Here is a 57671-nt window from a genome sequence, read left to right as displayed (position 1 = left end):
TAGTTCCACGACGGGCGCTGGGCGTCCTGCCAGTCGCCCTCGAAGACCCAGTAGCCGAACTCGCCGCGCACGGACAGGATGCGGCCGAAGAAGCCGCCGTCGATGAGCCGCTTCAGCTTGAGCAGGCCGGGCAGGAACAGCTTGTCCTGGACGACGCCGTGCTTGACGCCGGCCGCGTTCGCGAGGCGGGCGAGCTCCAGGGCGCCGTCGAGGCCGGTGGCCGTGGGCTTCTCGGTGTAGATGTGCTTGCCCGCGGAGATCGCTTTCCGGATGGCCTCCTCACGGGCGGAGGTGACCTGCGCGTCGAAGTAGATGTCGACCGTCTCGTCGGCGAGGACCGCGCCCAGGTCCGTCGAGACGTGCTCCAGGCCGTGCTGCTCGGCCAGTGCCCTGAGCGCGTGCTCGCGGCGGCCGACCAGGATCGGCTCCGGCCACAGCACGGTGCCGTCGCCGAGGTCGAGGCCGCCCTGTTCACGGAGGGCCAGGATGGAGCGGACCAGGTGCTGGCGGTAGCCCATGCGCCCGGTCACGCCGTTCATGGCGATACGCACCGTCTTGCGTGTCACGTCATTCCCTTCATAGGCGCCACCGGCTCCACCGGGGCCCGTCCGTCACGCGCCGGCTGCCCGCCGATCCGTGCGCAGATCGCTCGGTTTCACTGGTGAGCGTTACAGCAAGCGCTTTCTATGTGTAGAGAAGCTAGCCTCTGAACAGCGGTCTGGACAAGACCGCGTCGGGAGACGAGTTGTTCGAGGGGACGAACAGCGAGGGCCGGGGGCCTTAGGGTCTGCACGGGCGCGGACGCGAGGAGGGCGACCGCGGGCCGGGCAACGGCCGGACGCGCGGACGCGTCTCCTCTGTCGACGGCGTACCTGCGTGCCCGTCGGCCGACTTCGGACGGTCGCAGCGGCCGACGACGAACGCGCGAGGCGGAGGACGAGGACATGACGGTGACCCTGGCGGACGTGGCGGCCCGCGCGCAGGTCTCCCCCGCGACGGTGTCGCGCGTGCTGAACGGGAACTATCCCGTGGCGGCCTCCACCCGCGAGCGGGTGCTGAAGGCGGTCGACGAGCTGGACTACGTGCTGAACGGCCCCGCGAGCGCGCTGGCCGCCGCCACCTCCGACCTGGTCGGCATCCTCGTCAACGACATCGCGGACCCGTTCTTCGGGATCATGGCCGGCGCCATCCAGGGCGAGATCGGCGGCCCCGGCGGCCGGGCGGGCGGCGAGCGGCTCGCGGTCGTGTGCAACACGGGCGGCTCCCCCGAGCGCGAACTGACCTACCTCACCCTGCTCCAGCGGCAGCGCGCGGCGGCGGTCGTGCTGACCGGCGGGGCCCTGGAGAACGCGGCGCACAAGGCGGCCGTCGCGGCGAAGCTGCGCAAGCTGGCGGACGCCGGGACACGGGTCGTGCTGTGCGGCCGGCCGCCCGCGCCGGACACCGCGGCGATCGCGCTGACCTTCGACAACCGCGGCGGCGGGCAGGAACTGACCGAGCACCTCATCCGGCTCGGTCACCGGCGGCTCGGCTACATCGCCGGCCCGGAGGAGCGCACGACCACGCGCCACCGGCTGGAGGGCCACCGCGCCGCGCTCGCCGCGCACGGCATCGAGGACGACCCGCGCTGGACCGTGCACGGCAGCTACGACCGGCGGTCCGGCTACGAGGCGACCCTCGAACTGCTGCGCCGCGACGCGTCGTTGACGGCCGTGGTCGCGGCGAACGACTCCGTCGCGCTCGGCGCGTGCGCGGCCCTGCGGGACTCGGGGCTGCGCATCCCGGACGACGTGTCCGTGGCCGGCTTCGACGACCTGCCGTTCAGCATCGACGCGGTGCCGTCCCTGACGACGGTCCGCCTCCCCCTGGCCGAGGCGGGCGCCCGCGCGGGCCGCATCGCCATGGGCCGCGAGGAGGCGCCGCCCGGGAACATCGCGACGGTGCGGGGAGAGTTGATGGTTCGGGGGTCCACGGGAAGGCCGCGGAGTTAGGCGGCGCCTGTCGGATCACCGGGCGGAAAGTCGGGCGAGCGGTCGTCCGGGCCGCCGCGGCACAGCCGACGGCTCCGCCGATCCGCGGCTCCGCCGATCCGCCGGAACGGGAATCACCGCCCGGGTTCCGCGCTCGCGCCGGTGGTCGCGGATCGCGCGGGAGGCCTACGCCTTGCCGGGCACCCCGCCTCGGCGCCCGGCCGGGGAGCGACGGCCCTGCCCCGCCCCCTCCGTGCCGGTCAACGGCACATCCGGACCCAGGGCCCAAGGACACGACGGATCGGCGCCGTTGGTCAGGTCTCCCGCCCTGCACGCAGTTGTCGCACATCCCGTACGAGTGCGTACAGGGCACTGACGAAGAACACGGCTCCGGCCGCGACCCAGAGAGCCGATGCCCCGGAGCGGTACTCGCGAACGGCGCCGGCGAGCAGCACCGTGCAGGCAAGAACGCCGAAGGCCGAGATGAGAGCGCTGACGCGGTTGGCCACACGGACATCATCACCGACAACCTCGGCCAGCGGGAGCGATCCGAGCTGGGCAGGCACGGAGTCGGCTCCGATGTCGCCGCCGCCGTCCATGCCGCCCGGCCGACCGTGATGGTTCCCGACGGGGCGCTCGTGGCGACGGTCGAGCCCGACGCGTACGAGCGGCCCGGCGTCGGGGTGCTGGACCTGAACCGCTGACCGGCGACCTGTCGGGTCCGTGCGTCTTCGCGATGCCGTGGCCGGGGGTCAGGCCGTCACGCCGTCAGGTCTCCGCCCTTGACGGCGGCGACGAACCGGGACCAGCCCTGCGACGAGAACACCAACGCCGGGCCCCGGGGGGTCTTGGAGTCGCGGACCGGGACCTCGGAAGGGTGGGTGTCTATGACTTCGAGGCAACTGCCGGCTTCGCTGCCGCTGTGGGACGACTTGCGCCAACCCTTCAGTGCGGCAGCGTTCCGGATGGTTCGGTCAGCCATGGTGTCCGTAGTCCTTCGCTGTTGCCTTCAGCAGGGCAAGTGAATCGCGCTGCGACAGCGCGTCGCTCAGCGCCAGATCGTAGCGACTCTGCAACTCGTGAACAGCGGACGGGGAGTCGTGCAGTTTGCCCATCCGTAGGCCCTCGCCGTACGCCAGCGGCGGTTGGTCCTCGAACCACATCAGGGTGAGCATGCTTTCCATCAGTGGATGGAAGCCCATGTCGAACGGCATCACATGTACGCGGACGCGTTCAGCCTCGGCGAGGCGCACGATGTGTGCCAGCTGCTCCGCCATGACGTCAGCGCTGCCCAACGGACGGCGTAGCACTGCCTCATCGAGAAGGGCCCACACTACGGGCGTAACCGGATCGTCGAGGATCCTGGCGCGTTCGAGACGTGTGACAAGGCGCCTGTCACATTCCTCCTTGCTCACCGGAGGGAATGCTTTGCCGAGTACAGCACGCGCGTACCGCTTCGTCTGAAGGATGCCTGGCACGAACGACAGGGCGAACTCCCTGATCATCACCGCTTGTCGTTCAAGCAGCCGTACTGCTTCGAAGTAGTCGGCGGCAGCCACCTCTTCTCGGGGCAGAAAACTGCTCAACACATCCCCCGTGTTCAGCGCCCTGTCCAGCCGCCGCGCGTCTTCCTTCGAGGGGATCCGCCGCCCCGCCTCGATGTGCGCGATGTGCGAGCGCGTCATCACCGCCATGTCCGCCAGCTGCTGCTGTGTCAGTCCCGCCGCCTCGCGCTGCTGCTTGAGCCAGGCACCGTATGTGGTGGCCATGGCCAACTCCCTTGTGACAAATGCCTGGTCACGCTCAACCCTCTGGCGAGCCTAGCCCGCCCCGTCCCACTCTGTGAGGGCCTCGCTACACAACGCGACAAGCCCACGTGGAATGGAAACGGAGCTCTCGACATGCCCCACCACCTCGCCCGCCTCCTGGAGCCGCTCCTCCGGGTCCTGTTGCCAGGGAACGGCCGCCGTCGGCGCAGCGGCGTCGTGCGCGGTGGTGCGCACCGGCGCTGTCCCGGATCGTCGGGACAGCGCCCGCGTCCCGTCCACCGCGCCGGGCATGAGCCTCTGGCCGGCGAGGACAACGTGCTCGTGCGGCCGTATCTCGTCGCGCACGAGCAGCGTGCGGCGGCCCGGCGGAGCCCGGCCCGGCGGCGGGCGCTGGTGGTCGCCGTGCGCGGCATCGACGTCGGACCGCGCGGCGTGCACGGCGTGGAGGTGACCGCGTGATCGCCGGGGAGGGCGCCGCGCGGCTGCTGCCGTGGACCGGGGCCGGCGGCAAGCCCTGTTACCTCGTCGGCGACGGCACCGGCCGCCTCTCGCGCGTCGCCGACAGCATCGAGTCGGTCCAGCTCGGCATGGCAGAGGACCTCCTCGACCACGCCGCCGACATGCTCGCCGACGACGGCGCCACCGTCGTACAGGTCCGCTTTCTCGCGGCCCGCCTGGCCGAGGCGCTGCGGGACGTCCACCGCGTCGCCGAGAGCCGGGGCGCCCGCCTCCCGGTACCCGCGTACGACGATCCCGACGGGTGGCCCTGAGTGCTCGCGGGGAGGGCTTCACCGAACATCCCACCGGGCGTCACCGCCCCGCCCTACCGTGCTGCCCATGCGTCTGAACACCCTCCTCGCCACCACCACGGCCGCCCTCGCCGCCGCCACCTGTCTCACCGCCACCGGCCCCGCCGGTGCCGCGACCGGCGGCGCCGCGTCGGCCAACGTCCGTACCGGGCACGCCTGTTCGCCCTCCGTGGCCATCGACCGCTACTCCGACGCCCTCGACAAGACGACGTACGAGGGCACCTTCGTCGGGAACTTCTCCGCGCTCGCCGTCGACCGGGACGGCGCCCTCGCCGCCGTGTCCGACCGGTCGGCCCTGTTCTCCCTGGACGCCCGGACCCTCCGGCCGCGCGGCGTGCGGGCGCTCGCGGACGAGGCGGGCGCCCCCCTCGACTCCGAGGGGCTCGTCGTCGACCGCGACGGCACCCGGCTGATCGGCTCCGAGACCGAGCCGACCGTGCGCCGGTACTCCCGCGACGGCCGGATTCTCGACCGGCTGCCCGTGCCGGACGCCCTGCGGCCCGCCCCGGCCGGCCGAGCCCGCGCCAACGGCACCTTCGAAGGGCTGACCCTGCTGCCCGGCGGGCGCACCCTGCTCGCCTCCATGGAGTACCCCCTCGACGGCGACCGCTCCGACACCGTCCGGCTCCAGACCTGGCGGCGCACACCGGAGGACCGTTTCCGGCTCGGCGCGCAGTACGCGTACCGCGTGGACACGGGGCTCGGCGTGCCCGAGGTCACCGCGACGCCCGACGGCCGCCTCCTCGTCCTGGAGCGCGGCTTCACCGCCGGCGTCGGCAACACCGTGCGGTTGTATCTCGCCGACCCGCGCGGCGCCGCCGACGTCCGGGCCGTCGACCGGCTCACCGGCGCCGAGGCCATGCCGAAGACGCTGCTCGCCGACCTCGTGACCTGCCCGTCACTCGGAGCGACCGCCAAGCAGCCCCAGCCGAACCCGCTGCTCGACAACATCGAGGGCATGGCGGTCACCGGCCGCGCGCCCGGCGGCGCCATGAGGGTGCTCCTGGTCAGCGACGACAACCAGAACGACGTGCAGACCACCCGCTTCTACTTCCTGCGGGTGCGCCTCTGAGCGCCGGGCGGGCCGGCCTCCGATCATGACGGAGGGATGAAATCCGGTCCCGCCCGCGTTGGTGCCTTCCGGAAGATCAGGCCTGGCGTCGGGCCGATGATCAGGGCAGGCACGAGCGACCCTCGGAGGACACCCGCGTGACACCGCAACGGGGCTGGGCACGACGACTGGCGGGCTACGCATGGCGGCATCGCACGGACGTCGTGCTGGCCCTCGGCTCCTCCCTCGCCGGTATGGCCGTGATGGCGATCGTCCCGCTGATCACGAAGGTGATCATCGACGACGTCATCGGTGACCACAGCCGCGCCATGGCCCCCTGGGCCGGCGCGCTCATCGGCGCCGCCCTCGTCGTGTACGTCCTCACCTACGTCCGCCGCTACTACGGCGGCCGGCTCGCCCTCGACGTCCAGCACGACCTGCGCACGGAGATGTACGGGACGATCACCCGGCTCGACGGGCGGCGGCAGGACGAGCTGTCCACCGGGCAGGTCGTCGGGCGGGCCACCAGCGACCTCCAGCTGATCCAGAGCCTGCTGTTCATGCTCCCGATGACCATCGGGAACTTCATGCTCTTCCTGATCTCCCTCGCCGTCATGGCCTGGCTGTCCCTGCCGCTCACCCTGGTCGCCCTCGCCGTCGCGCCCGCCATCTGGATCATCGCCAGGCACAGCCGCACCCGGCTGCATCCCGCCACCTGGTACGCGCAGGCGCAGGCCGCCGCCGTCGCGGGCGTGGTCGACGGCGCCGTCAGCGGTGTCCGCGTCGTCAAGGGCTTCGGGCAGGAGGAGCAGGAGACCGGCAAGCTGCGGGAGGTCGGGCGGCGGCTGTTCGCCGGGCGGCTGCGCACCGTCCGGCTCAACAGCCGGTACACCCCGGCCCTCCAGGCCGTGCCCGCGCTCGGCCAGGTCGCGATGCTCGCCCTCGGCGGCTGGCTCGCGGTGCGCGGCGACATCACACTCGGTACGTTCGTCGCGTTCTCCACCTACCTCGCGCAGCTCGTCGGGCCGGTCCGGATGCTCGCCATGGTCCTCACCGTCGGCCAGCAGGCCCGCGCCGGCACCGAACGCGTCCTGGAGCTGATCGACACCGAGCCGTCCCTGACCGACGGGAGCAAGGAGCTTCCCCCGGACGCTCCCGCCACCGTCGAGTTCGACGACGTGTCCTTCGGATACGACCCCGAGCGGCCCGTCCTCGACGGCCTGTCCTTCACCATCCGCCCCGGCGAGACCCTCGCCGTCGTCGGCTCCTCCGGCTCCGGGAAGTCCACCGTCTCCCTGCTGCTGCCGCGCTTCTACGACGCCACGCGCGGCGCCGTCCTGGTCGGCGGGCACGACGTGCGCGAGCTGACCCTGGACTCGCTGCGGGCCGCGATCGGGCTCGTACCGGAGGACTCGTTCCTGTTCTCCGACACCGTCCGCAACAACATCGCCTACGGCCGCCCCGGCGCCACCGACGAGGAGATCGAGGCCGCCGCGCGCGCCGCCCAGGCCGACCGGTTCGTCGCCGAGCTGCCCGACGGCTACGACACGACGGTCGGCGAACACGGCCTGACCCTGTCCGGCGGCCAGCGCCAGCGCATCGCCCTGGCCCGCGCCATCCTCAGCGACCCGCGGCTGCTCGTCCTGGACGACGCCACGTCCGCCGTCGACGCCCGCGTGGAGCACGAGATCCACGAGGCCCTGGCGCAGGTCATGCGGGGCCGCACCACGCTGCTCATCGCGCACCGCCGCTCCACCCTCAACCTCGCCGACCGCATCGCCGTCCTCGACGGCGGCCGGCTCGCCGACATCGGCACCCACGACGAGCTCCAGGAGCGGTGCGCCCTGTACCGGCGCCTGCTCACCGACCCGGACGAGCTGGGCGGTGTCTCCCCGGGCCACACCCCGCCGTCGGCCGAGCCGCGCGAGGACACCTCGGTGCGCGACGAGCTGGACGCCGAGTTCGACGCCGAGCGCGGCATCACGCCCCGGCTGTGGGCGGGGGAGCGCGAACCCCGGGACCTGGCGACGGAGGGCTCCCCGGCCACCCCGGAACTGCTCGCCCAGGTGGCGGCGCTGCCCCCGGCGACCGACGTCCCGGACGTCGACGAGGCCCGCGCCGTCCAGCCGGAGGAGTCGTACGGACTGCGCCGCCTGCTGCGCGGCTTCGGCCTGCCGCTGCTGGCCAGCCTCGCCCTGGTGGCCGTCGACGCGGGCATGGGCCTGCTGCTGCCGGTCCTGATCCGGCACGGCATCGACGAGGGCGTCTCGCAGCTCGCCCTCGGCGCGGTCTGGTCGGCGTCGCTGCTCGCCCTGCTCGCGGTGACCCTCCAGTGGGTCGCGCAGACCGGCGAGATCCGCATGACCGGACGCACCGGCGAACGCGTCCTGTACGCGCTGCGCCTGAAGATCTTCACCCAGCTCCAGCGCCTCGGGCTCGACTACTACGAGCGCGAGCTGACCGGCCGGATCATGACGCGGATGACGACCGACGTCGACGCACTGTCCACGTTCCTCCAGACCGGGCTCGTCACCGCCTTCGTCTCCGTCGTCACCTTCTTCGGCATCATGGTCGCCCTGCTCTTCATCGACGTGCAGCTCGCGCTGGTCGTGTTCGCCACACTGCCGCCGCTGATCCTCGCCACGTTCTTCTTCCGCCGGGCCAGCGTGAAGGCGTACGAACTGGCCCGCGAGCGGGTCTCGGCCGTGAACGCCGACCTCCAGGAGTCGGTGTCCGGGCTGCGCATCGTGCAGGCCTTCCGGCGCGAGAAGGACGGCGGCGAGCGGTTCGCCGGGCGCAGCGACAGCTACCGGCGCGCCCGCGTCCGCGGCCAGTGGCTGATCTCGGTCTACTTCCCGTTCGTGCAGTTCCTGTCGTCCGCCGCCGCTGCCGCCGTACTGATCGTCGGCGGCATGCGCATCGACGACGGCACGCTCACCACCGGCGCGCTGGTCGCCTACCTGCTCTACATCGACCTGTTCTTCGCGCCCGTGCAGCAGCTCTCCCAGGTCTTCGACGGCTACCAGCAGGCGACCGTCTCCCTCGGCCGCATCCAGGAACTGCTGCGCGAACCGGCCTCCACCGAGGCCCCCGGCAAGCCCCTCGACGTGCGCTCCCTGCGCGGCGACATCGCCTTCGAGGACGTGCACTTCGCCTACGGCGCCGAGGAAGAGGCGCTGACCGGCATCGACCTGCGCATCCCCGCCGGGCAGACCGTCGCCTTCGTCGGCGAGACCGGCGCCGGCAAGTCGACGCTGGTGAAGCTGGTGGCCCGGTTCTACGACCCGACCGGCGGCCGGATCACCGTCGACGGCACCGACCTGCGCGCCCTCGACCTGACCTCCTACCGGCACCGGCTGGGCGTCGTCCCGCAGGAGGCGTACCTCTTCCAGGGCACCGTCCGCGACGCCATCGCCTACGGCCGCCCCGACGCCACCGACGCCGAGGTGGAGGCGGCGGCCCGCGCGGTCGGCGCCCACGAGATGATCGCCACCCTGGAGGGCGGCTACCTCCACGAGGTCGCCGAGCGGGGCCGCAACCTCTCCGCCGGGCAACGGCAGTTGATCGCGCTGGCCCGCGCCGAACTGGTCGACCCGGACGTCCTCCTCCTCGACGAGGCGACGGCCTCGCTCGACCTGGCCACCGAGGCACAGGTCAACCAGGCCACCGACCGGCTCGCGGGACGCCGTACGACGCTCGTCGTCGCGCACCGGCTGACCACGGCCGCCCGCGCCGACCGGGTCGTCGTCATGGACCACGGCCGGGTCGCCGAGGACGGCACGCACGAGGAACTCCTGGCGCGCGGCGGACGCTACGCCGAACTGTGGCGGACGTTCGTCGGACAGGCCGAGCCCGAGGAACCCGTCGGCGCGTCCCGCTGACGGTCGTGCAACCATCCGACATACGCCCCGCGTCCGTACACCCGTACGCCAAGTCGCGGTGGTGACAGTGCGGGAGGGGCCACAGTGGGCAGTGGAGCGGGTGGTGCCGGTGACGTGGGCGGCGCCGGCGGAGCGATACGCAGGCGGTTCGCGCTGGGCGTGGCGGTCCTGACCGCGGCCGGGCTGCTGGCGGTGGCCGCGCCCGGCGACGCGCAGGCCGCCGCCCACTGCTCGGGCCGCAGGGTCCGCACGCTGCCGTTCTCCACGGGCTCGGTGGTCGTCTACAAGCGCGACGGCTACGTCTGCGCCGTGACCCTGCCCGAAAAGCCCGGCACGAAGCGGCACATGATGGTCAGCGTGCAGGCGCGCGGCGGCCGGCCCGTCGTGGACGAGGGCCGATTCGCCTACCGGGCGGGCCCGGTGACCGTGCACGCCGGTCAGCGCTGCGTGTGGGTGAAGGGCAGGGTGGCGCGCGGCCACGTCAGTTCCGGCTGGATCCTCTGCTGAACCACAGGTTTCTCACCGGCAATTCCCCGTCTCCCCTGGTGCCGACCCGAGTCGCTCCGATAGCTTCCGGCGCACATCTGTTCTCACCAGGGAGGGTGCATGCGCAAGGCGCTCAGATCGCTGCTGGCGCTCACCATGCTCGTCGGCACCGTCGGCACCGTGGGCACGGCCGGGGCGGCCACCGCCGCCGAGCCGGAAGCCACCGGAGCCACCGGCACGGCCGGATCGGCGGAATCGGCCGACATCAAGGACCGGCTGCTGTCCATACCGGGCATGAGCCTCATGGAGGAGAAGCCGTACACCGGTTACCGCTTCTTCGTCCTCAACTACACCCAGCCGGTCGACCACCGGAACCCGGCGAAGGGCACCTTCCAGCAGCGCATCACCGTGCTGCACAAGGACGTCTCCCGCCCCACGGTCTTCTACACCGGCGGCTACGGCGTCTCCACGAACCCCGGCCGCCGCGAGCCCACGCAGATCGTGGACGGCAACCAGGTCTCCATGGAGTACCGCTTCTTCACCCCGTCCCGGCCCTCGCCGGCCGACTGGTCGAAGCTGGACATCTGGCAGGCCGCCAGCGACCAGCACCGCATCTTCAAGGCGCTCAAGCCGATCTACGACGAGAACTGGATCTCGACGGGCGGCTCCAAGGGCGGCATGACCGCCACCTACTACGAGCGTTTCTACCCGCGGGACATGGACGGCGTCGTCGCCTACGTCGCCCCCAACGACATCGTGAACAAGGAGGACTCGGCCTACGACCGGTTCTTCGCCCGCGTCGGCACCGAGGAGTGCCGCGACCGGCTGAACGGCGTGCAGCGCGAGGCACTGGTGCGCCGCGAGCCGCTGCAGAAGAAGTACGAGGCGCTCGCCGCCGAGAACGGCTACACCTTCCACACCATCGGCAGCCTGGACCGCGCCTACGAGGCGGTCGTCCTGGACTACGTGTGGGGCTTCTGGCAGTACAGCACCCTGAAGGACTGCGCGGACATCCCGGCCGACGCGAAGAACGCCACCGACGACGAGATCTGGACGTCCGTCGACACGATCTCCGGCTTCTCCTTCTACACCGACCAGGGCCTCGCGCCGTACACGCCGTACTACTACCAGGCCGGCACGCAGCTCGGCGCGCCGACGATCAAGTTCCCGCACATCGAGCCCGAGTACGTCCGCTACGGCTACCAGCCGCCGCGGAACTTCGTGCCGCGTGACATCCCGATGACGTTCCAGCCGTCGGCGATGCGGGACGTGGACAGCTGGGTGCGCCAGAACGCGCGGCACATGCTGTTCGTCTACGGCGAGAACGACCCGTGGGGCGCCGAGCCGTTCCGCCTGGGCAACGGGGCGCGCGACTCCTACGTGTTCACCGCGCCCGGCATGAACCACGGCGCGAACGTCGCCGGACTCGTCGCCGGGGAGAAGGCGTTCGCCACGGCGCGCATCCTTGAGTGGGCGGGCGTCGCGTCCCCGGCCGTGCAGGCCGACCCGGCGGCGGCGAAGCCGCTCGCGAAGTTCGACGCCCGGCTCGACAAGCGGGACCTGCGGCGGGAGGCCACGCTGCGCCCGTGAGACGGCAGGCGGCCCCCCGGCCCGGCTGGGGGGCCGCCTCGCACCGGCGCCTGACGCAAAGGGCCGTGGACACCGGGCAGTTCGCCCGCGTGTCCACGGCCTTCGCCGTCCGGTACGCCAGGAGCTAGTACGTCAGCCCGTGGCCCACGGGGTACAGCACCTGCGCCGGGTCGTCCGCCCGCTGCACCGGCACGGGCAGCTTGCCGCGCGGCGCGACCCGGCCCGCGATCACCCGGGCCGCCGCGCGCACCTCCACGTCGGTCCACGAGTAGGACGCCAGGAAGGCCGGCACGTCCGGCAGATGGGCCACGTCGTACGGGTTGCGGACGGCGACCGCCACGACCGGCTTCCCGGTCGCCCGGAGCTCCCGCACCAGCGACTTCTGGGAGCTGCTCGCCGTCACGTTGTACGTCGCGACCACCACGGCGTCGGCGTCCTGCGCCGCCGCGACCGCCCGGGCGATGGTCGCCGAGGACGGGGCGGTGCCGGTGGACAGCGCGGTGGCGGTGAAGCCCAGCCCGGTGAGCGCGGCGGCCAGCACGCCGGTCGGCGGTCCGGTGGTGCCCGACGGGGAGGCCGGGTCGGCGCCGACGACCAGGAGTTTGCCGTGCTCGCTCGGCGCCAGCGGCAGCAGCCCGCCCTCGTTCACCAGCAGCGTCGTCGTCCGCTCGGCGATCCGGTCGGCCGCGATCAGGTGCTGGCGCACGCCGACCGCGCGGTCCACGCCGCCGTGGCTGACGTACGCGTCCTCGAACAGGCCGAGCTTCGCCTTCATCCGCAGCACACGGAGGATCGATTCGTCGAGCCGTTCCTCGGTGAGCTCGCCGGTGCGCACGGCCGTCAGCACCGCGTTCCACGCGATATCCAGGTTCGGCGGGTTGAGCAGCTGGTCCACGCCCGCCTTCAGCGCCAGCACCGGCACCCGGTCGTCGCCGTACTTGGTGCGCACGCCCTGCATGCCGAGGGAGTCGGTGACCACGACACCGTCGTAGCCGAGCTCCTCGCGCAGGATGCCGGTGAGGATCGGCCGGGACAGGGTGGCCGGGTCGCCGGAGTCGTCGAGCGCCGGGACCATGATGTGGGCGGTCATGATCGAGTCGATGCCGGCCGCGATCGCCGCGCGGAACGGCGGCGCGTCCAGCGCGTCCCACTGGCCGCGGGTGTGCGTGATGACCGGGAAGCCGTAGTGGCTGTCGGTCTCGGTGTCGCCGTGGCCGGGGAAGTGCTTGGCGGTGGCCGAGACCCCGGACGCCTGGAACCCGGTGACCTCGGCGGCGACCAGCTCCGCCACGGCCTCGGGGTCGGAGCCGAAGGACCGTACGCCGATGACGGGGTTGGCCGGGTTGACGTTCACGTCGGCGACGGGGGCGTAGTCCTGCCGGATGCCCATGGCGTGCAGCTCGCGGCCCGCGATGCGGCCGAACGTGCGGGCGTCGGAGCGCGAGCCGCCCGCGCCGATGGCCATGGCGCCCGGGAACAGCGTCGCGGGCTTGCCGACCCGGGCGACGATGCCGTGTTCCTGGTCGGTGGAGATCAGCACGGGCAGCCCGCGCGGCAGCTCCAGCGAGGCCTTCTGGATGCCGTTCGACAGATCGGCGATCTGGTGCGGGTCACGGGTGTTGTGCGCCCACGTGAAGTAGATGATGCCGCCGACCCGGTACTTGGCGATCAGCTCCGCCGGGCTGCGGACGCCGATCTCCTTGAGGTTGGCGTCGACGTCGGCCTGGTCCGGTGCGGTGGCGGAGTGGCCGTAGACCCGCATCACGAAGAGCTGGCCGACCTTCTCCTCCAGCGTCATGCGGGAGATGAGGCCGCGGAGTTTGCTGTCGTCGAGCGGTGCGGCCTGCGCGGTGCCACCGACCGCGAGGGCGGCGGTGACGCCCGCGGTGGCGGCGAGGACGGTACGTCTGGAGGGTCGTGCGGTGTTCCCTGTGCTGTTCGTGCTGCTGTGGTGCACGTGCGCTCCTTCCGGAGGTGATCCGCCGAGGATCCTGAAGGAAACTTCCGAGGAGTCACCAATATCCGGGAAGTTTCTGCCAGTCAAGGGAACGGACAGGAGCACGCGGGAGCCGACGGCACCCGTGCGGAGCAGGAGAGCCGCGCCGACGGCGGCGTACCGCCCCTCAGCGGGACGCGTGGGCCGACTGGCGCGGCCAGTGCTCCCGCAGCGTCCGCACGGTCTCCGCGATCGCCGGACGCCGCGCCGCCCCCGTCCGCCACAGCGCGTACAACCGCCGTACGGGCATGGGGTCCAAAGTCACCTCCACCACGCCGTCGGGCAGCGGGCCGCGCCCCAGCCGGGGGATGACCGCGATGCCGAGGCCGGCGGCGACCAGGGCGACCAGGGTCGGGTTCTCGTCGGCCTGGTGGACGATGTCCGGCTCGTGCCCGGCCGCCCGCAGGGTCCGCGTCAGCCAGTCGTGGCAGACCCGCCCCGGCGGCTGGCAGATCCACCGCTCCCCGCCCAGCTCCGCACGCCGCACACCCTCCCGCCCGGCGAACCGGTGCCCGGCCGGCACCAGCAGATCGCACAGGTCCTCACCGATGACGGCCTGCTCCACGCCCGCCGGCGCGGGCAGCGGCGCGATGTCCCAGTCGTGGGCCACCACCAGATCGACGGCGCCCTTGGCGACCAGGTCCACGGACAGATGGGGGTCGATCTCGGTCAGCCGGGTGTCGAGCGCCGGGTGCCGCCGCGCCAGGTCGGCCAGCACCGGGGGCATGAGCCCGCGCGCCGCCGACGCGAACGCCGCGACGGTCAGCCGCCCCGACGGCACCCCGCGCCGCAGCTCCAGCTCGGTCTCGGCACGCTCCACCAGCGCCAGCAACTCCTGTGCCGTCGCCGCGAGTTGGCGCGCCTCGTCGGTGAGGCGGACGCCGCGCCCCTCCCGCTCCAGCAGCACCGTCCTCGTCTCCCGCTCCAGCTTGGCGATCTGCTGGGACACGGCGGAGGGCGTGTACCCGAGCGCGGCGGCAGCGGCGCCCACGGTGCCGTGCAGGGAGACGGCGTGCAGGGCGCGCAGCCGCTGGAGATCGAGCACGGGAACCTCCGGGGACAACGGCCGATCGATTAGCGATGCTCCATCCAACCATGCAGGAATCATCGCTGGTGCTGAACGGTCCGGGCGCGTGATCCTCGACGCATGCGACCTTCCCACCTCTTCCTCGCCGTGCTCGTGGCCGCCGTCTGGGGCGTGAACTTCACGGTCATCGAGATCGGCCTCGACCACTTCCCGCCGCTGCTGTTCTCGGCGCTGCGCTTCCTGGCGGCGGCCCTGCCCGCCGTGTTCCTCGTGGGCCGCCCGAAGGTCGCGTGGAAGTGGATCGCCGGGGTGGGCCTGATCCTGGGCGTGGCCAAGTTCGGCCTGGTCTTCGTCGGCATGGACCAGGGCATGCCGGCGGGACTGTCCTCACTGGTCCTGCAGATCCAGGCGGTGTTCACGGCGGTGATCGCGGTGGCCGTCCTCGGGGAGCGCCTGAACCGCGTGCAGCTCACCGGGATGACGGTGGCCGTCGGCGGTGTGGTCGTGGCGGCGGTCGACGAGGGCACCGGCGGCCCGCTCGCCGGGTTCGTGCTGGTGGTCGCGGGCGCCCTGGCCTGGGGCATCTCCAACGTCCTGACGCGCCGGGCGTCCCCGCCGGACGCGCTGAACTTCATGGTGTGGGTGAGTACGATCCCCGTCCTCCCGCTGTTCGCCCTGTCCCTCCTGCTGGAGGGCCCGGACCGGGACCTGGCTGCGCTGCGCGGCCTGGACTGGCAGGGCACGGGCGCGATCCTGTTCGTCGCCTGGGTCAGCACGGTGTTCGGCTTCGGCGCCTGGGGCTGGCTGCTGCACCGTCACCCGGCGTCCACCGTGGCCCCGTTCTCGCTGCTGGTGCCGGTGTTCGGCATGACGTCGGCGGCCGTGTTCCTGGGCGAGCCGGTGAGCCCGCTGCGCTGGTGCGCGGCGGTCCTGCTGGTGGGCGGGGTGGCGCTGACGTCCCTGACACGGGGGCGTCCGGCGGCGGACGGTGGCGGTGGGGCACCGGCTCCGGCACCGGCGTCGGCACCGGTGCCGGTGGCTCAGGCGGGCGTGGTGGTCCCGGCGGGCGTGGTGGTCCCGGCGGGCCCGGTGGTCTCGGCAGGCCCGGTGGACCCGGCAGGCCCGGTGGGCCAGTTGGCTCGCGCGGACTCGTTGGCTCAGGCGGCCCCGGCGGCCCCGGCGGTCCCATCGGCTCAGGCGGGCCCGGTGGTCCCGGCGGGCCCGGTAGAACCGGCAGACCCGTTGGCTCAGGCGGCCCCGGCGGCCCCGGTGGTCAACTCGCCCGGTACGTGAGCCGGGGAGGGAGCCAGTGCGTGAGCCCGGCCGGGAGCCAGTGCGCGACCGCGCCTGTCACGCCGACTCGTTGAGCAGCCGGGACAGGTGGTCCCGGCCCGCCGCCAGCAGGTCCGGAAGCGGGGCCGCCGCCTCGTACCACCGCTTCTCGTACTCCCAGCACAGCCAGCCGTCCCAGCCGTGCCGCGAGAGCACCTCCACGCACTCGGCCAGCGGCAGGACGCCCTCGCCCAGCGGCAGCGGCGTCGTGTCGTCGGGCGAGGCGATGTCCTTGACCTGGACGTAGCCGAGGTGCGGGGCGAGCGCCGCGTACGTGTCGGTCGGCTGCTCACCGCCCAGCCACGTGTGCATCACGTCCCACAGGGCGCCGACCTGCCGGTGGCCGACCAGGCCGAGGACGCGCATCGCGTCGGCGCCCGTGCGGTGCGAGTCGTGGGTCTCCAGCAGGATGCGCACGCCCACGTCGGCGGCGTGCTCGGCGGCCGTGCCGAGGCGCCGGGCCGCCGTCGCGTCCGCCTCCTCGGAGCTCTGGCCGGGGGTGCCGCCGGGGAAGACCCTGACGTACGGGGCGCCCAGGTCGCCGGCCAGGTCGAGCAGCGCGCGCAGTTCCGTGAGCACGGGCTCGTCGTCGCCCGGCGCGGCCACCTTCGGGTAGCCCGCGAGGCCCAGGAGTTCCACGCCGGCCGCCTCGAAGTCGGCGGCGACAGCGGCACGTTCGGCCGCGCCGAGGCCCGGGTGGACCGGTTCCTCGGGGTGGGCGCGCAGTTCCACGCCGTGGTAGCCGTGTTCGGTCGCCAGCCGCAGCACGTCGGGGTGGGGCAGGCCGGGGACGCCGAGGGTGGAGAACGCCAGCTTCATGTCCACGGACCCTACCCGGCACCGCCCCGGGCAGTCCTTCTTCACTCTCCGGCTTCACTCCCCGGGCGTCGCGCGCAGGGCACCCGCCCGTCCACGACCCGATCCGCCCCCGGTCTACTCGGCGCTCGCCGCCCGGTACACGCACACCTGCGCGCCGGCCGGTCCCGTCGTCGCGGACACGAGCTCGAAGGCGTGCTTGCCGCCGTCGTCGGGGAAGATCGTCTTGCCGCCGCCGAGCACCACGGGCATCACGATGAGCCGCAGTTCGTCGACCAGGCCCTGGGCGATCAGCAGACGGGCGAGCGACGGGCTGCCCATGACCAGCAGGCTGCCGCCCTCCTGCTCGCGCAGTTTGCCGATGTGGGCGACCGCCTCGGCGCCGGGAATCAGCGCCGTGTTGTCCCAGGTCAGGTCGGACTCGCCGAGCGTCCCGGAGACGACGTACTTGCGGATGGAGTTCATCCGGTCCGCGAACGGGTCCCCGGCACGGTCCGGCCACGCCTGCGCCATCACCGACCAGGTGCGACGCCCGAACAGCAGGGCGTCCGCCTCGTCCAGCGCCACGTCGAACGCACCGCCGACGACCTCCGGGTCGAAGTACGCGTGCGTCCACCCACCGTGCGCGAACCCCCCGTCGGTGTCCTCCTGCGGCCCGCCGGGGGCCTGCACAACACCGTCGAGGCTGATGAACTCGCTGATGACGATACGCATGACGCTTGCTCCTGTTCACTGGTCGAGCGCTTACGGCAGAGAAGACCGGGGGGTCGCACGGAAATCATCGGCGCGGGAGGGGCCAGTTCCGCGGACTGCCGGGCGGTGTGTTCTCGGGGCGCCGACGCCACCGACCGGGGGCAGATCCTCCGGCCGCCACGCGAGCGGGCCGGAGCCCCCGCAGGGGTTCCGGCCCGCCCGTGTCACCGCGGAACCGCCGTGGCCGCTCTCACGGAAGGCCCCGCGTCAGCGGAACCGCGCCCGTACGGTGTCCCGCGCGGTCTCGGTGCCGCGCTCCACCAGCCGTACGACGATCGTGCGGTGGCCCGTGCCGTACGACGACGTCGTCAGCGCGAACGACCAGTCGGCCAGCCCTTCGGCGGGGCGCCAGGCGGCCGGGTCGGCCGGCGCGTTGCGGGCGACGACCTGCCACTCGACGCGGGCGTCCGGGACGACCCGGAAGCTCGTCCGCGCGACCTGCGACGGAGTGCCGTCGCGCACCGCGCGGGCGTACAGCACGTGCTCGCCCACGCCGAGCCGCCCGGCCTCCACCCGCCAGGTGCCGGTGGCCTCGTCGAGCTGCGCGGAGAGCGGGGAGCCGAAGTCCTCGTCGTCCACGGACACCTGCACCCGGTGGGTCTCCGGCCGGCCGCCGACGCCCTCGGGGTCGGTGCCCGCGTCGGGGACCGCGAAGTGGCCGCCGGCCACGACCGTCTCCCCCTCGCGGACCTCGCCGCCGTCCGCCGGTGCCGCGACGCCGGCGCCGAAGTCGAGGCCGGAGGGCGGCAGCGCGGCCGGGTCGAGGGCGAGCCGGGTGGCGTGGTCGCCCTCGTGTCCCACCGCGAGCAGCGCGGTGGTGTCGGAGAGCAACTGCACCGTCAGCTGCTCCCCGGTGAAGGCGGGCCGGGCGGTCTCGAACTCGACGGTGATCTTCGTCCACGCGCCGGTGACGGGCCGGGCCGTGGCCTTGCCGCGGCCTATCTCCCGGTCGGTGGCGAGCAGGACGACGGACGGGCCGACGAGGGCCGCGGGCGCCCGGGTCCGCACGTACAGCTCGGCCCGCGCCTTCGAGCCGGCGGCGAGCGGCGCGTCCAGGGTGTCGGCGGACGGGTAGGCGGCCGTGGGCAGGTACGGCGCCGCGGACGACAGGGTGTCGCCGACCGCGCAGCCGTCCGCGTCGCCCGCCCGGTCGGTGCGGTCCATGGTCCGCTCGCCCGAGCAGTCGGGCCCCTGGTGCAGGTAGTAGGCGAAGGCCCCCTCCGAGTACGCCCCTTGACCGGCGCCCGTGGTCTCCTGCCGGGCGGCGAGGACGCGGCGCAGCACGCTCAGCGTGCCGTCGGGCGTGGCCACGTCGTCCAGGCCGGCCGACACACCGCTGGGCAGCGGCGCGGGGTCCTCGGTGCCGTCGCCGTCCCGGTCGTAGCCGCCCCACAGGTGGTCGCGGACGGCCCGGTCGGCGGCGAAGAAGTCGTCCTCGGCGGGCCGTTCGGGCAGCAGGGCCCGGCCGAGCAGCACGTCCACGGCCCGCCGCGCGGTCTCCGGGGTGGCGGCGCCGTAGCCCTCGAAGAGGACGTTGCCGGCGGTGTGCGGTGCGGCAAGCGGCCAGCTCGCCGACGGCAGGTTGTCCGCGCCGAGCGGGAAGGCGTTCTTCAGGACGGCCTCGCGCAGCTCGCCCCGGGTCAGCCTGCCGTCGCGCAGGTACACGCTCGCGTCGCGCGCGGTGCCCTCGGCGACGACCTGGCCGTCCTTCTGCCCGGCCCGCCGGTCGCCGATCGCGTCGCGCACCCGTTGCAGCGTCGTGCCGAACACACCGGCGGTGTACGGCGTCGCCGCCGAGGTGCCGCTGAACTGGTCCTGGCACAGCACCCCGGTGTGGCAGGCGGACGGCAGGCTGCCGATGCCCCACGACGACAGGTGCACCGGCACGCCGTCGCCGACCACGGCCCGCTGGTCGTTGCGGCGCAGCGCGCCGACGGTGATGTTCCAGTCGGGTCCCGTCTGGTCGGAGTGCCAGGTGCTGACGGGCACGTCGAAGGCGTTGCCGACGCCGTTGCCCGCCGCGAACAGCACGGTCTGGCCGCGCTCGGCGGCCTCCTTGGTGACCTCCTCGCCGCTGAGGACGGGGCCGACGGGGACGCCGCCGACGTATCCGAAGGAGTGCGAGGTGATGTCCACCCACGGGTACGCCGTCGCGACGGTCTCGTCCAGCCCTTCGACCATGACGAGCAGGCAGGTCGGGCAGTAGCCGTAGCGGTTGCCGGCCGACACGGACGCGGAGCCGGTGCCGTGGCCGTGGTCGTCGAGGACCGGGTGGGCGCCGTCGACGCTCGACGAGTACGCCCCGATGATCTTCGTGCCGGGGATCCAGTGGAGCTGCCCGCCCCTGACCCGCTCACCGGTCCACAGGGCCTTGTCCTCCTCGGGCAGGTAGCCCTTGCCGAGGGTGACGGGGATCGCGGGCGCGGAGGCCGGGTAGCCGGGGATGTACTCCGAGGGGTGCCGGGTGAAGTTCCGGGTCAGCTCCAGCACGTCCGGGTCGGGGTAGGTGCGGGCGGAGAACTCCAGGTGGTACGGGTTGATGCCGGTGTCGGCCACGCCGATGACGGTGACCGGCGGGGCCGCGTCCAGCCGGTCGGCGTCGCCGACGAGCACGGAGGTGGTCTCGCGCCGCTCCAGGCCGCGCGCGTCGGTCGCCTTGAGGGTGACCAGGTGCCGTCCCTCGGGCAGGAGCGGCGTGACGGTGGTGCCCGTGCCGTCGTCGAAGCGGCCGTCGCCGTCCAGGTCCCAGGCCGCCGCCACCGGGTCGGTGCCGCCGGTGACCGTGCCGGCGAGCCGCTGCTCGGCGCCCGTCTCGAACGCGTACGGGCCGCCCGCCTTCACCACCGGCCGGGGGTCGGCGCCGCCGGAGCGGGCGACGACCCGCGCGGTCACGTCGGCCGTGACCGTGGCCCACTTGACGGCGACGACCGTCCAGGTGCCCGGCGCCGGGTCGGCCACGGACGTCTTCTCCGGGTGCCCGGAGGACTCCGAGCGGGCCACGACCGTGCCGGACGGGTCGGTGACGCGCAGGTCGTAGTCCTGCTCCTGCGTCGTCCAGGACAGGCTGACGTCCAGGGACCGCACCCCGGCCGGCACCTCGAAGGGAAACTCCACGCTCTGGTCGGCCGGGAACAGGCCGGGCGTGGCGTCCGTCTTCGTCTCGTCGAGCAGCTCGCCGCTCGTCTCCTCGCCCACGACGGCCGTCACGGTGTCGCTGGTGCGCGCGCCCGCGGCGTCGGTGACGGTGAGCTCCACCGGGTACGTGCCCGGGGCGAGCCCGGTCGCGTCGAAGGCGGGGCTCGCCGAGTCGGCGCCGGTGAGTTCACCCCGCGCGGCCGTCCAGGACCAGGTGTACGGCGGGGTGCCGCCGTAGGCGCTGCCGAGCAGCGGGGCCTTGCCGCCCGTGGTGAGGAAGGGGCTGTCGCCCGCGTCGGCGTGCGGCGGCGCGGGATCGGCGGACGGGCCGGGCGTGCCGGTGCGGGCGGTGCCGGTGACGTCCACCGTGCCGCTCACCGGCTGCCTGACCTCCCCGTCGGCGCCGACCCGCCGGCCGTCGACCGTGGAGACGGTGACGTCCGCGCCCTCCGCCGCGCCGGCGCCCGTGAGGGGCAGCAGCGACAGGGCCAGGGCCAGCGCGGCGACGGTGGCGGTACGGCGGAATCGTCTGCGTGCGCGTGGCGTCATCCCCTGCTCCACTTCTGCGCGCAGGTCTTCAGGTCGGCCTTGACGCGCTGCCCGCGGTCGACCACGACGGGCACCTGCTGCAGGACCTTGCCGCCCTTCTCGCAGGAGAGCGTCCAGTTCTCCACGAGCCCGCCGACCTCCTCGGTGGTGGTGTCGTAGAGGGAGGCGGCCAGCTCCCAACTCGGCGTCACGGACGCCCAGTTCTCCACGCGCAGCACGTACTCGCCCTGCGCGGGCGCGTCGAGCAGCACCCGCTCCTTCTCACCGACGGAACCGGTGGACCGTCCGGCCTCCGTGAGCGTGCCGTCGGCGCCCCGGCGCAGCACGTACAGGTCGAGGTCGTCCGGAGTGGGCCAGTCGAGCCGTACCTCCATCAGGTCGGCGTCCCGGTCGACGGTGAACGTGTGCTCCGTGGGCTGCGCGGGCGCCGTCGTGCCCGTGTACGTCTGCCGCTTCAGCGGTTCGGAGCCGATCACCTGGATCTGGCGGGCCTTGACGACGGGCCGGGTGGAGGGGTTGACGTGCCAGGTGTAGGTGCCGGACGCGCCGACGGTCAGGGTGGTGTCGAGGGTGTCCGTGATGCTGCCGGACCAGGTGGGCGTGGCGAACGTCTTCTTCAGCCGCAGCGTGGCCCCGGCGGGCGCCTTGCCCGTGACGACCGAGTGCGCCGCCGGGTCGACGGCGTTCTCCAGCGCGAGCAGGAACGCCTCGCGGTTGCCCTTGCCGGCGTACGCGCCCGCGCCGAGGTACTCGTCGACGACCTCGGGGAACGGCGGGTGGAACTCGTCGGGCCCGATCTCGAAGGTGTAGCCGTAGCCGCCGGTCGCGTTGTACGACCAGTCCTCGGTGGTGCCGGTGGTGTCGTACAGCTGCCAGCTGTGCTGGCTGGTGTAACCGTTCTGCTCGGCCATCCGGTCGCCGAGTTCCTTCATCGCCGCCTCGTCCGGCGGGTCGCCCAGCGGCAGCCCGTCGGGGCCGGTGGTGTCGGGCGCGACGCCGTTCGGACGGAGGACCAGGTTGGAGAAGGTGTGGTTGGTGATGAGCCCGGTGACCTGGCGGCCGCTGATCAGTTCGCGGATGTTCCGCGTCTCCGGCTCGGAGAACGGCCCGGCGCCCCGGTAGGTGGCCTGCACCGGCTCCGCCGCCGCGCCCGGACCGCCCCAGAAGCCGCCGTAGTTGCGGTTCAGGTCGACGCCCGCGCCGAAGCCGCCGGGGCTGCTCGCGAGGCCGCACTCGTTCGCGAGGGGCGCCGTACCGTCGGCCGTGCGGCAGTTCTTGCGCTTGTAGGCGTTGCCGGGGGTGGCCAGGATCGAGCCGGTGCCACCCTCGTCGATCGTGCGCAGGTCGATCAACTGGCCGTCGTTGAAGGACTTCTCGAAGCCGTCCACGTTGACCACGGGCACGACGACCACGCGGGCCTTCTTCAGCAGGGCGGTGATGCGCTCGTCGGTGCCGTGGTTGCGGGCCAGGTCGAAGGCGAACTCGATGGCGTGCTCGCCGGAGGGCCACTCCCGGGCGTGGTGCAGGCCGAGCATCAGGAACACGGGCCGGCCGTCCTCGGGCGCGTCCACGCCGTGCGCGATCTCCACACCGTGCACGGCCTTGCCCTCAAGGCTGCGGTGAGGCAGCGTCACCTTCCTGACCAGCCCCGGGTGTTGCGCGACCAGCCGGTCCATGTCGGCGTTGTAGTCGCCGAGTCCGCGGTAGGCGTCCCGGCCCGAGGGCAGCGGCGAGGTCGCGGTGGCGGCGGCGTAGGCGCGGTTGGCCGCGTTGACGTCGGACTCGCGCTCGACCAGGTCGGGGATGCGGACCTTCCAGTCGAAGCCGGCGCCGGCCAGCGCCAGTTGGTCGGCGGCGCGGTGCAGGACGACCTCGACGTAGTCGTGGCCGGCGTGCTCGGTCAGGTCGAGGCCGAGCGCGACGAGCCGGTCCTTGTCGGCCCGGGTCGGCGTGCTCACCGTCACCAGCTGCGGCCGGAAGACGTCGGCGGCGGCGGCCGGGGCCTGCGCGCCGGGCGCCACCCCGCCACCGATCACGGCGGCGGTCACCACCACGGCACAGGCGATCAGTCTGCTTCGGCGGGAGAGCCGCGGCGCACCCACCGGTCGCCTCAATGAACCACCCACATGAACTCCTGCTGCTCATGGGGCACACCGGCGGATCGGGAACCCGCCTTGTGGGCGGCCGGACCAGCGGACGTGCCCGCTCAGGTGGGGGTGGCGGACAGAATGTATCCCTCCGGTTATGCCGCGTACAGGGATCGGTGCGAACGGATTTCCGGGGGCGTCGGGGGAGCACGCCGGGCGGCGGTGTGAGGGACCTGCCGGTCGTTGCGGCCGGGCGCATCTCCTGGCCCGCGCCCGCGGTTCCCGGAGCGGGCCGAACACCGACCTGATCGCCGCGCGGGTGCCGTGCGCGGGGCGGAACAGGCCCCCGTGGCGGCCCGAGGGCCCGCCCGGCGACGGACACCGCACGCCCTGCGGCGGCACGGCACAGCCATCCCCAGCCGGGCGCCCCACCCCCAACCCCCGCCCGAATCCCGCAACTTGCCCCTTACCGTCACACCCTCGTCACGCCTTCTTCACCCCACGGCATACATGTCCATGTCACGCTCCGACTGGCCGCTCCATCAACCCGCGTAGATCGGACTCCCCATGCCCGTGACACCCATACGCCGCCGCTGGAAGACGCTCGCCCTGGCCACGTCGGCCGTCCTGGTCGGCCTCACCGTCCCCGCCCTGACCGCCTCACCGGCCGGGGCGACGACGACCGCGTACGACACCACGTACTACGCTCCCGCGATCGGCAAGACCGGCACGCAGCTGAAGACCGCGCTGCACGGGATCATCGACGACCAGACCAAGCTGTCGTACTCGGCGGTCTGGGAGGCGCTGAAGGTCACCGACCAGGACCCGGCCAACGCCAACAACGTCAAGCTGCTCTACTCGGGCATCTCCCGCAGCAAGTCGCTCAACGGCGGCGACCTGGGCGACTGGAACCGCGAGCACGTCTGGGCCAAGTCCCACGGCGACTTCGGCACCACCACCGGTCCCGGCACCGACCTGCACCACCTGCGCCCCGAGGACGTCCAGGTCAACAGCATCCGCGGCAACAAGGACTTCGACAACGGCGGCAGCAGCTTCACCAACTCCGGCGGCAGCCTCACCGACTCGAACTCCTTCGAGCCCCGCGACGCCGTCAAGGGCGACGTGGCCCGCATGATCCTCTACATGGCCGTCCGCTACGAGGGCGACGACAGCTGGCCCGACCTGGAGCCCAACGACTCGGTCACCAACGGCACTTCGCCGCTGCACGGGCGCCTGTCGGTCCTGAAGCAGTGGAACGTCGAGGACCCGCCGGACGCCTTCGAGGAGCGCCGCAACCAGGTCATCTACGACCGCTACCAGCACAACCGCAACCCGTTCATCGACCACCCGGAGTGGGTCGAGTCGATCTGGTAGCACCACCGGGAACGGCGGCCGCCGGGTTCCTTCCTCGCACGGAGCCCGGCGGGGCCACCCACCGCGTGGGCCGACCGGTCACCTTCGTTCAGCCGTCGCCCAGATGCGTCGCCGCGAACATCCGCAGTACCGCCGGGAGCACCACCACCGAAGGGCCGGGTGACGCCAGCGCCTTCGCCAGGTCCGTCTCCAGGGTCTCCGGAGCCGTACGCGTCCCCGGTACCCCGAAGGACTCCGCCAGGGCCACGAAGTCCGGGCGGGTCAGTTCCGTCGCCGTCGCCTCGCCGAAGGCGTCCGTCATGTACTCGCGCAGGATGCCGTAGCCGCCGTCGTCGACGATCAGCCAGGTGACGTTCAGGTCGTACTGCCGGGCCGTGGCCAGCTCGGCGACCGAGTACAGCGCGCCGCCGTCGCCCGAGACCGCCAGCACCGGGCGGGTCGGGTCGGCGACCGCCGCGCCGAGGGCCGCCGGGAAGCCGTAGCCGAGGCCACCCGCGCCCTGCCCCGAGTGCATCGTGTTGGGGGCCTTGGCGTCGAACGCCGACCACGCCCAGTAGGCCAGGATCGTCATGTCCCAGAAGGACGGGGAGCCGGCCGGGAGCGCCCTGCGGACGGACGCCAGCACGTCCTGTTCCAGGGTGAGTTCCTGGGAGGCGATGCGGGCGGCGACCTTGGCCAGCAGGTCCCGGACCCGGTCCGGTGCCGTCTCGTCCCGCCTCGGCTCCACCGTCTCCAGCAGGGCCTGGAGCGCCAGGCGCGCGTCGGCGTGGATGCCGAGGGCCGGGTGGTTGGACTCCAGCTTGCCGAGGTCCGCCTCGATCTGGATGACGCGGCCACGCGGCCTGAACGTGTGGTAGTTCGAGGACAGTTCGCCCAGGCCCGAGCCGATGACCAGGAGTACGTCCGCGTCCTCCAGGAAATCCGTCGTGTGGCGGTCCTCCAGCCAGGACTGCAGGGACAGCGGGTGCGTCCAGGGGAACGCGCCCTTGCCGCCGAAGGTGGTCACGACCGGGGCCGACAGCTTCTCCGCGAGCTGCCGCAGCTTGCCCGACGCGTCCGCGCGGACCACTCCCCCGCCCGCGATGATCGCCGGGCGGGAGGCCGAGGACAGCAAGTGCGCCGCCAGCGCCGTCAGTTCCGGGCGCGGGGGCAGTTCCTCCGGGGTCGCGTCCAGGGCCGTGACCACCGGCAGGGACGTCCCGGTCAGCAGCACGTCCTGCGGGATCTCCACCCACACCGGGCCGTGCGGGGCCGTCAGCGCCGACTTCCAGGCCGCCGCGATCGCGGACGGGATCTGGGACGGGGTGCGGACGGTGTGGACCGACTTCACCACGCCCCGGAACGAGGCCGCCTGGTCGGGGAGTTCGTGCAGGTAGCCGTGCCGGCCCCCGCCCAGGCCCGCCGTCGGGACCTGGCTGCTGATCGCCAGCACCGGGGCCGAGGCCGCCGCCGCCTCCTGGAGCGCCGCCAGGGACGTCAGCGCGCCCGGCCCCGTCGACAGCAGCAGCGGCGCCGCCTCGCCGGTGATCCGGCCGTACGCGTCCGCCGCGAACCCGGCGTTGTTCTCCACGCGCAGGCCGACGTACCGCAGGTCCGAGCGGCGCAGCGCGTCGAACATGCCGAGGGCGTGCTGGCCGGGCAGCCCGAACACGGTCGTCGCGCCGAGCCCGGCCAGCGTCTCCACGACCAGGTCTCCGCCGTTGCGGCCGGGGGGAGGATTCAGCGCGGCCTCCGTCTGGGCCGGCGTGGGACGGAGCTCCAGGTCGTGGTCGTGGGTCACTTGCCCTCGTTCTCCTCGCGCGCCGCCGCGATCCGGCGGGACATGATCGTCGTCAGTTCGTACGCCGTGTGCGAGGCCGCCACCGACGTGATCTCCGCGTGGTCGTAGGCGGGTGCCACCTCGACGACGTCCGCCGACACCAGGTTGCAGGATGCCAGCCCGCGCAGGATCTCCAGCAGTTCGCGGGAGGTCATGCCGCCCGCCTCGGGGGTGCCGGTGCCGGGCGCGTGGGCCGGGTCGAGGCAGTCGATGTCGATGGAGATGTACAGCGGGCGGTCGCCGATGCGCTGGCGGAGCTGGTCGGCGATCTCGTCCACGCCGCGCCGCATCACATCGGCCGACGTCACGATGCCGAAGCCCATCTTCTCGTCGTCCGTGAGGTCCTGCTTGCCGTACAGCGGGCCGCGCGTGCCGACGTGGGAGAGCGCCTCGGTGTCGAGGATGCCTTCCTCCACCGCCCGGCGGAACGGGGTGCCGTGCGTGTACTCGGCGCCGAAGTACGTGTCCCAGGTGTCGAGGTGCGCGTCGAAGTGCAGCAGCGCGACCGGGCCGTGCTTCTTGGCGACCGAGCGCAGCAGCGGCAGCGCGATGGTGTGGTCGCCGCCGAGCGTCATCAGGCGGGCGCCGGTGCCGAGCAGGTCGTCGGCCGCCGCCTCGATGGTGTCCACGGCCTCGTTGATGTTGAACGGGTTCACGGCGATGTCGCCGCCGTCCGCGACCTGCGCGAGGGCGAACGGGGAGGCGTCCTGCGCCGGGTTGTAGGGGCGCAGCAGCCGGGACGCCTCACGGATCGCGTTGCCGCCGAAGCGGGCGCCCGGCCGGTACGAGACACCCGAGTCGAACGGCACGCCCACCACGGCGACGTCGGCGGTGCCGACCTCGTCCAGGCGGGGCAGCCGGGCGAAGGTCGCGGGGCCGGCGTACCGCGGCACGCGGGAGGAGTCGACGGGGCCGCGCGGTGTCTCGTTGCTGCTCATCAGGAATGCCTTCTTTCCTACGCTTCGTCGCGTATGTACTGCTTGGTTTCCGACTCTACTGGGGAGCCGGGACGGTTTCGGACACGGGTTCGGGGTCGCGCCCGGCGAGACGTTCGCGCCAGGCGGCGAGGACGGCCGCGTCGGTCGGCCGGGTCGCCAGGGAGACGACGAGGTAGGCGGCGAGCGACGCGAGCAGGCCGTAGTAGATCGGCTGGTTGGCGAGGATGCCGTGGGCCGCCATCAGGCCGATCACCGCGCCGCCGCCCACGACGACGGCGGCCAGCGCGCCCTGCGCGGTGCCGCGCTTCCACAGCAGCCCGCCGAGGATCGGCACGAGGAGCCCGCCGACGAGCAGGTTGTACGCCACGGTCAGCGCCTCGACGACGTTGTTGAGGGCGATCGCCGTGCCGATCACGCCGACGCCCATGACGAGGATGAAGACGCGGTTGCCCCTGACCTCGTCGTGCACCTCGTCGGACGGCCGGATCACGCCCCGCAGCCGCGCCCAGATGTCGTTGTTGGCGACGGTGGCGCAGGCGATGAGCGCGCCCGACGACGTCGACATCACGGCGGCGAGGGCGGCGGCCAGCACCAGACCGCGCACGCCCATGGGGAGTTCGTCCCTGACGATGGTGGCGAAGGCGTCGTCGGCGTTGGCGAGGTCCGGGTACAGCACCTTGGCGGCCGTGCCGATGACGGCGCCCGCGACGGCGTAGGCGAGGCAGTAGGTGCCGGCGACGGTGCCGCCCCACTTGGCGGTCCGGTCGCTGCCGGCGGTGAAGACGCGCTGCCAGATGTCCTGCCCGATGAGCATGCCGAACGTGTAGATCAGCACGTAGGTGAAGATCGTCTCGCCGCCGATGCCCAGCGGGTCGAAGTACTCGGTGGGCAGCTGCGCCCTCATCTCGCCGAAGCCGCCGGCCTTGACGACCGCGATGGGCAGCAACAGGAGCAGCACGCCGATGGTCTTGACGACGAACTGCACCATGTCGGTGAGCGTGATCGACCACATGCCGCCGAGCGTCGAGTAGGCGACGACGATCGAGCCGCCGAGGACGATCGCGAGGGTGCGGTTCATGTCGAAGAGGACGTCGAAGATCGTGGCGTACGCGATGGTCGACGTCACCGCGAGCATCAGCGTGTACGCCCACATGACGACACCGGAGATGACGCCCGCCCGGCCGCCGTAGCGCAGGTCCAGCATCTCCGAGACGGTGTAGACCTTCAGGCGGGCGATGCGGGCGGAGAAGAACACCGAGAGGGCGAGCAGGCCGAGGCCGATGGTGAACACCATCCAGGCGCCGGACAGCCCGTACTGGTAGCCGAGGCCGACGCCGCCGATGGTGGACGCGCCGCCGAGGACGATGGCGGCCATGGTGCCGGAGTACATACCCGGGCCGAGACGGCGGCCCGCCACCAGGAACTCGCTCTTGGACTTGGCGCGGCGCATGCCCCACCAGCCCATGGCCAGCATGCCGGCCAGATAGACGACGATCACGATGTAGTCGACGGCCATGGGGGGCCTCCTTCGCGCACTTCTCGGTGGCGTGTCGTGCAGTGGGAATGTCGCCGGTGCTCATCGCGGGGACATCCGCCCGTACCCGCGGCCGCCGGTCCGGACCGACCTTAGGTGGCCGGAAAGCGACTGCGAAGTGTACGTTTCATCCACTCGCACCGAACGGGATGGAGGAAACATCCACCATGCCGGACCCCGTGACCCCGGCGGCCCCGACCGCCCCGGCGGTCCCGGCAGCCCTCGCCGTACCGCCCACGCCGGCCGTGCCGCTGTCGGCCCTGCTGGCCCGCGAGGACCTGGGGCTGCGCCGGATCGCCGGGCCGGACGACCCGGGCGTCGCGATCCACTGGGCGCACACCTCGGAGATGGCCGACCCCTACCCGTATCTGCTGGGCGGCGAGCTGCTGCTGACGGCGGGCGTGCACGTCCCGGGGGCGGCGCGCGGGCACGTCCCGGGGGCGGCGGGCGGGCACGTCCCGGAGGCTGCGGGCGGCGACGGGGGCGCCGCCGGCTCCGGTGCGGGCGGGGGCCTGGCGGAGTACTTCGACGGTTACGTCGCCCGGATCGTCGCGGCGGGCGGCGCGGCTCTCGGGTTCGGTGTGGCGCCGGTGCACGACACGGTGCCGCGGGCCCTGGTCGAGGCCTGCGAGCGACACGGGCTGCCGCTGCTGGAGGTGCCGCCGCAGACCACGTTCTCGGGCGTGGCCCGCGCGGTCTGGCAGCTGATGGCCCAGGCCCGCCTGGCCGAGCTGCGGCGCGTCACGGAGGCGCAGCAGAGCCTGGCGGCGGCCGCGTCCCGCCCGGACCCGGTGCCGTCGGTGCTGCGGCAGCTGGCCCGGCGCCTGGGCGGGCGGGCGGTGCTGTACGGCCCGGAGGGCACGGAGATCGCGGCGGCGGGCCGCCCGGCGGACGAGCGGACGCGGCGGGCACTGGCGGAACTGACGCGCGTGGTACGCCCACTGCCCGGCCGGAGCCGGACCCCGGAGGCGGCCTCACCGGCGACGACGCCCGGCTCCCCCGCCGAGACACCGCCGGGCACCGGCCCGGACGGCCCCCGCCGCCCCGCACCGGTCCCCGCGCCCACCCCCGCCTCCGCCACCGACACCGTCGCCGGCCGTCATCTCGCGGCGTACTCCCTCGGCGCCGGGCAGGGGTTCGTGCTCGGGGTGGTCGCGCCGCAGCGGGAGGCCGGGGACCACACCATCGCCTCCGTCGCCGCCGTGCTGCTGTCCCTGCTGACCGGCGAGCACCAGAGCGGCACCGGCGCGGCCCGCTCCTCGGCCCTCGTACGGCTGCTGCTGGGCGCCCGGCCCGAGGACGTGGCACCGCTCCTCGGCGAGGGTGAAGGCGAGGGTGCAGGCGAAGGTGGCGGGGACGGCCCGGGCCACAGCCACGAAGGCGGCGCCGTGAGCGGGCGGTGGCGTGTCGTGCACGCCCGCCCCGCCACCGCCGCCGCCCCCGACGCCGTCGCGGCCTCCGCGCTGGGCGCCGCCCTCGGCTCCCCGCTGGTCGACCTGGGCCGGGACGCCGTACGGGTCGTGCTCCCGCCCGGCCCGGAACCGCGCCCGCAACCCGGCTGGACGCTCGGCGTGAGCGGCGCCGTCGGCCCGCACGACCTGCCGGCCGCCGACACCCAGGCGGCCCGTGCCCTGGGCCGGGCCCGCGCCACCCGGACGGCCCTGGCCCGGCACGGCGACCGCGCGGGCCTGGCCGCCCTGGTCCCGCCGGACGAGGCCGAGGCGCACGCCCGCGCCCTGCTCGCGCCGATCGCCACCACGCCCGCGCTCACCGAGACGCTGCGCACCTGGCTCTCCCTGCACGGCAGCTGGGACCGCACCGCGGTCGCCCTGTCCGTGCACCGCAACACCGTGCGCCAGCGCGTGGCCCGGTGCGCGACGCTGCTGGCGGCGGACCTGGACGACCCGGACGTACGGATGGAGCTGTGGTTCGCCCTGCGGCAGGTGTGACCGGCCGGAACAGTGACCCGCGTCCCAGCGTGCGGGACACCGGGGTCTGCCGCAGTTGCCTGCCTCACAATGGGAGCCATGCCGATACCCGGGACACCCAACCGCGCCGAACTCGTCGAACACCTCGTCAGGACCCGTATCGCGGGCGACGTCGCCACGCCGCGCGAGAACAACCTCTCGCACTACCGGAAACTGGCCAACGGCGACCGCAACTTCTGGCTCGGCCTGGAACTCGGTGACCGCTGGAGCGACGAGCAGGACGTCCTCGCGGTGATGGCCGAGCGGGTCGGCGTCAGCGACGACCCCGAGCACCGGTACGGGCAGGACACCATCGACCCCGAGCTGACCGTGGACGGACTGGAGCGGATGGCGGGCCGGCTGCGCAAGGCGGCGGATGGCGGCCAGCGCGTGCTGTTCGCGACCGGCCACCCCGGCGGCCTGCTGGACGTGCACCGCGCCACGGCCGCCGCGCTGCGCGCCGCGGGCTGCGAGATCGTGGTGATTCCGGAAGGGCTGCGCACGGACGAGGGATACGTCATGCAGTTCGCGGACGTGGCGGTGCTGGAGCACGGCGCCACGCTGTGGCACACGCACTCCGGCGAGCCGATGAGGGCCATCCTCACCGGCCTGGAGCGCGAGGGCCGCCCGCTGCCCGACCTGGTGGTCGCCGACCACGGCTGGGCGGGCTACGCCGGGCAGCACGGCGTCGACTCCGTGGGCTACGCGGACTGCAACGACCCGGCCCTGTTCCTCGCCGAGGCCGAGGGCACCGTGCAGGTGACGGTCCCCCTGGACGACCACGTGGTGAGCCCGCGCTACTACGACCCGATGACGGCGTACCTGCTGTCGGAGGCCGGCCTCACGGCGTAGGCACGGGCGCGCTCCGGAGAACTCCGGACGGGCCGGACGGGCCGGAGGCCGGACGGACTCCGGTCGGCCGGACGGGCCCGAAGGGCTACACCGGCGCCACCGGCCACACCGGCGCCGAACGGGCCGGACACGCTCCGAACAGGCCGGACAGGTTCCGAGCGGGCCGGACAGATTCCGAGCGGGCCGGTCAGGTGCTCCCGACGGCCCGACGGCTCTAGATACCGGCAATGGACTCCGGAGCCCGCTCGGCACGCGCCAGGCCCCGGATCACACCCGTCGTCCCGTGCCGGCGGACGGCGAGGCGGGTCAGCAGCTCGATCGCCGGGGCGGTCACGTGCTCGGGGAACGCCGGGGTGGGCAGGCCGGCGCTCACCGCGAGGTCGTCGGCGTGGACGACGAGTTCGAGCAGCCGGGTGAGCAGGAAGTCGTCGAGTTCGAGGGACCAGTCGCCCCAGGACGGCATGCGCACGGGCCGTTCCGCGGGCAGGCCGGGGAGTTCGGCGGCGAGCCGCCCGGCCGCTTCCCGGACCCGCGTGAGCAGCGCCGCGTGCCCGTCGGCGGCCGTCGCCTCGCCGCCCGCGCGGATACGGACGGAGACGTCCCCGTCGGCGCCGGCGTCCAGCCAGATCACGCGGTCCAGGTAGTACTCGCGCAGCGGGATCACGGGCTCGGCGGGCAGCGGTTCGGCGAGCAGCCCCGGCAGCGCCAGTTCCTGCCAGAAGGTGTGCCCGGCCAGGCCCCGGACGCCGAAGTCCTTCAGCGCGCTGGGTCCGTCCCACGCGGCGGCGACGGCCGGTTCGGCGAGCAGGCCGACGGCCAGGGGCAGGGCGTCCAGGAAGGCATCCCGGACCCGTGCGCCGCGCGGGTTCCAGGTCTCACCGGTGACGGTCGTGGCGGCAGTGGCGTCCATACCGCCATCCAACGCGAACAAACCACTCACGGCCAGGGATTCAGCCCTTCCGAGCGCCGCTGCCCCCACCCCGGTGTCGGGTCCAGGTACACGCGGCGCACCATCGGGAACGCCTCGCGCAGCCGCTGCTCGGCCCGCTCGCAGGCCCACTCGACCTGGGCGGCGCTCGCCCCGTCCCGGAAGTCGACCCTCGCGGCGACCAGGGCGGCCCGCGGTCCCTGCACCAGCGTGGTCAGCTCCAGTACGGCCTCGATGTCGTCCACCGCCAGCAGTTCCGCCCGGATCCGCTCGCGCGCGGCCCGGGGCAGGGCCCGCCCGATGAGGAGTTCGGCGTTGGACCGGCCGAGCACCCAGGCGACGTACAGCAGCAGGACGCCGATGCACAGGGACGCGGCGCCGTCGAACGCGCCGGAGCCGGTGAGCTGCCCGCCGAGCAGTCCGCCCGCGGCCAGGACGAGGCCGATCAGGGCGGCGGTGTCCTCCAGGACGACGGCCTTCACGGCGGTGTCCGCGGTGCGCCGCAGATAGCGGCGGAAGGGCACGTGCAGGCGGCCCGCCTGACCGCGCGCCTGCCGCAGACCGGTCCGCAGCGACAGGCTCTCCAGCAGGAAGGCGACGGCGAGGACGACGTACGCCACCAGCGGGTCGCCGGGCTCCTCGCCCGTGACGAGGCTGTGGACGCCGTCGTACAGCGAGAACACGGCGCCGCCGACGAAGGTCGCGACGGCGGCGAGCAGCGCCCACAGGTAGCGCTCGGCGCCGTGGCCGAGGGGGTGGTCGTCGTCGGGCGGTTTCCCGCCGCGTCGGAGGGCGGTCAGCAGCAGCACCTCGGTGACGGTGTCGGCCACCGAGTGCGCGGCCTCGGACAGCATCGCGCTGGACCCGCTGAGCACTCCGGCGACGGCCTTGGCGAGCGCGATGCCGAGATTGGCGAGGGCGGCGACGATCACCGTGAAGGTGCTCTCGTCGCCGCCCCCAGCTGCCTGTGGATCTTCGGCCATGCCCCTCAGTGTTCCCGAGGAACGCGCATCACGCCTTCCTGGATCACCGAGATGGCGAGCCTGCCGTCCTGCGTGTAGATGCGGGCCTGGCCGAGCCCGCGCCCGCCGTGCGCCGACGGCGACTCCTGGTCGTAGAGCAGCCATTCGTCGGCGCGGAACGGGCGGTGGAACCACATGGCGTGGTCCAGTGAGGCGCCGACCACGTCGCCGACGGCCCAGCCGCCGCGGCCGTGCGCGAGCAGCACCGAGTCCAGCAGCGTCATGTCGGAGACGTAGGTGGCGAGGACGACGTGCAGCAGGGGGTCGTCCGCGAGCTTGCCGTTGGTGCGGAACCACACCTGCGAGTGCGGCTCGCGCGGCGCGCCGAACCGGCCGAACGGCGGGTCCTCGACGTACCGCAGGTCGACCGCCGCGCGCGCCTCCACGAAGCGTTCCACGGTGTCCGGGTCGAGGTGCGGGTAGCTCCGCAGCCGTTCCTCGGAGGTGGGCAGCGTCGCCGGGTCGGGCGCGGACGGCATCGGCGCCTGGTGGTCGAGGCCCTCCTCGTACGTCTGGAAGGACGCCGACAGGCCGAAGATCGGCTTGCCGTGCTGGACGGCGACGACGCGGCGGGTGGTGAAGGACCGGCCGTCGCGGATGCGGTCGACGTTGTAGACGATGGGCGCGCCCGGGTCGCCCGGCCGCAGGAAGTACGCGTGCAGGGAGTGCGCGAGGCGGTCCTCGGGGACGGTGCGCCCGGCGGCGACCAGGGCCTGGGCCGCGACCTGTCCGCCGAAGACGCGCGGGACCACGGCGGACCGGGACCGGCCGCGGAAGATGTCCTGCTCGATCCGCTCCAGGTCGAGCAGATCGAGCAGGTCCTCAAGTGCCTGACTCATGGGGTCAGTCGTACCGGTCAATCTTTTCGCGGGCCTTACAGGCCCATGTCCTTGGCGATGATCGTCTTCATGATCTCGCTGGTGCCGCCGTAGATGCGGTTGACGCGGTTGTCCGCGTACAGGCGGGCGATCGGGTACTCGTTCATGTAGCCGTAGCCGCCGTGCAGCTGGAGGCAGCGGTCGATGACGCGGTGCGCGACCTCGGTGCAGAACAGCTTGGCGCTGGCGGCCTCGGCGGGGGTCAGCTCACCGGCGTCGAGGGCCTCGGTCGCGCGGTCGGCGACGGCCTCGGCGGCGTCCACCTCGGCCTGGCAGGCGGCCAGTTCGAACTTGGTGTTCTGGAAGTGGGCGACCGGCTTGCCGAAGACGGTGCGCTCCTGGACGTACTGCTTGGCGAACCGGACGGCGGCCTTGGCCTGCGCGTAGGCGCCGAAGGCGATGCCCCAGCGCTCGGAGGCCAGGTTGTGGCCGAGGTAGGAGAAGCCCTTGTTCTCCTCGCCGAGCAGGTCCTCGACGGGCACCTTGACGTCGACGAAGGCGAGCTCGGCGGTGTCGGAGGTGCGCAGGCCCAGCTTGTCCAGCTTGCGGCCGATCGAGTAGCCCTCGGACTTGGTGTCCACGGCGAACAGGGAGATGCCGAAGCGGCGGTCCTCGGCGGTCGGCGCGGAGGTGCGGGCGCAGACGATGACCTTGTCGGCGTGGACGCCGCCGGTGATGAAGGTCTTGGCGCCGTTGAGGACGTAGTGCGTGCCGTCCTCGCTCAGCCTGGCGGTGGTCTTCATGCCCGCGAGGTCGGAGCCGGTGCCCGGCTCGGTCATCGCGATGGCCCACATCTCCTCGCCGGTGACGAACTTCGGCAGGTAGCGCTTCTTCTGCTCGTCGGTGGCCAGCATCTTGATGTAGGGCAGGGCGAGCAGCACGTGCACGCCGGAGCCGCCGAACTGGACGCCCGCGCGGGCGGTCTCCTCGTAGAGGACGGCCTCGAACTTGTGGCTGTCCATGCCCGCGCCGCCGAACTCCTCCGGCACGTTGATGCCGAAGACGCCCAGCTCGCCGAGCTTGTAGTAGAACTCGCGCGGCGCCTGACCGGCCGCGAACCACTCGTCGTAGACCGGGACGACCTCGGCCTCGATGAAGGCGCGAAGGGTCTCCCGGAACGCCTCGTGATCCTCGTTGAACACCGTACGGCGCACGCCGCCACCTCCACGTACCTCGGCCATGTCTAAGCGCTTGCTCAGATCTCAAGGTACCGGCGAGTAGGGAGCGCCGTCCAGACCGGGGGCGGCGTAACCCTCGTCACTCGTACCGCCGTCAGCGGGCCCCCGCCGCGGCGAAGGCACCCCGGGCCATCCGGTGCAGCAGTTCGGCCGTCGCGCCGCGCCCCGGCAGGGAGGCCGGGCGGCCCAGGTGCGGGGTCGAGTTGAGCAGGCCGAACACCGAGTGGACCGCCGAGCGGGCCGTCGGCTCACCCAGGGCCGGGTACACCTCCCGGACGACCTCCACCCACAGCTCGACGTACTGCCGCTGGAGCTGCCTGACCAGCTTGCGGTCGGTGTCCCGGAGGCGGTCCAGCTCGCGGTCGTGCAGGGTGATGAGCGGGCGGTCGTCGAGCGCGAAGTCGATGTGCCCCTCGATGAGCGAGTCGAGGACCGCCTCCGGGTCGCCCGCCGACTCGGCCACCCGCCGCTTGCCGCCGGTCAGCAGCGATCCGCTGATGCCGACCAGCAGCTCGGCGAGCATCGCATCCTTGCCCGCGAAGTGCCGGTAGAGACCGGGTCCGCTGATGCCCACGGCGGCCCCTATCTCGTCGACTCCGACGCCGTGGAAGCCGCGCTCGGCGAACAGCCGGGCGGCCTCCTTGAGGATCTGCTCGCGACGGGTGGGGGCGTCGGTTCTCGTGGTCATGTCCGCAATTCTAGACAGGGAGGTTAGCGCTCGTTAACCTGGAGGAAATGCGTTAACGCTCATTAACAAGGTGAGGGGACCCGCAAGGATGCACGAGGCACCGGAGCTTCACAGCGCGGCCGACCCCGCGTCGGAGGCCTTTCGGGCCAACGAGGAGGCGCACCGCGCCCTCGTGGAGGAGCTGCAGGCCAAGCTGGCCGCGGCGCGGCTCGGCGGCGGCGAGAAGGCGCGCGCCCGGCACACCGCGCGCGGCAAGCTGCTGCCGCGCGACCGGGTCGACACACTGCTCGACCCCGGCTCGCCCTTCCTCGAACTGGCACCACTGGCCGCCGACGGGCTGTACGACGGGCAGGCCCCGGCCGCCGGGGTGATCGCCGGGATCGGCCGGGTCGCGGGACGCGAGTGCGTGGTCGTGGCCAACGACGCGACCGTCAAGGGCGGCACGTACTACCCGATGACGGTCAAGAAGCACCTGCGCGCGCAGGAGGTGGCGCTGGAGAACCGGCTGCCCTGCGTGTACCTGGTGGACTCCGGGGGCGCGTTCCTGCCGATGCAGGACGAGGTGTTCCCCGACCGCGAGCACTTCGGGCGGATCTTCTACAACCAGGCCCGCATGTCCGGCGCCGGCATCCCCCAGATCGCGGCCGTGCTCGGCTCCTGCACGGCCGGCGGCGCCTATGTGCCCGCCATGAGCGACGAGGCCGTGATCGTCCGCAACCAGGGGACGATCTTCCTGGGCGGCCCGCCCCTGGTGAAGGCCGCCACCGGCGAGGTCGTCACCGCCGAGGAGCTGGGCGGCGGCGAGGTGCACGCGCGCGTGTCGGGTGTGACGGACCACCTCGCCGAGGACGACGCGCACGCGCTGCGGATCGTGCGCACCATCGTCTCCACGCTCCCCGCGCGCGGCCAGCTGCCCTGGGAGGTGCGGCCGGCCGCCGAGCCGAAGGTCGACCCGGCCGGGCTGTACGGCGCGGTGCCCGTGGACTCGCGCACCCCCTACGACGTGCGGGAGATCATCGCGCGCGTGGTGGACGGCTCGCGGTTCGCGGAGTTCAAGTCGGAGTTCGGGCAGACCCTGGTCACCGGCTTCGCCCGGGTCCACGGCCATCCGGTGGGCATCGTCGCCAACAACGGCATCCTGTTCTCCGAGTCCGCCCAGAAGGGCGCCCACTTCATCGAGCTGTGCGACCAGCGCGGCATCCCGCTGGTCTTCCTGCAGAACATCTCCGGCTTCATGGTCGGCAGGGACTACGAGGCGGGCGGCATCGCCAAGCACGGCGCCAAGATGGTCACGGCGGTGGCGTGCACGCGCGTGCCGAAACTGACGGTCGTGGTCGGCGGCTCCTACGGCGCGGGCAACTACTCGATGTGCGGCCGGGCGTACTCGCCCCGGTTCCTGTGGATGTGGCCCAACGCCAAGATCTCGGTGATGGGCGGCGAGCAGGCCGCCTCGGTCCTCGCGACCGTCAAGCGGGACCAGCTGGAGGCCCGCGGTGAGGAGTGGCCCGCGGAGGAGGAAGAGGCCTTCAAGGCGCCGGTCCGCGCCCAGTACGAGCGGCAGGGCAGCGCCTACTACGCGACGGCCCGCCTGTGGGACGACGGCGTGATCGACCCGATGGACACGCGTCAGGTCCTGGGCCTGGCACTGACGGCCTGTGGGAACGCGCCGCTGGGTGACCCCCAGTTCGGCGTCTTCCGGATGTGAGGGGGAGCTGGAGCATGTTCGAGACAGTCCTTGTGGCCAACCGGGGCGAGATCGCCGTCCGGGTCATCCGTACGCTGCGCGCCCTGGGCGTGCGCTCGGTGGCGGTGTACTCCGACGCGGACGCCGACGCCCGGCACGTCCGGGAGGCCGACACGGCCGTGCGGATCGGGCCCGCGCCCGCCGCCGAGAGCTATCTGTCCGTCGAGCGCCTGCTGGAGGCGGCGGCCCGCACGGGTGCGCAGGCGGTGCACCCCGGGTACGGCTTCCTCGCGGAGAACGCCGGCTTCGCGCGCGCGTGCGCCGAGGCGGGGCTGGTGTTCATCGGGCCGCCCGCTGACGCCATCTCCCTGATGGGCGACAAGATCCGCGCCAAGGAGACCGTGAAGGCGGCCGGGGTGCCGGTCGTGCCCGGCTCCAGCGGCAGCGGGCTCAGCGACGGCCAACTCGCCGACGCGGCCCGTGAGATCGGCATGCCGGTGCTGCTGAAGCCGTCGGCGGGCGGCGGCGGCAAGGGCATGCGGCTGGTGCGGGACGAGGCGCTGATCGCCGACGAGATCGCCGCCGCGCGCCGCGAGGCCCGCGCCTCCTTCGGCGACGACACGCTCCTGGTGGAGCGGTGGATCGACCGCCCCCGGCACATCGAGATCCAGGTCCTGGCCGACGGCCACGGCAACGTGGTGCACCTGGGCGAGCGCGAGTGCTCCCTCCAGCGCCGCCACCAGAAGATCATCGAGGAGGCGCCCAGCGTGCTCCTCGACGAGGCCACGCGCGCGGCGATGGGCGAGGCGGCGGTCCAGGCGGCCCGCTCCTGCGGCTACCGGGGCGCGGGCACGGTGGAGTTCATCGTGCCGGGCGGCGACCCGTCGTCGTACTACTTCATGGAGATGAACACCCGCCTCCAGGTGGAGCACCCGGTCACCGAGCTGATCACGGGCCTGGACCTGGTGGAGTGGCAGCTGCGGGTGGCGGCGGGCGAGCCGCTGGCCTTCGGGCAGGACGACGTCCGGCTGACCGGGCACGCGGTGGAGGCCCGCATCTGCGCCGAGGACCCCGCGCGCGGCTTCCTGCCGTCCGGCGGCACGGTGCTCAGGCTGCGCGAACCGCAGGGCGACGGGGTGCGCACCGACTCCGGCCTCAGCGAGGGCACGGAGGTCGGCAGCCTGTACGACCCGATGCTGTCCAAGGTGATCGCGTACGGCCCCGACCGGGCGACGGCGCTGCGCAGGCTGCGGGCGGCGCTCGCGGAGACGGTCACGCTGGGCGTGCAGACGAACGCCGGGTTCCTGCGGCGGCTGCTGGCGCATCCGGCGGTCGTGGCGGGCGACCTGGACACGGGCCTGGTGGAGCGGGAGGTGGACGCGCTCGTCGGCGGGGGCGTCCCGGAGGAGGTCTACGAGGCCGCGGCGGCGGTCCGGCTGGAGGCGCTGCGGCCGCGCGGCGACGGCTGGACGGACCCGTTCTCGGTGCCGACCGGCTGGCGGCTGGGCGGGCAGACCAAGCCGGTGTCCTTCCCGCTGCGGGCCGCGTCCGGCGAGCCCGTCGCGCACACCCCGCGCGGCACGCACACCGTCGCCGAGGACCGGGTGTCCGTGATCCTGGACGGCGTCCGGCACACCTTCCACCGCGCGGGCGACTGGCTCGGCCGGGACGGCGACGCCTGGCACGTGCGCGACCACGACCCGGTCGCCGCGTCCCTGACCCGCGCCGCCCACGGGGGCGCCGACTCCCTCACGGCGCCCATGCCGGGCACGGTCACGGTCGTGAAGGTCGCCGTCGGCGACGAGGTGGCGGCCGGTCAGAGCCTGCTGGTGGTGGAGGCGATGAAGATGGAGCACGTCATCTCCGCCCCGCACGCCGGCACGGTCGCCGAGCTGGACGTCACGCCGGGCACGACGGTCGCCATGGACCAGGTGCTCGCGGTGATCGCGCCCGCGGACGCCTCACCGGCACAGGAGGAGAAGCCATGAGCACGCCCGGACTGGGCCTCCCGATGACCGTGCGGGCGGACGGTCTGCCCGCCCGCGTCCGGATCCACGAGGTGGGCCCGCGCGACGGCCTGCAGAACGAGAAGGAGACCGTCCCCACGGAGGTCAAGGCGGAGTTCATCCGCCGCCTGGCCGACGTAGGGCTCACGACCGTCGAGGCGACCAGCTTCGTGCACCCCAAGTGGGTGCCCCAACTGGCGGACGCGGAGCAGCTCTACCCGCTCGTCGCCGGTCTGCCGGTGGCCCTGCCGGTGCTGGTGCCGAACGAGCGCGGCCTGGACCGCGCGCTGTCCCTCGGCGCCCGCCGGGTCGCCGTCTTCGCCAGCGCCACCGAGTCCTTCGCGAAGGCCAACCTGAACCGCACGGTGGACGAGGCGATCGCCATGTTCGAGCCGGTGGTCGGCCGCGCGAAGGCGGAGGGCCTGCACGTGCGCGGCTATCTGTCGATGTGCTTCGGCGACCCCTGGGAGGGGCCCGTGCCCGTCCCGCAGGTCGTGCGGGTCTGCCGGACGCTGCTCGCCATGGGCTGCGACGAGCTGAGCCTGGGCGACACGATCGGCGTGGCCACCCCGGGCCACGTCGCGGCGCTCCTCACCGCGCTGGCCGAGGCGGAGGTCCCCGCCGACGTCCTCGGCGTGCACTTCCACGACACCTACGGCCAGGCGCTCGCCAACACCCTCGCGGCGCTCCAGCAGGGTGTCACGACCGTCGACGCCTCGGCGGGCGGCCTGGGCGGCTGCCCGTACGCCAGGTCGGCGACCGGCAACCTCGCCACCGAGGACCTCGTGTGGATGCTGCGGGGCCTCGGCATCGACACCGGGGTCGACCTCGGCCGTCTCGTCGCCACAAGCGCGTGGATGGCCGACCGACTGGGCCGACCCAGCCCGTCCCGCACAGTCCGTGCCCTCTCCCACCAGGAGCAGTGAGATCGATGGACCACAAGCTCTCCCCCGAACTGGAAGAACTCCGCCGGACGGTCGAGGAGTTCGCACACGACGTCGTCGCGCCGAAGATCGGCGACTTCTACGAGCGGCACGAGTTCCCGTACGAGATCGTGCGGGAGATGGGCCGCATGGGCCTGTTCGGTCTGCCGTTCCCGGAGGAGTACGGCGGCATGGGCGGCGACTACTTCGCGCTCGGCATCGCCCTGGAGGAACTGGCCCGGGTGGACTCGTCGGTGGCCATCACCCTCGAAGCCGGTGTCTCCCTGGGCGCCATGCCGATCCATCTGTTCGGCACCGAGGAGCAGAAGCGGGAGTGGCTGCCGCGGCTGTGCGCGGGCGAGATCCTGGGCGCCTTCGGCCTGACGGAGCCGGACGGCGGCTCGGACGCGGGCGCGACGCGCACGACGGCGCGGCTGGACGAGACGACGAACGAGTGGGTCGTCAACGGCACGAAGTGCTTCATCACCAACTCGGGCACGGACATCACCGGCCTGGTCACCGTCACCGCGGTCACCGGCCGCAAGCCGGACGGCAGGCCGCTCATCTCGGCCATCGTCGTCCCGTCGGGCACGCCGGGCTTCACGGTGGCCGCGCCGTACTCGAAGGTCGGCTGGAACGCCTCGGACACGCGGGAGCTGTCCTTCTCGGACGTGCGCGTGCCGGCGGCCAACCTGCTGGGCGAGGAGGGCCGCGGCTACGCGCAGTTCCTGCGCATCCTGGACGAGGGCCGCATCGCGATCGCGGCGCTGGCCACGGGGTTGGCGCAGGGCTGCGTGGACGAGTCGGTCAAGTACGCGAAGGAACGTCACGCCTTCGGCCGTCCGATCGGTGCCAACCAGGCGATCCAGTTCAAGATCGCCGACATGGAGATGAAGGCCCACACGGCCCGCCTCGCCTGGCGCGACGCGGCGAGCCGCCTGGTCGCCGGGGAGCCCTTCAAGAAGGAGGCGGCCCTGGCGAAGCTCTACTCCTCCACGGTCGCCGTCGACAACGCCCGTGAGGCGACCCAGATCCACGGCGGCTACGGCTTCATGAACGAGTACCCGGTGGCCCGCATGTGGCGCGACTCGAAGATCCTGGAGATCGGCGAGGGCACGAGCGAGGTCCAGCGGATGCTGATCGCGCGGGAACTGGGCCTGACGACCTGACCCGGCGACACCGAACGGCCGGCCGGCGCTTTCCGGAGCGCGGGCCGGCCGTTCGGCGCTTCCCAACGTGCCGGGAGTGGCCGGAAGTTGACGCTCCCCGAGCCCGACCGCCCGTTGCCGCGCGGGAGTCCGCGCGGGCGCCGCACCGCAAGATGCGAGGTCACGGGCAGGTGCGCTGTGACGGACCCCACCACTGGACATCACATGAGGTTAGGCTAACCTACCTTCGACTTGTCCGACGGGCGTTCCGCCCCGCTCGAAAGCAGCCACATCATGTCCCTTGCCAGAGCCTCCCACCTCACCCGCCGCGGCATCCTGGCCGCGGGCGGCGCCCTCGGTCTCGGTGCCGTGCTCGCAGCCTGCGGCGACGACGACGCGAAAAGCGGTGGCTCCGGCGACGGGACGGCGTCCGCCAAGTCCGGCCCCTGGTCGTTCAAGGACGACCGCGGCAAGACCGTCGAGCTCGACAAGGTGCCCGCCGACATCGTCGCCTTCACCGGCGTCGGCGCCGCCCTGCACGACTACGGCATCCAGGTCAAGGGCGTCTTCGGCCCCACCAAGACCTCGGACGGCAAGCCGGACGTGCAGGCCGGCGACATGGACGTCAGCAAGGTCACGATCCTCGGCAACGTCTGGGGTTCGTTCAACGTCGAGAAGTACGCCGCCCTCGCGCCGGACGTCCTGATCTCCACCACCTTCGACGCCGCGGGCACCCTCTGGTACGTGCCGGAGGAGTCCGCGGACAAGATCGCGAAGCTGGCCCCGAGCGTCGCCGTCTCCGCCTACGACCGCAAGCTCGACGTGGCCCTCGGCCGCATGCTGGAACTCGCCGAGTCCCTCGGCGCGGACGTGAAGGCGAGCAAGGTCACCGAGGCGAAGAAGCGGTTCGACGACGCCGCAGCCCGGCTGCGCGCCGCCGCCAAGGCCCGCCCGGAGATCAAGGTGCTGGCCGGCTCCGCGAGCGACCAGCTGTTCTACGTCTCCGGCACCAACCTCTCCCTGGACCTGGAGTACTTCAAGTCCCTCGGCGTGAACTTCGTCGAGCCGCCCGAGAAGGCCAAGGCCGAGGGCGGCGGCTGGTTCGAGAGCCTCAGCTGGGAGAACGTCGACAAGTACCCGGCCGACATCATCATGATGGACGACCGCTCCTCGACCATCCAGCCCGCCGACATCACCGAGGGCACCTGGAAGAAGCTGCCCGCCGTCAAGGCCGGCCAGGTCATCCCGCGCTCCCCGGAGCCGATCCTGTCGTACGACAAGTGCGTGCCGCTGCTGGAGAACCTCGCCGAGGCCCTGGAGAAGGCGAAGAAGGTCGGCTGACCCGCCGGCGCCGGCCCACCCGGCCGGACCGCCCCGCCCCACCCCGTCCCCCGACCGACGGACTCAGGAGCACACATGACCACCGCCGTAGCCGCCCCGTTCCGTTTCTTCTCCCTCCAGGTCGTACGGACGCGGCGGCTCGGCCCGTCCCTGCTCCGGGTCACCTTCGCCGGGCCCGACCTGCGCGCGTTCCGCTCCGACGGGCGCGACCAGTCGCTGTCGCTGTTCCTGCCGCACCCCGGCCAGAGCGAGCCGGCGGTGCCGGTCGAACTCGGCGAGGACTGGTGGCGGGGCTGGCGGGAACTCCCGGACGACGTGCGGGCGGTGATGCGCTCGTACACGCTGCGGGCGCTGCGCACCGACGCCGACGGGCACACCGCCGAGATCGACATCGACTTCGTGCTGCACGGCGTCGAACCGGACGCGGCGGCGCAGGCCGGACCGGCCGCCCGGTGGGCCGCGCGGGCCGCCGCGGGTGACCGGGTGCTGGTGCTCGGCCCGGCCGTCGCGGACAACCGGGCGATCCGGTTCCGCCCCCCGCCGGACACCGACCTGGTGGTGATGTGGGGCGACGAGACCGCCGTACCGGCCGCGCTGGCCGGCATCGAGTCGCTGCCGGCCGGCACCCGCGCCCGGGTGTGGCTGGAGGTGCCGCACGCCGGTGACATCCAGGACGTGACGACCGCGGCGGACGCAGAGATCACCTGGCTGGTGCGCGACGAGGCCTGCGAACAGAGCTCCCCCATGGCCCTGTTCGCGATCCGCGCCACCGAACTGCCGCCCGCCGAACGGCCGTACGTGTGGATCGCCGGCGAGTCCGGCTGTGTGAAGGAGCTGCGCCGGCACTTCGTGCGCGAGCGGGGCTTCGACCGCCGCCGGGTCACGTTCGTGGGCTACTGGCGCCACGGGCTCACCGAGGAACAGCTGCGCGAGCAGGAGGCCTGACTCCCGCCTCCCGCCCCGGGCAGAGCAACCGCCGTCTCCGCGAGGGCCCAACCCCCTCGCGCACGGCGGTTGCCGGCGTGCGGCCACGGCGACCGGGCCCGGCGTGACGGTGGTCACGGGCGGCGGTGGATCACCCGGGATAAATTAGGTTAGGCTAACCTAAGCCGAAGCCGCAGTTCTGACTCCCCCGTCCCTCACGGACCGTCCCCACCGGAGGACTCCCACATGCGCTCGCACCTGCTCAACGACACCACCGCGGAGCTCTACCGCCGCTCCGTGACCGAAGGGGTCGAGCGGGTGGCCGCCAAACTCGCCACCACCGAGCGGCCGTTCACCGGCGTCACGGTCGACGCCCTCGCCCCCCGCATCGACGAGATCGACCTCGACCGCCCGCTGCACGACACCACCGCCGTGCTGGACGAGCTGGAGGAGGTCTACCTCCGGGACGCGGTCTACTTCCACCACCCCCGCTACCTGGCCCACCTCAACTGCCCGGTCGTCATCCCGGCCGTGCTCGGCGAGGCCGTCCTGTCCGCCGTCAACTCCTCCCTCGACACCTGGGACCAGTCGGCCGGCGGCACCCTCATCGAACGCAAGCTCATCGACTGGACGACCGCCCGCATCGGTCTCGGCCCGGCCGCCGACGGCGTGTTCACCTCCGGCGGCACGCAGTCCAACCTCCAGGCGCTGCTGCTGGCCCGCGAGGAGGCCAAGACCGGCGACCTCGCGAAACTGCGCGTCTTCGCCTCCGAGGTCAGCCACTTCAGCGTGAAGAAGTCGGCGAAACTGCTGGGCCTGGGCCCCGACGCCGTGGTCGTCGTCCCCGTCGACCAGGACAAGCGGATGCGGACCGTGGCGCTCGCCCACGAGCTGGAGCGCTGCGTCCAGGACGGCCTCGTGCCCATGGCGGTCGTCGCCACCGCCGGCACCACCGACTTCGGGTCCATCGACCCGCTGCCCGAGATCGCCGGGCTGTGCCAGCAGTTCGGCGCATGGCTGCACGTCGACGCCGCCTACGGCTGCGGGCTGCTCACCTCCCTGAAGTACCGGGACCGCCTGACCGGCATCGAACACGCCGACTCCGTCACCGTCGACTACCACAAGTCCTTCTTCCAGCCGGTCAGTTCGTCGGCCGTACTGGTCCGCGACGCCGCCACCCTGCGGCACGCCACCTACCACGCGGAGTACCTCAACCCGCGCCGCATGGTGCAGGAACGTATTCCCAACCAGGTCGACAAGTCCCTGCAGACCACCCGCCGCTTCGACGCGCTCAAGCTGTGGATGACGCTGCGCGTGATGGGCGCCGACGGCATCGGGGAACTCTTCGACGAGGTCGTCGACCTGGCCCGGGAGGGCTGGCGACTGCTCGCCGCCGACCCGCGCTTCGACGTGGTGGTCGAACCGTCGCTGTCCACCCTCGTCTTCCGCTACATCCCCGCCGCGGTCACCGACCCGGCCGAGATCGACCGCGCCAACCTGTACGCCCGCAAGGCCCTGTTCGCCTCCGGCGACGCCGTGGTCGCGGGCACCAAGGTGGCCGACCGCCACTACCTGAAGTTCACCCTGCTCAACCCCGAGACCAAGGCGTCCGACATCGCCGCCGTCCTCGACCTGATCGCCGGCCACGCCGAGCAGTACCTGGGAGAGTCCCTTGACCGCGCTTCCTGAAGCCGCCGCGTCCACCGACAAGACCTACGACTTCGTGGGGATCGGGCTCGGACCCTTCAACCTCGGTCTCGCCTGCCTGACCGACCCCATCGCCGAACTCGACGGCGTCTTCCTGGAGTCCAAGCCCGGCTTCGAGTGGCACGCGGGCATGTTCCTGGACGGCGCCCACCTCCAGACGCCGTTCATGTCGGACCTGGTCACGCTCGCCGACCCGACCTCGCCGTACTCCTTCCTGAACTACCTGAAGGAGAAGGGCCGGCTGTACTCGTTCTACATCCGGGAGAACTTCTACCCGCTGCGCGTCGAGTACGACGACTACTGCCGCTGGGCCGCGAACAAGCTGACCAGCATCCGCTTCGGCACCACGGTCACCGAGGTCACCTACGACGAGGCGGACGAGCTGTACCTGGTCCGCACACGGGACGACGAGACGTACCGCGCCCGCCACCTGGTCCTCGGCACCGGCACCCCGCCGTACGTCCCGGACGCCTGCCGGGGCCTGGCCGGCGACTTCATCCACAACTCGCGCTACGTCCAGCACAGGGCGGAGCTGCAGAAGAAGGAGTCGATCACGCTGGTCGGCAGCGGCCAGTCCGCCGCCGAGATCTACTACGACCTGCTCAGCGAGATCGACGTCCACGGCTACCGGCTGAACTGGGTCACCCGCTCCCCGCGGTTCTTCCCGCTGGAGTACACCAAGCTCACCCTGGAGATGACCTCCCCGGAGTACATCGACTACTACCGCGCCCTGCCGGAGCAGACCCGCTACCGCCTCACGGCCCAGCAGAAGGGCCTGTTCAAGGGCATCGACGGCGACCTGATCAACGAGATCTTCGACCTGCTCTACCAGAAGAACCTCGGCGGCCCGGTCCCCACCCGCCTGCTCACCAACTCGGCGCTGACCGACGCCCGTTACCGGGACGGCAGCTACGAGCTGACCTTCCGCCAGGAGGAGCAGGAGAAGGACTTCCGGCTGACCTCCGACGGGCTGATCCTCGCCACCGGCTACCGCTACGTCGAGCCGGAGTTCCTCAAGCCCGTCAGAGACCGGCTGGTCTACGACTCACAGGGCAACTTCGACGTCGCCCGCAACTACGCCGTCGACGTCACCGGCAAGGGCGTCTTCCTCCAGAACGCCGGCGTCCACACCCACAGCGTCACCAGCCCCGACCTGGGCATGGGCGCCTACCGGAACAGCTACATCATCCGGGAAATGCTCGGCGTCGAGTACTACCCGGTGGAGAAGACGATCGCGTTCCAGGAGTTCTCCGTATGACCTTCACCTTCCGCCCCGTCGACCCCCTGAAGGACAGCGAGCTGCTGCACGGCTGGGTCACCCACCCGAAGGCCGCGTTCTGGATGATGCAGGACGCGAGGCTCCAGGACGTCGAACGCGCCTACATGGAGATAGCCGCCGACGAGCACCACCACGCCGAACTGGGCCTGCTCGACGGCGAACCGGCGTTCCTCATGGAGCGCTACGACCCGGCCCACCGCGAGCTGGTCGGCCTGTACGAGCCGCTGCCCGGGGACGTCGGCATGCACTTCCTGACGCCGCCGACGGACACGCCCGTGCACGGCTTCACCCGGTCCGTCATCACCGCCGTGATGGCGCGCCTCTTCGAGGACCCGGCCACCGCCCGCGTCGTCGTCGAGCCGGACGTCGCCAACAAGGCCGTGCACGCCCTGAACGAGGCCGTCGGCTTCGTGCCCGAGCGCGAGATCCAGAAGCCCGAGAAGAAGGCGCTGCTGAGCTTCTGCACCCGGGAGCGGTTCCTCGCCGCGACGGGGGTGGCCGCATGAGCCTCGCCGACGCCGTGGCCCACCTCTCCCCCGAACGCTGGGAGCGGGCCAACCGCCTGCTGATCCGCAAGGCACTCGCCGAGTTCGCCCACGAGCGGCTCATCACGCCCGAGGAGACCGGGGGCGGCCGGTACGTCGTGCGCGCCGACGACGGTGCGACCGAGTACCGGTTCGCCGCCGTGCGCCGCGCCCTCGACCACTGGCAGGTCGACGCCGACTCCCTCACCCGCCACCGGGGCGACGCCGAACTGCCCCTGGCCGCGCTGGACTTCTTCATCGAGCTGAAAAGCACCCTCGGCCTGAGCGACGAGGTCCTGCCGGTCTACCTGGAGGAGATCTCCTCCACCCTGTCCGGCACCTGCTACAAGCTCACCAAGCCGCAGGTCACCTCCGCCGAGCTGGCGAGAAGCGACTTCCAGGCCGTCGAGACGGGCATGACCGAGGGCCACCCCTGCTTCGTCGCGAACAACGGACGGCTCGGCTTCGGCATCCACGAGTACCTGTCGTACGCGCCCGAGACCGCGAGCCCCGTCCGGCTGGTGTGGCTGGCCGCGCACCGCTCACGGGCGGCGTTCACCGCCGGCGTCGGCATCGAGTACGAGTCCTTCGTGCGCCAGGAGCTCGGCGAGGCGACCGTGGACCGCTTCCACGGCGTGCTGCGCGACAGGGGCCTGGACCCGGCCGACTACCTGTTCATCCCGGTCCACCCCTGGCAGTGGTGGAACAAGCTGACCGTCACCTTCGCCGCCGAGGTCGCCCGCGGACACCTGGTCTGCCTCGGCGAGGGCGAGGACGAGTACCTGGCCCAGCAGTCCATCCGGACCTTCTTCAACACCTCGCACCCCGAGAAGCACTACGTGAAGACGGCCCTGTCCGTCCTCAACATGGGCTTCATGCGCGGGCTGTCGGCCGCCTACATGGAGGCCACCCCGGCGATCAACGACTGGCTCGCCCAGCTCGTCGAGGGCGACCCGGTGCTGAAGTCGACGGGCCTGACGATCATCCGGGAGCGGGCGGCCGTCGGCTACCGGCACCTGGAGTACGAGCAGGCCACCGACCGCTACTCGCCGTACCGCAAGATGCTCGCCGCGCTGTGGCGGGAGAGCCCGGTGTCCTCGCTGCGGGACGGCGAGACCCTCGCCACCATGGCGTCGCTGGTCCACGTCGACCACACCGGCGCGTCGTTCGCGGGCGCCCTGATCGAGCGGTCCGGCCTCGCGCCGACGGAGTGGCTCCGGCACTACCTGCGGGCCTACTTCACGCCGCTGCTGCACAGCTTCTACGCCTACGACCTGGTGTACATGCCGCACGGCGAGAACGTCATCCTCGTCCTGGAGGACGGCGTCGTGCGGCGCGCGATCTACAAGGACATCGCCGAGGAGATCGCGGTCATGGACCCGGACGCGGTGCTGCCGCCGGAGGTGGCACGCATCCGCGTGGAGGTCCCCGAGGACAAGAAGCTCCTGTCCATCTTCACGGACGTCTTCGACTGCTTCTTCCGCTTCCTGGCCGCCAACCTCGCGACCGAGGGCATCCTGGAGGAGGACGACTTCTGGCGCACGGTCGCGGAGGTCACCCGCGAGTACCAGGCGTCGGTACCGGAACTCGCGGACAGGTTCGAGCGGTTCGACATGTTCGCCGAGGAGTTCGCGCTGTCCTGCCTCAACCGGCTCCAGCTGCGCGACAACAAGCAGATGGTGGACCTCGCGGATCCGTCCGGCGCGCTCCAGCTCGTCGGCACCCTGAAGAACCCCCTCGCGGGGCTGTAGTCCGGTCCCCACGGACGGGCGGGCGCCCCGGAGACGGTCCTCCGGGGCGCCCGTCGGCGCGTCAGCCCGCGGGCCAGGGCACCTGCGGCGACCGGTGGTAGCCGATCCCCAGGGCGTCCCAGCGCGGCCCCTGCGCCGCGAGCCGCACCTTGTAGGCCTCCCAGTCGTGCGTGGCGGCCGGCGACCAGCCCAGTTCGGCGACGCCGGGCAGCCGCGGGAAGGCCATGACCTCTATGTGACCGGAGTTCTCTATCGTCTCCGTCCACAGCGGCGCCTCGACACCGCGGATCGCCGAGGCGGGCGCGCCCGGCAGATAGGCGCCCGGGTCCCAGTCGTAGGACCGCTGCACCTCGACGTAGCCCGCCCAGGACAGCCCGAGCGGGGTGTTCCTGTCGTACTTCATGTCGAGGTAGACCCGGTCGGCCGGGGAGAGGATCAGTCCCGTCCCGTTCCGCGCGGCCTCGGCGACCCGTGCCTTCTCGGCGGCGCTGCTGGCGTCCACGCCCCAGTACTGGGCGAGGGCGCCCTTCGCCGGGGTGGCGCCGGTCAGCTGGTGCCAGCCGATCACCGTCTTGCCGTACTTGGCGACGACCGGCTGCACGCGGTCCATGAACTTCACGTAGTCGGCGTGCGGCGTGGAGTGGGCCTCGTCGCCGCCGATGTGGAAGTACCTGCCGGGTGTGAGCTCGGCGATCTCGCGCACCACGTCGTCCACGAAGTCGTACGTGACCTCCTTGCCGACGCACAGCGAGCTGAAGCCGACGCGGATGCCGGTGTACAGCGGGGGTGCGACACCGTCGCAGTTCAGCTCGGCGTAGGAGGCGAGCGCCGCGTTGGTGTGCCCCGGCATGTCGATCTCCGGGACGACCTCCAGGAAGCGGGAGGAGGCGTACCGGACGATCTCCTTGTACTCGTCCTTCGTGTAGTGGCCGCCGGGACCGCCGCCGACCTCGGTCGAGCCGCCGTACGTCGCCAGGTTCGGCCAGGAGTCGATGGCGATGCGCCAGCCCTGGTCGTCGCTGAGGTGCAGATGCAGCTTGTTGATCTTGTAGAGCGCCAGCTGGTCGATGTAGCGCTTGACCTCGTCGACGGTGAAGAAGTGCCGGGAGACGTCGAGCATGGCGCCGCGCCAGCCGAAGCGCGGGGTGTCGCGGATGGTGCCGCCCGCGACCAGCCAGGGGCCGGGCTGCTCGGAGTCCTTCTCGACGGCGGCCGGGAGGAGCTGGCGCAGGGTCTGGACGCCGTGGAAGAGGCCGGCGGGCTCGCGCGCGGTGATGGTGACGCCCGAGCGGCCGCTGTCGAGGCGGTAGCCCTCCTCGCCGAACGGTCCCTTCGCCAGGCGCAGTTGGATGCCGCCGCTGCCGCTGTCGGTGACCGGCAGGCGGTAGCCGGTCGAGGGCCGCAGGATGTCCGCGAGGTATTCGCCGACGCGCCGGGCCTCACCGGATCCGGCGCGGATGTGCGTGCCGGCGGTGATGCGGTACGGGGATCCGCCGGGCTCGGCGGTGGCCGGGGCCGGGACGACGCGGTCCAGCGGGGTGGGGGCGGCCTTCGGGGCCGGGGCGGCTCCGACGGAGAAAGCCCCGGCCGCCGCCACCAGCAGCAGCGAGCCGAGCAGTCGGGTTATGCGGGGAGTCGATCTGTGGTGCCGTGTCACCTGTGCTCCCTTCGGAAATTGGTAGAGACCACTCTCCCGCAGAACACCGTGGACGTCGATGCCCCGTACGCAACAGCACCGCTGCCCGGAATCGGGCAGATTTCTTGCGAAAGCGTCTTCGGTACCCCAGGATCTACCGGGTGCACGACGAACTGGTTGATCATCTGACGCGGTCCACGCCCCTGAGCCGGGGCGAGGCACTACGGGTGATCCAGGACGTGCTCGCCTACTTCGACGAGACGACCGAGGAGTACGTCCGTCGCCGCCACCGCGAACTCCAGGCGCAGGGCCTGGTGAACGCGGAGATCTTCGAACGGATCGCGGCGGATCTCACATACCGCGCGGTGGCCCCGCCCGAGCTCTCGCTCAGGCAGCTGCGGCGCATCGTCTACGGCTAGGAACACCCATACATGTGCGGAATCGTCGGATACATCGGCAAGCGTGACGTCGCTCCACTGCTGCTGGAGGGCCTGCAGCGGCTGGAGTACCGGGGCTACGACTCGGCGGGCATCGTCGTGACGTCCCCGAAGGCGACCGGTCTGAAGATGGTGAAGGCCAAGGGCCGGGTCCGTGACCTGGAGGCCAAGGTCCCGGCGCGCTTCAAGGGCACCACCGGCATCGCCCACACCCGCTGGGCCACGCACGGCGCCCCCTCCGACGTGAACGCCCACCCGCACCTGGACGCCGACGGCAAGGTCGCCGTCGTCCACAACGGCATCATCGACAACGCCTCCGACCTGCGCCGCAAGCTGGAGGCGGACGGCGTCGAGTTCCTGTCCGAGACCGACACCGAGGTCCTCGTCCACCTCATCGCCCGCTCGACGGCGGAGAAGCTGGAGGACAAGGTCCGCGAGACCGTCCGCCTCATCGAGGGCACGTACGGCATCGCCGTGCTGCACGCCGACTTCCCGGACCGGATCGTCGTCGCCCGCAACGGCTCGCCGGTCGTCCTCGGCATCGGCGAGAAGGAGATGTTCGTCGCCTCGGACATCGCCGCGCTGGTCGCCCACACCCGCCAGGTCGTCACCCTGGACGACGGCGAGATGGCCACCCTCAAGGCCGACGACTTCCGCACCTACACCACCGAGGGCACCCGCACCACCGCCGAGCCGACCACCGTGGAGTGGGAGGCGGCCTCCTACGACATGGGCGGCCACGACACCTACATGCACAAGGAGATCCACGAGCAGGCCGAGGCCGTGGACCGCGTGCTGCGCGGCCGCATCGACGACCGCTTCTCCACCGTGCACCTCGGCGGCCTCAACCTGGACGCCCGCGAGGCGCGCCAGATCCGCCGCGTGAAGATCCTCGGCTGCGGCACCTCGTACCACGCGGGCATGATCGGCGCCCAGATGATCGAGGAGCTGGCCCGCATCCCCGCCGACGCCGAGCCGGCCTCCGAGTTCCGCTACCGCAACGCGGTCGTGGACCCCGACACCCTGTACATCGCGGTCTCGCAGTCCGGCGAGACGTACGACGTGCTGGCGGCCGTGCAGGAGCTGAAGCGCAAGGGCGCGCGGGTCCTCGGCGTGGTCAACGTGGTCGGCTCCGCGATCGCCCGCGAGGCGGACGGCGGCATCTACGTGCACGCGGGCCCCGAGGTCTGCGTCGTCTCCACCAAGTGCTTCACGAACACCACGGTGGCCTTCGCCCTGCTCGCCCTGCACCTCGGCCGCACCCGTGACCTGTCCGTCCGGGACGGCAAGCGGATCATCGAGGGCCTGCGGAAGCTGCCGGCGCAGATCGCCGAGGTCATGGAGCGGGAGGAGGAGGTCAAGAAGCTGGCCCTGCAGTTCGCCGAGGCCCGCTCGATGCTCTTCATCGGCCGCGTCCGGGGCTACCCGGTCGCCCGCGAGGCCTCCCTGAAGCTCAAGGAGGTCTCGTACATCCACGCCGAGGCCTACCCGGCCTCCGAGCTCAAGCACGGCCCGCTCGCCCTGATCGAGCCCGCGCTGCCGACGGTCGCGATCGTCCCGGACGACGACCTGCTGGAGAAGAACCGCGCCGCGATGGAGGAGATCAAGGCCCGCAGCGGCCGTATCCTCGCGGTCGCCCACCAGGACCAGGAGAAGGCCGATCACACGATCGTCGTCCCGAAGAACGAGGACGAACTGGACCCGATCCTGATGGGCATCCCCCTCCAACTCCTCGCCTACCACACGGCGCTGGCCCTGGGCCGGGACATCGACAAGCCGAGGAACCTCGCCAAGTCGGTCACGGTGGAGTAGCCGCACCGACCGCACCGGACGTACCGGCCGCACAACGAAACGGGCCCCCACGTGTGCCACCCGCACGTGGGGGTCCGTCATGTCGCCGGAGGGGCAAGCCGCTCCGGCCCGCGCGGTCGTCCCGGGCCGTCACACCCCGGACGGTCGCGTCCCGCGGAAACGCCGTAGCCGGTATATGCCCTTCACAAGGGCACAAACACGCGCTACGCACGAGTAGGTTCACGCGTCCACGCGGAGCGGCAAAGGGAGTTGACGATTCCGGCGGCCAACTCGCTGCGGACCGGGGGAAATCGCTACGGAATGACGACGACGGGCCGCTTCGCCCGCTTGGCCAGGCGGCCGGCGACGGAGCCGAAGATGCGTCCCACGATGCCGTGCGTGGAGCCCACGACGATCGCGTCCGCCTCGTACTCCCGCCCCACCTCTTCCAGCTCGTGACAGATGTCCCCGCCACGCTCGACCAGAATCCAGGGCACCTCGGCCAGATACTCCGCGCAGGCGAGCTCCAGACCCAGCACCTCGGTGCGGTGGTCCGGCACGTCGACGAAGACGGGCGGCTCGCAGCCCGCCCACACCGTGGTGGGCAGCCGGTTGGCGACGTGGACGATGATCAGACCCGCGCGGGAACGATGCGCCATGCCGATCGCGTACGCCAGGGCGCGCTCGCTGGAGGTGGAGCCGTCGAAGCCGACGACCACGCCGTGCTTGAAGGCTGGATCACAAGAGTGACGTGACTCTTCCGCCGCCAGGGGATCGGCCGCCGTGGGGTCGGCGACCGGCCGCTTGCGGTCCGCGGGTTCGAAGAATTCGTGACCGGCCATGGCTGTCTCGGCGTTTTGATCCTTTATGGGTGGGACGAGCGCTGCGCGGCGGAGCTGTGTCCGGGAATCATCTTCCCAACCCCATACCCCCAAGGGTACGGCGCCACTCCTCCTTCTCCCAGATCCCGCGCAGGCTCCGGGCGGGTTCCAGGGAGCATGCACGAGGGGGCGCCCGTCACGCAATGGTTGCTGCCCCGTACAGCCGGTTTGCACGGGATTCACTCGCGTGTGCCATACGGGCGGGGCGCACAGTGACCGACCGAACGCACATGCGTTGAACTCCGTGAGCCACGCCCCAGGGAGTACGCATGTCCGGACCCCGTCACCCCTCCGAGGCACCGCGCGCGGCCCAACGGCCCCGCCCCGGGCGCCGGCAGGACACCGCGAGCGACGTGGTCCGCTGGGCGGCCTTCAGCTGCCTGCTCGTCCCGGTCGTCCTGGTCTGGTACGGCACGTCCCTGGCCGGCGCCGCGGGCACGGCGCTCGGACTCGCGGCCGTCACGGGCGTCTGCCGCGTCCTGCTGCGCCGGTCCGAGCGGGGCGCGCGCGACGACAGGAGGCACACTGAGGGGCGCACACCGGCCGGTTGACCGGTTTCCATTCAACTGAGCGCTCGTTTTCGGCCAACTTCTGGAATGCACACATCCCCTGCCACGGGCACCTCCCAACCCCCGTTCCACCTGCACGGAAAGGGTCCCCGGGGCCCCGCGCACCCTACGCGGATTGGCCACTGCGACAAGGCGCACTTCCCTGCACGCCCCGCGAGTGCAACGCTTCGTGATCGAATGCTTCACGCCAAGTTGCCATGTCGACAATGCACCCGGTGCTGAACTGGGTCACGTCGGCACCACGCGACACAGTAGATTCGATCTTGACTGTCTACGGCGGGGGACTCGTGCAGGACCGAGGGGAAACGTGCAGGAGCGACACAACCGAGGAGCCGCGACCACCGAGGGGGGCTTAGCAGTATGAGCCACGACTCCACTGCCGCGCCGGAAGCCGCGGCCCGGAAATTGTCCGGGCGACGCCGCAAGGAGATCGTCGCGGTGCTGCTGTTCAGCGGCGGTCCCATCTTCGAGAGTTCCATACCACTGTCGGTGTTCGGTATCGACCGCCAGGACGCCGGCGTACCGCGCTACCGACTGCTGGTGTGCGCGGGAGAGGACGGCCCGCTGCGGACCACAGGGGGCCTGGAACTCACCGCACCGCATGGCCTGGAGGCGATCTCCCGGGCGGGCACCGTCGTGGTGCCGGCCTGGCGCTCGATCACCTCACCGCCACCGGAGGAAGCGCTCGACGCGCTCCGCCGGGCACACGAGGAGGGCGCGCGCATAGTCGGACTGTGCACCGGCGCCTTCGTCCTCGCGGCGGCGGGCCTGCTGGACGGCCGTCCCGCGACCACACACTGGATGTACGCGCCGACGCTGGCCAAGCGCTATCCGTCGGTGCACGTCGACCCGCGTGAACTGTTCGTCGACGACGGCGACGTGCTCACCTCGGCCGGTACGGCCGCCGGGATCGACCTGTGCCTGCACATCGTGCGCACGGACCACGGCAACGAGGCGGCCGGCGCGCTGGCCCGCCGCCTGGTGGTCCCGCCGCGCCGCAGCGGCGGCCAGGAGCGCTATCTCGACAGGTCTTTACCGGAGGAGATCGGCGCCGACCCGCTCGCCGAGGTCGTCGCCTGGGCACTGGAACACCTCCACGAGCAGTTCGACGTGGAGACGCTCGCGGCACGCGCGTACATGAGCCGTCGTACGTTCGACCGCCGCTTCCGCTCGCTGACGGGCTCCGCCCCGCTGCAGTGGCTGATCACCCAGCGGGTGCTTCAGGCGCAGCGGCTGCTGGAGACGTCGGACTATTCGGTCGACGAGGTCGCGGGGCGCTGCGGCTTCCGCTCGCCGGTGGCACTGCGCGGCCACTTCCGCCGCCAGCTCGGGTCCTCCCCCGCCGCCTACCGGGCGGCGTACCGGGCCCGCCGGCCGCAGGGCGAGCGGCAGCCGGACGCCGACACCGGCTCGCACTCGCCCGGGCAGTCCGGCCAGCCGGCCCCGGTGGGCCAGCCCGGCCACTCCGGTCACGGCGGCCAGTCCGGCGCCCCGGGCCCGGCGGGGAACTCCGGCGGCCACCCGGAGAACCCGGTCCCGATGCAGTCCCGGCGCGCGGCGGCGAGCGCCATAGGGTCCTCGGCGTCCCTGTCGGCGCCGGCCGACCACGCCCGCGAGGCCTACGTGCCGAGCCGGGCGAGCCTGCCGGGGCAGCGCAGCGGTATGTGACGGACACGATGCGCGCCCGAGGGCCCGCGGGGAGCACGCCTCCCCGCGGGCCCTCGCCGTGCGCAGGGCCGCCGGCTCCGTACGGGCATCACCAAGCCGTCCTGCCGGGCCGTAGGGTTGCCCCATGAACGATCGCATGGTGTGGATCGACTGCGAGATGACCGGCCTCTCGCTGTCCGACGACGCGCTCATCGAGGTGGCCGCACTCGTCACCGACTCGGAACTGAACGTGCTCGGCGAGGGCGTGGACATCGTCATCCGCCCGCCGGACGAGGCGCTGGAGACGATGCCGGAGGTGGTGCGTCAGATGCACACCGCGTCCGGGCTGCTCGACGAGCTTCCCGGGGGCACGACGCTGGCGGACGCCGAGGAGCGCGTCCTCGCGTACATCAAGGAGTACGTGAAGGAACCGGGCAAGGCCCCGCTGTGCGGCAACTCGGTCGGCACCGACCGCGGCTTCCTGCTGCGGGACATGCCCACGCTGGAGAGCTACCTGCACTACCGGATCGTGGACGTGTCGTCGGTCAAGGAGCTGGCCCGGCGCTGGTACCCGAGGGCGTACTTCAACAGCCCCGAGAAGAACGGCAACCACCGCGCCCTCGTCGACATCCGCGAGTCCATCGCGGAGCTGCGCTACTACCGCGAGGCCGTGTTCGTACCCCAGCCCGGACCGGACTCGGACACCGCCAAGACGATCGCCGCGAAGCACGTCTTGCCTGCTCAGTAGCCACACCGGGGCCACCCGGAGGGGCGCCGCGAAAGTCGTGCGCGAGCACCCCTTCGGACCCTGTACACTTTTTCTCGGCCGGTCGGAGAAGCAACTGACTCCCACGCCGGTCATGGTGGGTGTAGCTCAGCTGGTAGAGCACCTGGTTGTGGTCCAGGATGCCGCGGGTTCGAGTCCCGTCACTCACCCTGAGTAATCAGCCGGTGACCTCGCGACAGAGGTCACCGGCTGATTACTCAGGGTGAG

The 57671-nt window shown here is 72.3% G+C and carries 44 protein-coding genes, 1 tRNA gene and 2 pseudogenes (1 of these 47 running past the window's edge); 28 read left to right on the top strand and 19 right to left on the bottom strand.

Features of this window, described 5'->3' with window-relative positions:
* Positions 1-566, bottom strand: partial view of a Gfo/Idh/MocA family oxidoreductase gene (locus QC282_RS08905; RefSeq protein ID WP_279548706.1) — the 5' portion only. The gene continues 586 nt to the left of window position 1, outside the view; 566 of the gene's 1152 nt are visible here — the first part of the coding sequence; it begins with the start codon at positions 564-566; its stop codon lies off the left edge, out of view.
* Positions 567-944: 378 nt separating this feature from the next.
* Between QC282_RS08905 and QC282_RS08900 the strand changes: the two genes are divergently transcribed.
* Both QC282_RS08900 and QC282_RS08895 read left to right on the top strand, forming a co-directional pair.
* Complete coding sequence (locus QC282_RS08900) at positions 945-1991, top strand: LacI family DNA-binding transcriptional regulator (protein ID WP_279548705.1); 1047 nt, start codon at positions 945-947, stop codon at positions 1989-1991.
* Between the two features lie 317 nt (positions 1992-2308).
* Complete coding sequence (locus QC282_RS08895) at positions 2309-2674, top strand: hypothetical protein (protein WP_279548704.1); 366 nt, start codon at positions 2309-2311, stop codon at positions 2672-2674.
* A 56-nt stretch (positions 2675-2730) separates the two neighbouring features.
* On the opposite strand, the gene QC282_RS08890 is transcribed toward QC282_RS08895, so the two are convergent.
* Positions 2731-2952: a DUF397 domain-containing protein gene (locus tag QC282_RS08890; protein ID WP_279548703.1), complete on the bottom strand. Its 222-nt coding sequence runs from the start codon at positions 2950-2952 to the stop codon at positions 2731-2733.
* Complete coding sequence (locus tag QC282_RS08885) at positions 2945-3739, bottom strand: helix-turn-helix transcriptional regulator (protein WP_279548702.1); 795 nt, start codon at positions 3737-3739, stop codon at positions 2945-2947. The genes QC282_RS08890 and QC282_RS08885 overlap by 8 nt, the downstream gene beginning before the upstream one ends.
* Before the next feature lie 132 nt (positions 3740-3871).
* Here QC282_RS08885 and QC282_RS08880 point away from each other — a divergent pair, with 132 nt between their 5' ends.
* The 6 genes from QC282_RS08880 to QC282_RS08855 all read left to right on the top strand — a co-directional run bounded on the left by QC282_RS08880 (position 3872) and on the right by QC282_RS08855 (position 11556).
* Complete coding sequence (locus tag QC282_RS08880) at positions 3872-4198, top strand: hypothetical protein (RefSeq protein ID WP_279548701.1); 327 nt, start codon at positions 3872-3874, stop codon at positions 4196-4198.
* Positions 4195-4509 (top strand): hypothetical protein, encoded by a 315-nt coding sequence (locus QC282_RS08875; protein WP_279548700.1) that lies wholly within the window; start codon positions 4195-4197, stop codon positions 4507-4509. Before QC282_RS08880 ends, QC282_RS08875 begins: the two co-directional genes overlap by 4 nt.
* Positions 4510-4576: 67 nt before the next feature.
* Positions 4577-5620 (top strand): esterase-like activity of phytase family protein, encoded by a 1044-nt coding sequence (locus QC282_RS08870; RefSeq protein ID WP_279548699.1) that lies wholly within the window; start codon positions 4577-4579, stop codon positions 5618-5620.
* A gap of 137 nt (positions 5621-5757) precedes the next feature.
* Positions 5758-9480: an ABC transporter ATP-binding protein gene (locus QC282_RS08865; protein WP_279548698.1), complete on the top strand. Its 3723-nt coding sequence runs from the start codon at positions 5758-5760 to the stop codon at positions 9478-9480.
* A 114-nt stretch (positions 9481-9594) separates the two neighbouring features.
* Positions 9595-9987, top strand: coding sequence for a hypothetical protein (locus QC282_RS08860; RefSeq protein WP_279548820.1), 393 nt, complete (start codon positions 9595-9597; stop codon positions 9985-9987).
* A 99-nt stretch (positions 9988-10086) separates the two neighbouring features.
* The gene (locus tag QC282_RS08855) at positions 10087-11556 is read left to right on the top strand and encodes a S28 family serine protease (protein ID WP_279548697.1); all 1470 of its coding nucleotides are present in this window, start codon (positions 10087-10089) and stop codon (positions 11554-11556) included.
* 124 nt (positions 11557-11680) lie between these two features.
* On the opposite strand, the gene QC282_RS08850 is transcribed toward QC282_RS08855, so the two are convergent.
* On the bottom strand, positions 11681-13513 hold the full coding sequence (locus QC282_RS08850) for a glycoside hydrolase family 3 protein (protein WP_279548696.1): 1833 nt from the start codon (positions 13511-13513) through the stop codon (positions 11681-11683).
* Between the two features lie 166 nt (positions 13514-13679).
* Positions 13680-14597, bottom strand: a complete 918-nt coding sequence (locus tag QC282_RS08845) for a LysR family transcriptional regulator (protein WP_279548695.1) — start codon at positions 14595-14597, stop codon at positions 13680-13682.
* A gap of 102 nt (positions 14598-14699) precedes the next feature.
* On the opposite strand from QC282_RS08845, the pseudogene QC282_RS08840 reads away from it, so the two are divergent.
* Positions 14700-15545, top strand: a pseudogene (locus QC282_RS08840) (EamA family transporter); the annotation flags it as partial.
* A 384-nt stretch (positions 15546-15929) separates the two neighbouring features.
* Here the strand turns inward: QC282_RS08840 and QC282_RS08835 are convergent.
* From QC282_RS08835 to QC282_RS08820, 4 genes are all read right to left on the bottom strand, one after another.
* Positions 15930-16730 carry a sugar phosphate isomerase/epimerase gene (locus tag QC282_RS08835; RefSeq protein ID WP_279548694.1) on the bottom strand — a complete coding sequence of 267 codons (801 nt, stop codon included), beginning with the start codon at positions 16728-16730 and terminating at the stop codon, positions 15930-15932.
* 114 nt (positions 16731-16844) lie between these two features.
* Positions 16845-17441, bottom strand: coding sequence for a dihydrofolate reductase family protein (locus QC282_RS08830; protein ID WP_279548693.1), 597 nt, complete (start codon positions 17439-17441; stop codon positions 16845-16847).
* Between the two features lie 246 nt (positions 17442-17687).
* Positions 17688-21164 (bottom strand): S8 family serine peptidase, encoded by a 3477-nt coding sequence (locus QC282_RS08825; RefSeq protein WP_279548692.1) that lies wholly within the window; start codon positions 21162-21164, stop codon positions 17688-17690.
* Complete coding sequence (locus QC282_RS08820; protein WP_279548691.1) at positions 21161-23218, bottom strand: M14 family zinc carboxypeptidase; 2058 nt, start codon at positions 23216-23218, stop codon at positions 21161-21163. The genes QC282_RS08825 and QC282_RS08820 overlap by 4 nt, the downstream gene beginning before the upstream one ends.
* Before the next feature lie 600 nt (positions 23219-23818).
* Here QC282_RS08820 and QC282_RS08815 point away from each other — a divergent pair.
* A complete protein-coding gene (locus QC282_RS08815) occupies positions 23819-24625 on the top strand; it encodes an endonuclease I family protein (protein ID WP_279548690.1) in 807 nt (268 codons plus the stop codon).
* Between the two features lie 88 nt (positions 24626-24713).
* Here the strand turns inward: QC282_RS08815 and QC282_RS08810 are convergent, their stop codons facing one another.
* Genes QC282_RS08810 through QC282_RS08800 form a run of 3 tightly spaced genes read right to left on the bottom strand, consistent with a single transcriptional unit; the run spans position 24714 to position 28898 of the window.
* Positions 24714-26405 carry a thiamine pyrophosphate-binding protein gene (locus QC282_RS08810; RefSeq protein WP_279548689.1) on the bottom strand — a complete coding sequence of 564 codons (1692 nt, stop codon included), beginning with the start codon at positions 26403-26405 and terminating at the stop codon, positions 24714-24716.
* Positions 26402-27382 (bottom strand): agmatinase, encoded by a 981-nt coding sequence (gene speB / locus QC282_RS08805; protein ID WP_279548688.1) that lies wholly within the window; start codon positions 27380-27382, stop codon positions 26402-26404. Before speB ends, QC282_RS08810 begins: the two co-directional genes overlap by 4 nt.
* A 55-nt stretch (positions 27383-27437) precedes the next feature.
* Positions 27438-28898 carry a sodium:solute symporter gene (locus tag QC282_RS08800; protein ID WP_279548687.1) on the bottom strand — a complete coding sequence of 487 codons (1461 nt, stop codon included), beginning with the start codon at positions 28896-28898 and terminating at the stop codon, positions 27438-27440.
* Positions 28899-29083: 185 nt separating this feature from the next.
* Between QC282_RS08800 and QC282_RS08795 the strand changes: the two genes are divergently transcribed.
* The gene (locus tag QC282_RS08795; protein WP_279548686.1) at positions 29084-30865 is read left to right on the top strand and encodes a PucR family transcriptional regulator; all 1782 of its coding nucleotides are present in this window, start codon (positions 29084-29086) and stop codon (positions 30863-30865) included.
* A gap of 78 nt (positions 30866-30943) precedes the next feature.
* Positions 30944-31735, top strand: a complete 792-nt coding sequence (locus tag QC282_RS08790) for a phosphatase (RefSeq protein ID WP_279548685.1) — start codon at positions 30944-30946, stop codon at positions 31733-31735.
* Positions 31736-31949: 214 nt separating this feature from the next.
* On the opposite strand, the gene QC282_RS08785 is transcribed toward QC282_RS08790, so the two are convergent.
* The 5 genes from QC282_RS08785 to QC282_RS08765 form a co-directional block, all read right to left on the bottom strand.
* Positions 31950-32645 carry a maleylpyruvate isomerase N-terminal domain-containing protein gene (locus tag QC282_RS08785; protein WP_279548684.1) on the bottom strand — a complete coding sequence of 232 codons (696 nt, stop codon included), beginning with the start codon at positions 32643-32645 and terminating at the stop codon, positions 31950-31952.
* Between the two features lie 26 nt (positions 32646-32671).
* On the bottom strand, positions 32672-33646 hold the full coding sequence (locus tag QC282_RS08780) for a cation diffusion facilitator family transporter (RefSeq protein WP_279548683.1): 975 nt from the start codon (positions 33644-33646) through the stop codon (positions 32672-32674).
* A gap of 5 nt (positions 33647-33651) precedes the next feature.
* Positions 33652-34524, bottom strand: coding sequence for an acyl-CoA thioesterase II (locus QC282_RS08775; RefSeq protein ID WP_279548682.1), 873 nt, complete (start codon positions 34522-34524; stop codon positions 33652-33654).
* Positions 34525-34559: 35 nt separating this feature from the next.
* Positions 34560-35717, bottom strand: a complete 1158-nt coding sequence (locus QC282_RS08770) for an acyl-CoA dehydrogenase family protein (RefSeq protein ID WP_279548681.1) — start codon at positions 35715-35717, stop codon at positions 34560-34562.
* 118 nt (positions 35718-35835) lie between these two features.
* The gene (locus QC282_RS08765; protein WP_279548680.1) at positions 35836-36429 is read right to left on the bottom strand and encodes a TetR/AcrR family transcriptional regulator; all 594 of its coding nucleotides are present in this window, start codon (positions 36427-36429) and stop codon (positions 35836-35838) included.
* An 88-nt stretch (positions 36430-36517) separates the two neighbouring features.
* Between QC282_RS08765 and QC282_RS08760 the strand changes: the two genes are divergently transcribed.
* From QC282_RS08760 to QC282_RS08715, 10 genes are all read left to right on the top strand, one after another.
* Positions 36518-38134 carry a carboxyl transferase domain-containing protein gene (locus QC282_RS08760; protein WP_279548679.1) on the top strand — a complete coding sequence of 539 codons (1617 nt, stop codon included), beginning with the start codon at positions 36518-36520 and terminating at the stop codon, positions 38132-38134.
* Positions 38135-38148: 14 nt separating this feature from the next.
* Positions 38149-40101, top strand: coding sequence for an acetyl-CoA carboxylase biotin carboxylase subunit (locus QC282_RS08755; RefSeq protein ID WP_279548678.1), 1953 nt, complete (start codon positions 38149-38151; stop codon positions 40099-40101).
* On the top strand, positions 40098-41045 hold the full coding sequence (locus QC282_RS08750; RefSeq protein ID WP_279548677.1) for a hydroxymethylglutaryl-CoA lyase: 948 nt from the start codon (positions 40098-40100) through the stop codon (positions 41043-41045). The genes QC282_RS08755 and QC282_RS08750 overlap by 4 nt, the downstream gene beginning before the upstream one ends.
* 5 nt (positions 41046-41050) lie before the next feature.
* Positions 41051-42211, top strand: coding sequence for an acyl-CoA dehydrogenase family protein (locus tag QC282_RS08745; RefSeq protein ID WP_279548676.1), 1161 nt, complete (start codon positions 41051-41053; stop codon positions 42209-42211).
* A 273-nt stretch (positions 42212-42484) separates the two neighbouring features.
* Positions 42485-43531, top strand: coding sequence for an ABC transporter substrate-binding protein (locus QC282_RS08740; protein WP_279548675.1), 1047 nt, complete (start codon positions 42485-42487; stop codon positions 43529-43531).
* Between the two features lie 75 nt (positions 43532-43606).
* Positions 43607-44476, top strand: coding sequence for a siderophore-interacting protein (locus tag QC282_RS08735; protein WP_279548674.1), 870 nt, complete (start codon positions 43607-43609; stop codon positions 44474-44476).
* A gap of 225 nt (positions 44477-44701) precedes the next feature.
* Complete coding sequence (gene desA, locus QC282_RS08730; protein ID WP_279548673.1) at positions 44702-46144, top strand: lysine decarboxylase DesA; 1443 nt, start codon at positions 44702-44704, stop codon at positions 46142-46144.
* On the top strand, positions 46128-47420 hold the full coding sequence (locus QC282_RS08725; protein ID WP_279548672.1) for a lysine N(6)-hydroxylase/L-ornithine N(5)-oxygenase family protein: 1293 nt from the start codon (positions 46128-46130) through the stop codon (positions 47418-47420). Before desA ends, QC282_RS08725 begins: the two co-directional genes overlap by 17 nt.
* Entirely contained in the window at positions 47417-47947 is a 531-nt protein-coding gene (locus QC282_RS08720; protein ID WP_279548671.1) for a GNAT family N-acetyltransferase, read from the top strand. Before QC282_RS08725 ends, QC282_RS08720 begins: the two co-directional genes overlap by 4 nt.
* Positions 47944-49716: an IucA/IucC family siderophore biosynthesis protein gene (locus QC282_RS08715; protein ID WP_279548670.1), complete on the top strand. Its 1773-nt coding sequence runs from the start codon at positions 47944-47946 to the stop codon at positions 49714-49716. The genes QC282_RS08720 and QC282_RS08715 overlap by 4 nt, the downstream gene beginning before the upstream one ends.
* A 61-nt stretch (positions 49717-49777) precedes the next feature.
* Here the strand turns inward: QC282_RS08715 and QC282_RS08710 are convergent, their stop codons facing one another.
* On the bottom strand, positions 49778-51373 hold the full coding sequence (locus QC282_RS08710; protein WP_279548669.1) for a beta-N-acetylhexosaminidase: 1596 nt from the start codon (positions 51371-51373) through the stop codon (positions 49778-49780).
* 140 nt (positions 51374-51513) lie between these two features.
* Here QC282_RS08710 and QC282_RS08705 point away from each other — a divergent pair, with 140 nt between their 5' ends.
* On the top strand, positions 51514-51771 hold the full coding sequence (locus tag QC282_RS08705) for a hypothetical protein (RefSeq protein ID WP_279548668.1): 258 nt from the start codon (positions 51514-51516) through the stop codon (positions 51769-51771).
* A gap of 12 nt (positions 51772-51783) precedes the next feature.
* Positions 51784-53601, top strand: a complete 1818-nt coding sequence (glmS, locus tag QC282_RS08700; RefSeq protein WP_279548667.1) for a glutamine--fructose-6-phosphate transaminase (isomerizing) — start codon at positions 51784-51786, stop codon at positions 53599-53601.
* A gap of 293 nt (positions 53602-53894) precedes the next feature.
* Here the strand turns inward: glmS and QC282_RS08695 are convergent, their stop codons facing one another.
* Positions 53895-54422 (bottom strand): universal stress protein, encoded by a 528-nt coding sequence (locus QC282_RS08695; protein ID WP_279548666.1) that lies wholly within the window; start codon positions 54420-54422, stop codon positions 53895-53897.
* A 308-nt stretch (positions 54423-54730) separates the two neighbouring features.
* Here QC282_RS08695 and QC282_RS08690 point away from each other — a divergent pair.
* The 4 genes and pseudogenes from QC282_RS08690 to QC282_RS08675 all read left to right on the top strand — a co-directional run.
* Positions 54731-54967: pseudogene (locus QC282_RS08690) on the top strand (hypothetical protein); the annotation flags it as partial.
* A gap of 423 nt (positions 54968-55390) precedes the next feature.
* Positions 55391-56698 carry a helix-turn-helix domain-containing protein gene (locus QC282_RS08685; protein ID WP_279548665.1) on the top strand — a complete coding sequence of 436 codons (1308 nt, stop codon included), beginning with the start codon at positions 55391-55393 and terminating at the stop codon, positions 56696-56698.
* A 124-nt stretch (positions 56699-56822) separates the two neighbouring features.
* Complete coding sequence (gene orn / locus QC282_RS08680) at positions 56823-57425, top strand: oligoribonuclease (RefSeq protein WP_279548664.1); 603 nt, start codon at positions 56823-56825, stop codon at positions 57423-57425.
* A 115-nt stretch (positions 57426-57540) separates the two neighbouring features.
* Positions 57541-57613, top strand: a tRNA-His gene (locus tag QC282_RS08675).
* The last annotated feature ends 58 nt before the right edge of the window (positions 57614-57671 follow it).

It is taken from the genome of Streptomyces sp. DH24, assembly GCF_029813775.1.
Lineage (GTDB): Bacteria > Actinomycetota > Actinomycetes > Streptomycetales > Streptomycetaceae > Streptomyces.
This window is presented reverse-complemented; position numbering and strand designations above follow the sequence as displayed.

Coding starts and splice junctions, on each gene's coding strand:
- QC282_RS08900 (WP_279548705.1), top strand. CDS start 945: ATGACGGTGACCCTGGCGGACGTGGCGGCCCGCGCGCAGGTCTCCCCC.
- QC282_RS08890 (WP_279548703.1), bottom strand. CDS start 2,952: ATGGCTGACCGAACCATCCGGAACGCTGCCGCACTGAAGGGTTGGCGC.
- QC282_RS08885 (WP_279548702.1), bottom strand. CDS start 3,739: ATGGCCACCACATACGGTGCCTGGCTCAAGCAGCAGCGCGAGGCGGCG.
- QC282_RS08880 (WP_279548701.1), top strand. CDS start 3,872: ATGCCCCACCACCTCGCCCGCCTCCTGGAGCCGCTCCTCCGGGTCCTG.
- QC282_RS08870 (WP_279548699.1), top strand. CDS start 4,577: ATGCGTCTGAACACCCTCCTCGCCACCACCACGGCCGCCCTCGCCGCC.
- QC282_RS08855 (WP_279548697.1), top strand. CDS start 10,087: ATGCGCAAGGCGCTCAGATCGCTGCTGGCGCTCACCATGCTCGTCGGC.
- QC282_RS08835 (WP_279548694.1), bottom strand. CDS start 16,730: ATGAAGCTGGCGTTCTCCACCCTCGGCGTCCCCGGCCTGCCCCACCCC.
- QC282_RS08830 (WP_279548693.1), bottom strand. CDS start 17,441: ATGCGTATCGTCATCAGCGAGTTCATCAGCCTCGACGGTGTTGTGCAG.
- QC282_RS08825 (WP_279548692.1), bottom strand. CDS start 21,164: ATGACGCCACGCGCACGCAGACGATTCCGCCGTACCGCCACCGTCGCC.
- QC282_RS08815 (WP_279548690.1), top strand. CDS start 23,819: ATGCCCGTGACACCCATACGCCGCCGCTGGAAGACGCTCGCCCTGGCC.
- speB (WP_279548688.1), bottom strand. CDS start 27,382: ATGAGCAGCAACGAGACACCGCGCGGCCCCGTCGACTCCTCCCGCGTG.
- QC282_RS08800 (WP_279548687.1), bottom strand. CDS start 28,898: ATGGCCGTCGACTACATCGTGATCGTCGTCTATCTGGCCGGCATGCTG.
- QC282_RS08795 (WP_279548686.1), top strand. CDS start 29,084: ATGCCGGACCCCGTGACCCCGGCGGCCCCGACCGCCCCGGCGGTCCCG.
- QC282_RS08790 (WP_279548685.1), top strand. CDS start 30,944: ATGCCGATACCCGGGACACCCAACCGCGCCGAACTCGTCGAACACCTC.
- QC282_RS08785 (WP_279548684.1), bottom strand. CDS start 32,645: ATGGACGCCACTGCCGCCACGACCGTCACCGGTGAGACCTGGAACCCG.
- QC282_RS08780 (WP_279548683.1), bottom strand. CDS start 33,646: ATGGCCGAAGATCCACAGGCAGCTGGGGGCGGCGACGAGAGCACCTTC.
- QC282_RS08775 (WP_279548682.1), bottom strand. CDS start 34,524: ATGAGTCAGGCACTTGAGGACCTGCTCGATCTGCTCGACCTGGAGCGG.
- QC282_RS08765 (WP_279548680.1), bottom strand. CDS start 36,429: ATGACCACGAGAACCGACGCCCCCACCCGTCGCGAGCAGATCCTCAAG.
- QC282_RS08760 (WP_279548679.1), top strand. CDS start 36,518: ATGCACGAGGCACCGGAGCTTCACAGCGCGGCCGACCCCGCGTCGGAG.
- QC282_RS08755 (WP_279548678.1), top strand. CDS start 38,149: ATGTTCGAGACAGTCCTTGTGGCCAACCGGGGCGAGATCGCCGTCCGG.
- QC282_RS08750 (WP_279548677.1), top strand. CDS start 40,098: ATGAGCACGCCCGGACTGGGCCTCCCGATGACCGTGCGGGCGGACGGT.
- QC282_RS08745 (WP_279548676.1), top strand. CDS start 41,051: ATGGACCACAAGCTCTCCCCCGAACTGGAAGAACTCCGCCGGACGGTC.
- QC282_RS08740 (WP_279548675.1), top strand. CDS start 42,485: ATGTCCCTTGCCAGAGCCTCCCACCTCACCCGCCGCGGCATCCTGGCC.
- QC282_RS08735 (WP_279548674.1), top strand. CDS start 43,607: ATGACCACCGCCGTAGCCGCCCCGTTCCGTTTCTTCTCCCTCCAGGTC.
- desA (WP_279548673.1), top strand. CDS start 44,702: ATGCGCTCGCACCTGCTCAACGACACCACCGCGGAGCTCTACCGCCGC.
- QC282_RS08720 (WP_279548671.1), top strand. CDS start 47,417: ATGACCTTCACCTTCCGCCCCGTCGACCCCCTGAAGGACAGCGAGCTG.
- QC282_RS08715 (WP_279548670.1), top strand. CDS start 47,944: ATGAGCCTCGCCGACGCCGTGGCCCACCTCTCCCCCGAACGCTGGGAG.
- glmS (WP_279548667.1), top strand. CDS start 51,784: ATGTGCGGAATCGTCGGATACATCGGCAAGCGTGACGTCGCTCCACTG.
- QC282_RS08695 (WP_279548666.1), bottom strand. CDS start 54,422: ATGGCCGGTCACGAATTCTTCGAACCCGCGGACCGCAAGCGGCCGGTC.
- QC282_RS08685 (WP_279548665.1), top strand. CDS start 55,391: ATGAGCCACGACTCCACTGCCGCGCCGGAAGCCGCGGCCCGGAAATTG.
- orn (WP_279548664.1), top strand. CDS start 56,823: ATGAACGATCGCATGGTGTGGATCGACTGCGAGATGACCGGCCTCTCG.